The following is a 55,502-nucleotide window of genomic DNA, read 5'->3' on the forward strand; positions in this document are numbered from 1 at the left end:
GCTGAAGAACATGGACATGATGGGCGGCGACCACGACGCGCTCGTCGCCGGCGGGGATCTCGGAAAGGCAAGCGACGGGGGCGAACCGAACGACTCCGAGGAAGGTCACGATCACAGCCACGACCACGCCCACGATCACAGCCACTGACGCCGGTACTCGCTCGAGGCGAGAGTCTCGTCCACCGTGTCGACTCAGTTGCCATCGGTATCGAGTCAGCGCCCGAACAATATTGATCGGGGCCGCCGGATATCCTCTATGAGCCGCGACCACGCCGATCCGGCCCACGCCGGAGCGCTTCACCACGTCGAACTGTACGCCTCCGACCTTGAGGCGTCCGTCGCGTTCTGGGACTGGCTGCTCGCCGAACTCGGCTACGAGCACAAAAACGAGTGGGAGGGGGGTCGATCGTGGAGCAACGGGCCGACATACCTCGTGCTCGTCCGGGCGGACGACGCCGACCACCCGTTCGACCGGCGGGCCGCCGGCCTGAACCACCTCGCCTTTCACGGCTCCTCCCGCGAGCACGTCGATCGGCTCACGGACAGCGTTCGCGAACGGGCGGATGTGACGGTGCTCTACGAGGATCGCCACCCTTACGCCGGCGGCTACTATGCGCTCTACTGCGAGGACCCGGAGGGGATCAAAGTCGAGGTCGTCGCGCCGGACGTCTCGCGGTCGTAGTAGGTGAGTGCGAGCGAAACGCCCAACTGTTCGCCCGAGGTCGACTGCGTATGAAGGACTTTCATACGCACACGACCTACTCCGACGGAGGATTTCTCCAGGGGATGGTCGAGGCCGCCGAAGCGGCCGGACTCGAGGGGATCGGGCTGACGGACCACTGTACGGTGTCGTCCCGCGAGAAGCCGGCGACGACCCGAACTATCTACGGCTTCAACCTGGACGTAACCTACGAGCGTCGACGGCGAGCGATCGAGGAACTTCGGATCCGCGAGGACGTCTCGATCGAGATCTACGACGGCGTGGAGATGGACTACGATCCGCGCGACGAGTGCGAGATTCGCGACTTTCTCGAGGAGGCGACGTTCGACTACACGATCGGCAGCGTCCACGCGGTCGACGGGCTGAACGTACAGGTACCGAGCAATTTCGCGGCGCTCTCCGACGCGAGGCGCGACGAACTCGTCGACGGTTACTTCGAGAACCTGGTCTCGCTGATCGAATCGGAGCTGTTCGACGTCGCGGCCCACGTCGATCTGATCGAACGAACGCCGCCGTTGCGCGGCCGGGCGACCACGGACCACTACGAACCCGTCGCCCGGGCGCTCGCCGAGTCGCGGACGATCCCCGAGATCAACGCCGGCCGAGCCATCGCCGACATGGCCATCGTCCATCCCTCCGAGATGTTCCTCGACGTGTTGCGGGAGCACGACGTGGCCGTCACCGTCGGCTCCGACTCCCACCGGCCGGGCGAAATCGGCGACCGGGCCGCGTTTCTCAAGGAGTACTTCGAGAGTCACGACCTCGAGTTGGTCGAACCGCCGGGACTCGACGTCCAGCGGGTGCGTACCGAGAGCTAAATCACGAACGACCGGAAACCCGACAGCGACCGTGCAGCCGAGCCGTCCCCGCGTTTGGTGACGACGAACGCGTGGACTCGATGCAGGGGATCGAGTTCGAGGTCCGAATACCGAGGAGGCGCCTTTTTGTTGGCGCCATCCGATAGCCCGAGTATGAGTACGGACCGGAACGTCTACGGGACCGACCTCGAGCCCTGTAGCACTGATCCATCGACCGGCTTTCTCCGCGACGGCTGCTGTCGCCGCGTCGAATCGGATCGGGGCCGCCACGAGATCTGTGCCGTGATGACCGAGGAATTCTTGCGGTTCAGCAGCGCCCAGGGGAACGACCTCGTCACGCCGAAACCCGAGTTCGAGTTCCCCGGTCTCGAGTCCGGGGATCGGTGGTGTCTCTGTCTTGCGCGTTGGATCGAGGCTGAGGAAGCCGGCTGTGCGCCGCCGGTGGTCCTCGAGGCGACTCACGAGGCCGTCCTCCGCGACGTCGAGCCGGATCTGTTGCGAGAGTACGAGCGCGGCGAACACGGCGGGACGGAGGAGGGAACGTCCACCGACGGGTCTGAAACACGGTAGTTCGCCGGCGGTCGTCGAATCGAGCGACCGGAGACGACCGCCGGGGGAATACCCTTTATGTGGCGGGTTCTAATCGGACGCCAATGAGCGATGGATCGTCACAGGGAAGCGCCGCGGACGCGTTCGCCGACCGAGCGCAGGCGGAGTACGGCGACTCGATCCGTCACCTCGTCGTCTTCGGAGATGCGGTCCGAGGTGACGACCACGGGATGCGCGCCGAGTTGGAGGCGATGGTCGTCCTCGAGGATCACGACGAGGCGGCCGAACGGCAACTCGAGGGACTCGGCGAGCGCGTCGGTCTCGAACACGGGGTCGTCACCTCGGTGTACGTGCTGCCGGTCGAACGGTTCGAAGCCGGCGAGGACCACCCGTTCGTGCGGACGGCGTTCGACGAAGGGCGGTCGTATGTGTAGGCGACGGCGGGAGGGTGCCGGACGCCGGCCCGTAATGAAGGGGCGAGCCGGGAACGTACTGAACGCCCGCGGGGACCGACAGTGACCATGCGCGTCACCCTGCTCGGAACCGGCGACACGACCGGGACGCCCACCGTCGGCTGTGACTGCGACACCTGCGAGACCGCCCGCGAGCGCGGTATCGAACGGACCAGGTTTTCGGTCCACGTGGAGAACGAACGCACCGACGAGTCGCTACTGATCGACTTCAGCCCCGACTTTCGGTACCAGTTCCTGCGCGACGACGTCTCGCTGCCCGACGCCGCAATCGTCACGCACATCCACTTCGATCACCTCGACGGACTCGGCAACGTCTTTCGGGTCTTCGACTCCCTCGACGTCTACGCGGCGAACGAAACCGACCCGCAGACGGACAAGAGCGTCGCCGAGACGGTCCGTGCGGACTACCACTACCTCGAGCCGATCGACGTTCACCCGACGACGCCCCTCGAGTCCGTTCGGGTCTGCGGGTTCGACGTGACGCTGGTTCCGGTCGACCACCCGCCGCTTTTGTGCTACGGCGTCGCGATCGAGGACCCCGAGACGGGCGCGAAACTGTCGCTTTCGGGCGACACGAGCTACAACGTTCCGGCGGACTCGCGTGAGATTCTCGCCGACCCCGACCTGTTGCTCGCGGACGGCATCGTCCCCGCACACCTCTGTGAGTACCACCCGATCGGGGGCCGCCACGAGAACGAGGCGGGCGTTCCCCGAACGTTCGGGACGAAACACATGACTCGAGAGGGCGCGCTCGAACTGGCCGACGAATTGAACGCCGAGCGAACGCGACTGGTCCACCTCGCACACTACTATCCGGCGGACGAGGCGTTCGAAGAGCCGCTGGCGACCGACGGCGAGCAGTACGTGCTCTAATTCGTGTCCGATCGGTTTCAGATCTGGAGGCGGAGGTCGGGTTCGAAGGGCCACTCGCGTGGGTCTCGTGACCGTGGCCGTGACCGGTTCCTGTACGCCCGAGGACAGTTTGGATAGTGTCATTCATAACCGTCAGTTCCGTGTATGGGGACATGGAATCGAGCGTGTCATCGATACGTAGCGGAGTCGATGGGGTAGACGCTATTCTCCGCGGCGGTCTCGTCACCGGCCGAATGTATCTCATTCAGGGCCAGCCGGGGACTGGCAAGACGCTGCTCGGTATGCACTTTCTCGAGGCGGGGATCGAAGCGGATGAAACGGTGCTGTTCATCCACAGCGAGGAGTCTCGTAAGGAAATCCTCTCGAACGGGGCTGCGGTCGGCATCGACATCTCCGAGGCGGAATTTCTCGACCTGGGACCGGATTCCGAGTTCTTCATCGAGGAATACTCCTACGACTTGGTCAATCCGAGCGATATCGAGCAGGATCGATACACGCAGGACATTCACGACGCTATTCGCGAGATCGATCCGGACCGCGTCGTGGTCGATCCGATCACGCAACTGCGATACGTCGAGGCGAACGATCACCAGTTTCGAAAGCGCATCCTCTCGTTTATGCGCTTTCTCAAGCAGCGCGACGTAACCGTGATCGCAACGGCGACGTCCGCCACCGGACAGGAGTACGATACGGAGATTCGCTCGCTCAGCGACGGGATTCTCGAACTCACTCGAGGCAGGAGCGGCCGTCGGATCAAAGCCGCGAAACACCGTGCGCGCGGCCAGATGGAGGGGGATCACGGGATGGAAATCCGTGACGAGGGTATCGAAGTGTTTCCACAACTGGTTACCGAACGAGTCGAAGGACAGGCCGCGAAGGATCGTCGCTTCGACTCCGAGCGCGTTCAATTCGGTATCGACGAACTCGACGAACTGATCGGCGGCGGCTTCGAGCAAGGGACCGTGACGTTCATCAGCGGTCCGACGGGGGCCGGAAAGACATCGACCGGCACACAACTGTTGTGTCAGGCGGCCGAAAACGGTCTCCAGTCGGCGGTCTACCTCTTCGAGGAGGACGGACGAACGTACAATCACCGATCTGAATCGATCGGCATGCCGGTCGAACAATTGCGCGAGCAGGGGGCGCTCGCGATGACCGAAATCGAACCGCTCACGCGCTCGGGCGAGGAGTTCGCCCACATGGTCAAACAGCAGGTAGACGAACAGGGAACGGACATCGTGATGATCGACGGAATCGACGGCTACACCGCCTCATTGCAGGGGACAGAGCCCGAACTCGTGCGAAAACTCCACGCGCTGACTCGGTATCTGAAGAGCCGCGCCGTGACGGTGCTCGTGACGAACGAAATCTCTGAGATCACGGGGATCTCCAGGGCGACAAGCGGAGATTTGAGCTATATCGCGGACAATCTCCTGTTCCTGAGCTACGTCGAGATGGACGGCAGCCTCCGGAAGGTCATCGGCGTGTTGAAAAAGCGCACCGGCGGGTTCGAACACAGTCTCCGCGAGTTCGAAATTACGTCGAACGGAATCCACGTGGGTGAACCGCTGACGGGTCTCTACGGCATTCTTCAGGGGTCTCCTCGAACGAGCGATCCCGCGAACAGTACCCGAACCGAATGACGGGACCAGTAACGCGACGCCGGTTCGCCGATTTCCACCCATGACGGCCGCCGACCAGCGGGGAACGATCCGGTTACTCATCGGCGAAGACGGCAACCGCGCTGCGGTCGAGACGCTGCTCGAGGGCCACTACGAGGTCGACACCGAGCAGGCGGTCGGCGAGGCCGACTGCTATCTCATCGACGACCACACGTTCCCCGAGTATCACCGCGACTTGCGCGAACGCGTCGAAGCGAGCTATCCGGTCTTCTGTCCGGTCGTCGTTATCCGTCGCCGGGACAGCAGGCTTCGACTCTCGCTTCCGGATCCGGACGAGCGCGAGCCGCCGCTGCTCGTCGACGAAATCGTGGACGCGCCGATCGATCGAAACGTCCTCTTTCGGCGGCTGAACACCCTGCTCACCCGGCGGTCACAGTCGAAAGAGCTCCGCCACTACATCGCGAGACTCGAGGACTCGAATCGATCGCTCGAGCAGTTCGCCTACGCGGCCTCTCACGACCTCCAGGAGCCGCTCCGGATGGTTTCGAGCTACCTCCAGTTGATCGAGCAACGGTACGGCGACGACCTCGACGGGGACGCCGACGAATTCCTCGACTTCGCGATCGACGGCGCCGACCGCATGCGAGATATGATCGACGCCCTGCTCGAGTACTCTCGGGTCGACTCGGAAGGGGATCCGCTCGAGTCGACGGACCTGAACGCGGTGCTCGAGGACGCGCTCACGGATCTGATGGTGAAAATCGAGGAACACGACGCCGACATTCGGGCCGAACCGCTGCCCCGCATCGAGGGCGACCCCGACCAGCTCCGGCAGCTGTTCCAGAACCTGCTGTCGAACGCGATCGAGTACAACGGCACCGGCACGCCGGAGATCCGCATCGGGGCCGAGCAAGTCGGCTCACGGTGGCAGCTGTCGGTCAGCGACGACGGGATCGGCATCGAATCCGGCGATCAAGAGCGTATTTTCGAAGTCTTCCAGCGGCTCCACAGCCACGAGGAACACGCCGGCACCGGGATCGGACTCGCCCTCTGTAAGCGGATCGTCGAGCGCCACGACGGACGGATCTGGGTCGAGTCCGAACCGGACGAGGGAGCGACGTTCACGTTTACCCTCCCCGCGACCGACGGGCCGTGAAGTGGCGGTCTCGAGTCCCGCGGGTAGTCCGAGTCGAGAATTCAAGAGGTTGGAGCCCGTATTTCGGTCATGGAGTGGACCAGGAGACGGGTAGTCGGGGCGACCGCGGCGGCTGCTGCGCTCGCCGGCTGTCTCGGTGAGGACAGTGCCGACGATGGAGACGAACGTCCGGGGGACGGCGACGGAACTGAGAGTGAGAGCGGGAACGGGGACGACCGCGACGCGTCGGCCCTGCTCGAGGAGCACGACCTCGAGGACCACACCGGCGAAGAGAGCGTCGAGATCAGGGTCGACCCCGACGGGGACGGCTTCGATCCCGACGCGCTCGAGATCGATCAGGATACCGTCCTCGAGTGGACCTGGGAGGGGGCGAGTACCGGTATCTACCCCATCGACGTCCCACCGGAGTGCGTCTGGGACGAGGACGTCGACGAGGAGTCCGTCGACGATCAGGAGGCGGGCTACCAGTATGATCGACTCTTCTGGGCCGACGGTGCGTATCTCTACGGCAGTCGCGACGCGGACGGTGAGGAGTTTACGGGTGCGTTTCGGGTTCTCGAAGACGACGACTAATCCTCGAATCGACCCGATTACGACGGATCGGCGGTGTGAAACGGATCGTTCGTAGCGCGAGTAGTGACGATCCACATGCGGTGGCGCACGCTGAGCCGCGGCGAACGGAGAGTGAGACGCGGCTCGTAGCCGTGCGAGGGATGAGCGAATGAAGTGAGCGAATCGGCTGGGGAGGACGTGGCAATCACCGCTGCCAGCGAGAGCAGTGCACTCGTCTTCTGTTTCCGTCGTCTACACTCGAGCGTTCACTACGTCCAACAACTGAACAGGTCATTCGAACTGATCTAACCCCGACTGCCGACGCCGTCTCCCGTCCGGATCCGCTACCCAGGGCGTTCGGCGGTCGCGCTCGGCCTCGAGATCCACCTCGGAATACGATTCCGGTTCCGAGTCCGACATAGGATCGTACCCTCCACACGAGGCCCCACACTCCGAGCCGGCGTCGACCACCCGGCCCTTCCACGCACAGTAGGGAAGCGTCGCGCCGCTCGAGTCGTCCGGATGATACGCCCCACACGTCGGAAACTCGTACGTTCGCCACCCCTTGCCGTAGGCGCGCTCGGCGATCCGACGCCGCTTGCGGGCCTTCGCGTCGGTCGAGACGACGGCGATATCGGTTCGGCCGGGGTGGGACTCGAGGGGTTCGATGCCCGGCTCCTCGACACCGAGCGGTTCGGGCTCCCGAATCACCTCGATTTCGAGGCCGTCGCCATCGACGTCACCGCTCCCGTCGCCCGTCCCCTCGCGATGCACGCGCCAGACGCCGACCGCCTCGGGGATCCGGTTCAGGTGGGCGCGCGTGACGTAGCTCTCCGTCGCGAGCACGATCTCGTCGACCACCGCGAGGCTGACGTCGGTTCGGAGTTGGGCCTCGAGATCTCCCGGCCGACCCAGATCGGGCTTGTTTTCGATGCCGACGATGCGACTATACCAGTCCGGATAACGGGCCACCTGCCTGACGTACTCGCGACCCTTGCGGCGTTCGCGTTCGAAAAACCCGATCTCGCAGGCCCGGTCGACGGCGCGTCGGGCTCGGTCGGGGTGACAGTCGAAGGCGTCTTTCCAGTAACGTGCCCGTCCGGTGCCGACGTCGGCCTCGATCGCAGCATCCGGAACGGCGGCGCTCGAGAGGGCGACGCGGTCGTCGAACGCTGGCCCCGGCTCGACGCAGACGACGTCGAGGATTCGCCCACCGGGATCGGCGACGCTCGCGCCGAGTTGGCGGGCGAGGATCCCCTCGCGACGCGACTCGAGGTGGGCACACAGTTCGAGTTCGAACGCGAACTCACTCACGTCCCTCGAGAGGGGTGCCAGCGGGAAAAAGCGCGCGAATCGTACCGTAACTGGGCCGGTTCGCCGTTCAGTCGGCCGATTCGACGGTCGTCTCGAGCACCGTGAGCTCCGCGTCTAACGTGGCGCGAAGTTCGTCGCCCGCGAGCGGGACGCGGACTCGGAGCCGGATCGGATCGCGGTCGACGACGGTCGTGTACTCGTCGGAGACGCACCACGGTAGGGTCCAGTAGGGGCGTTCGTCCAACGAGACGCCGCGCTCGCGGTGGAAGCCGACGACCCGCGAGTGATCCAGCAGGCGGAGACCGGGCGCCGAACAGAGCGTGTGACTGCACTGGACGCACTCGTGATCGATGCGCACCGTCGCCCCGAGACAGCAGTCGTCGTCCTCGACGACGTGCGATTCGACGCGACCGCTGCACTCGGGACAGACGCCGTCGGCAGCGAGACAGTGGAGGTGTTTCACCCGCTGATCGAAGGCGGCGGCAACCTCCGAGGGCGTTCGGTCGTTCAGCCCGCCCGGCGGGAAGCCGTACTCGCCGTGGCCGTGCTCGCAGTCCCGACAGCCGATCGCGAGCCGCTCGTCCCGATAGCGGGCCTCGAGCGGGCCGTCGCAGGCGACGCAGGAGCCCTCGACCGGAAACGGATCGATCGTCGGGTGCTCGTTGAACGAGCCGGCGATCACCGAGCGGACGACCTTCTCGCCGGCGTGTTTGAAATCGTAGCCGTCCTCGGAGCCGACGACGAACTGGCCGAGCAGCTTCTGGAGGTGATAGTTGAACTGCGCCGAATCGCGCATCCCGACCTCGCGTCGCAGCGCCGAGAACGCGACCGGACGGTCGTCGGCGGCCCACAGCGCCTCGAGAATCGCGAGGCGGGTCTCGTTGCCGATCAGGGCGAAGGCGTCCGCCGGATCGAGACAGTCGGTGCACGCGAGGACGGACTCGCGTTCGCTCGAGGCGTCGGATTTGCTCATACAGTTACTATACGATCGATTGACAAAACCGTTCCCTGAACGACGTTTTTGTAATCGAACTGTAAGGCCTGTCGGGGGCGGGCGCGATTCGTTCGGTCGGTGCCCGGCTCGACCCGTGCTCATTCACAGCCCGTACTGAGCGGCGTGCAATCGGATCTGCGTATTCACCGTCGTCCCAGTTGACTGTGGATCCACGGTCTGGTAGCTGTCTCCGATGACGGCGACGATCGGATCGTCTCGATACCGGCCGATTCGATGTCTGCTCGTCGTCTCGACGGCAACGTACGGGCTGTCGTCGACCGTCTCGAGGCCTCGATACCCCGAGGGGAGAGCCGCCCGGTGGACGCCCAACAGGAGGTGGTCCGGCATCAGTATCAGCGCGGTCTCGTACTCGAATGGGGGCTGTGAGAGCAGTCCCCCGAGTAGATACGTTCCATCCTTACAGTCACCCGTTCCGTCGACGATCGACTCCTCTACCGTCCGATGGTACTCACGAGCGTCTTTTGAGTCGCGATCCTCGCTGTACTCGAGCGACTGGACGAACCCCACGACCCGCTCGAGCCGGTCGCGTTCCGTAAGTTGCGGGTCCTCTCGCGCGTTTTCGTCGACTCGAACCGCGCTCGCTTCGATACTATCGATGAGATGGCGACTGTACGGGTTCATCTGGGACTCGAGGAACGTCCGAATGTATCCGCGCTTCCGACGCAGCGCTCGCTGGTAGGCAGATTTGCTGATCGAGTGCTCGAGTTTCCAGCGCGTGTTGGTAGAGTCGACCCAGTCGAAGCTGACGTCATATCGCCCTTCGTGATCGCGTCGCGTATAATGGTCCCAGTCGGGGGGAATGTCGTCCGGCTCCGGTTCGGTCGACGCCGTTGGACGCTGTCGGATCGGATCTGACTCGCAGAGATACCGAGAGTCGGAGCGATCCCGATCGGCCGGCTGACACCGAATTTCGTACAACCACCGTCCAACGATCGGCCCCGAGAGCGGATCGTCGAACTCGAAGGATATCTGACGCTCGACTCCGTCGTCGAGTCGAATCCGCGGCCCCGTCCGTTTCGAGAACACCACGCCCCCGGGGTGTTGCCGTTTGATGGCCTCGAGAACGATTTCAGGGGCCATTGGTGGTGCGCGAAGGCGGACCGTGACCGCCGACTGTGATCGGTCGACGATCGCTGCGGAAACGGGCGTTCGATTGATAGCGATCGGACTCGGAAACTGTTCTCGAATGCGTGTTACGGCGGAATCCACGGTCGAGATGCCGTGCATCCCAGTACCGGCGGGTCCAAGCGTCGCAGCTGTGAACAGGAATTCTCGGCGGTTCATAGTAACCGGGGGTGAAATCCCGGTTGGTTGGCTCTCTGACCGAGCCTGCAATCAAAATATCGAATTTTTTATAATTAGGCCATCAGTCGCATCGATACCGGTATGTAATACCACGTATCGAACGCGACTCAGAACTCCAGCAGACCATCGAGAGCGCGATACGAACTGTAGACCGGTCACGTCTCGACGGCGGCAGTCGAGGATTCAATCGAGTTCGGTGCCCAGTCGGTGGCAATCGTTACGGTCGCGGTGCAGCCTTCTGCAGCGCCGTCTCGGCGACGTTGCCGCCGTAGTCGGCGCTTCGGGAGAGCGAATCGAGGATCAAGCCGAGCGACTGGGCCTGCACGGGATCGAGTTCCCGAAGCATGTCGTCGATCGTCCGGGTGTGTTCGTCGATCTCGAGGACGGATTCGAGCGCCTCGTGGCCCAGCTTCGTCGCCTCGTCGCTCTCCTCGGCGAAGAGCGCGTCCATCGACTGCTCGAGGATCGTCGACGCGTCGGCGTGTAACTCGAGCAGCGCGTCGGCGACGTCCGCCGGGATCTCCTCGAGTTTGCGCGCGAGCTGGCTGATCTTGACGGCGTGGTCGGCCACCCGTTCGAGTTGACGCGCACTCGAGTGGAAGTCGAAGCAGTCCTCTCGGGAGACGCCGAGTCCTTCGGCGGCGCGGGGCGACCGGAGCGTCGCCCGGAAGATCCGGGAGACGACGAGGAAGAGCCGATCGACGTCGTCGTCGCGCTCGATCACGTCCTGTGCGATATCGTCGTCGTTCTCGACGAGCGCGGTGACGGCGTCCTCGAGCATCGAGGTGGCGATCAGCCGCATCCGGCTGACGGCGTTGACGATCGACAGCTCCGAGGAGTCGAGGAGGTCCTGGACGACGACGGAGTCGCTTCCCTCCTCGACCACTTCGACGCCGACGAGTCCCTGCACGGCGCTGCGAATCGCCCGCCGTTGTTCCGTCGTAATCCGATTCGCCTCGAGGCGAATGATGTCGAAGCCGCTGACGTACATCGTCAGGACGGCCCGAATCAGCTGTTCGTCCTCGAGCGTGGCGACCTCGAGCGTGCCCTCGTGATGGTTGGTGTCCCGCTGGGGCGTGATGAGCAGCGTGTCGTCCTCGGAGTAGATTTCGACGGTCGATCCGCTGCTGATACCGTTTTCCGTCGCCCAGCCCTTCGGGAGCGACACCGTATACGTCGAGCCACCAGTCACCTGGACCTTTCGGGTCTCCATACTACGCGATTGCTATAGCAGGAACATAAATCTACCCGAGTCTATAGAGCAATCTCGATATCTGACGTTCTGCCGTATGAGGTGCTATTGAGCGGAAGTTAGGGCACATAAGGGAATAGATGGGTATGCACCAGTCAGTACTAGTATGTAGAGCTATATAGGCCGCGTCGGAAACCCCCTGCAATCTCTCGAATCGTCGTCGGACGAACCGGCCGCTTCGGACCAACTGGCTGAAGCGTCGTCCGCATTTACCGGTGCCGGTCGACGCCGACACGTACCGTTCGCGTCGCTGACAGCGGTACTACCCACCCTCGAGGAAGCGATCGAGCAGCCGAGACGCCCGATCGAGGAATCGGTCGGTCGCGTCGGGTTCGACGATGGCGAGCAGTTCGACGGTCTCCTCGGGGCTCGCGAGTTCGAGCGTGACGCGGGCCCCGTCGCGTCGCTTCTCGACCAGGTCCCACTCGAGCAGCGACTCCAGGTGCCACTCGAGGGTGCTGCGTACGATGTCGAGTGCCGCCGTGACGTCGTCCGGCCGGGACTCGCCGTGTTCGTACAGGTAGACCAGAATTTCGCGGGCGGTTTCGCGGTGAAACGCCGCGAGCGCGCGTCGTTCCCAGTCGTCGTAGGACGGCGGATAGTAGTGGGTACGACCGGTGAGCTCTTCGACCGTAATCGTCTCCTGGTCGAGCAGGTCGTCGAGTGCGTCCCTGACGGTCGCCGGCGTCAGCTCGAGGTCGCGGACGAGTCCGTTGAAGTGGACGCCCGGCCGGTGGTGGACGTGCCTGGCGATCTTCAATCGGTGTTCACTCATGAGTTCGCCTCGAGCTCGTGTAGTCGCTTCGCTGGGCGACGATCACTGCCAGAAAGAGGAGTCCGACCAGCAAGACGTCTAAGCCGTGCTCGAGGACGTGGTGGCTGTCGATCGCGAGTAGTCCGAACACCGTGAGGAGTCCCAGGACGCTTCGAACCACCAGCGTCGAGAACGCGGCCGTAACTAACAGATACGACGTCTGCCTCCGTCGAACGAACAACGCCAGCGACACCGCGAGGATCGCGATCGAGGCGACGGTCTCGAGGGAGACGATGATAACGTACTCGGGTGGAACGGCCGAGATTCCGTCGACTATCGCCTCGAGTTCCGGGATAGCCATACCTTCGTATTCGACCGAGCGTACGAAAAGATATCTATTGTGTTAGCGTCCGCGAGACGTCGGATCTCCGATCGCAACCATCATGAATCGGTCGTTCAATATCAATTCTCGAAAACGAAATTCACCTCACCCAAATTACTATATGGATGCATCATTCGCTTCTAGTGCGATAGAGGTCGCTATAGTCGATATCAGCTATTATCAAAGTGGTAATTTATCGGTACATAACCGGGCGTATTCGCGACGATCCGATTCGGTACAGCCCGCTCTGGAGAGCACTATTGAGTAACCCATTGGAATATATAGGTATTAGAATCCTCTTTATAGGGAACGTACCACCGATCAGGTGATGACGGACAGACAGTCCGAAACCGGTGGAATTGGGTTGACCTCACGACGAACGTTCATCGCTGGAACTGGTGCAGCGGGCATCGCGGCGGTGGCTGGTTGCAGTCAGCTGACGGGTGGCGACAGTGAGAATTCGATCGAAGCGTCGGGATCGAACACCGTCCGACCACTGACCGAAGCCGTCGGCGAGGAGTTCGAGAACGAACACGACGACGCAGTCGTCAACGTCCGGGGTCCCGGCACCGGTGCCGGATTCGAGGAGTTTACCCAGGGCGACACCGACATTCAGAACGCGAGCCGGGATATCGCGGCGGACGAGCAGGACCGCGCAGACGACAACGACATTGAGTTCACGCGCTTTGCCGTCGGGCAGGACGGACTCGTCGTCTACCTCAACCCCGACAACGACTTCGTCGACTACCTCACTGTCGACGAACTCGAGGCTATCTACGAGTTCGAGTCCGAGGTCGAGACCTGGAGCGACGTCCGTAGCGACTGGCCCGATGAAGAGATCGACATCTGGGGTCGTGACAGCGACTCCGGGACGTTCGATTACTTCACGGAAGCGCTCACCGGTGAGGCCGGTAACGTCCGAACGGATTACTCCGCACGCGCCGAGACGGCTGCCGTCGTCGACGGCGTCGCGGGCAGCGAGTACGCGATCGGATTCGGTGGCCACAGCTACTATGTAGAGAACCAGGATCGCGTCGACGCTGCCGCGATTCAGGACCGCGGCGAGGACGAGGCCTACGGACCGTCCGACGAGAACATCACCGACGGGAACTACACGCCGCTGACTCGGCCGCTGTTCATCTTCGTCAACAACGAGTCGTTCGAACGCGACGTCGTCTACGACTTCGCACGGTTTTACTTCGACAACGTACAGGAGATTGCACCGAACGCAGGGTTCTTCGGCGCAACGCAAGACGAACTCGACGAGAACCACGACAAACTCGACGAAATCGCTGACTGAGACGAGGATCCAGAATGAGTACGGAAACGAACTCCGAACTGCGCCTCGACGGAGAGAGCGTCGCCGAGGATCACCGACGAAACACGCTCGCTCGCGGCCTGCTGTTCGGCTGCGTCTCGATCACGATCCTCACGACGCTCGCCATTTTCGGCGTCCTGTTGAACGAGGCAACGCAGTTTTTCTTCAACCGGAAACTGACCGGCATCGTCCTCGGACTCCTCACGGGCGCCGATATCGTCCAGCGAGTCGGCTTCATCGAATTCCTCACGGACACCCAGTGGCGACCGAATCACGCCATCGATCCGCGGTACGGGATCCTGCCGCTGCTGACCGGGACGCTGTACGTCACCATCGGCGCCGCGTTCGTCGCGATCCCGATCGGGACGCTGACGGCGATCTACCTCTCAGAGTACGCCAGCCAGGGCGTCCGGAAATATCTCAAGCCGGGGCTCGAGATCCTCGCGGGGATCCCGACGATCGTCTACGGGTTCTTCGCGATTTCGTTCATCACGCCTCACTTCATCCAGCCCCTCGCGGGGCTCTTCGGCTACCGGGCGGGCGTCGCTAACGCCGCAGCCGGCTGTATCGTGGTCGGGATTCTGACGATCCCGATCGTCGCCTCGATCAGCGAAGACGCGATGAACTCAGTACCCGACGAGCTTCGAAACGGCGCGTACGCCCTGGGCGCGACGAAGTATAACGTCTCGACGCAGGTCGTGTTTCCGGCGTCGATCTCCGGCGTCTTCGCGTCGTATATTCTCGCGATCTCTCGAGCCATCGGCGAGACGATGGCGGTCGTCCTCGCAGCCGGGTTCACGCCGCAAATCACGGCGAACCCGTTCGAGGAAATCCAGACGATGACGGCGTTCATGGTCACTCAGTCACAGGGAGAATCGATGCTCGGGACCGTATCGTACCAAAGCCTGTTCGCGGTCGGCCTGCTGTTGTTCGTGGTCACGCTGGTACTGAACCTGATCAACAACCACATGAAGCGCCGATTCAGGGAGGAGTACATCTAATGGCTGCTGATACGAATCGGAACCCACTGGCCGAGAGCGACCTCTCGAGAGAGCATCTGAAAAACCGAGTGTTCCTGACGATCTGCTTCGGTGCCTCGGTCTTCGGGCTGATCACGCTGGCGTTTCTCATCGGCGACATCATCTGGGAGGCAGTCTACGGGATCGTCGAGTACGACATCGACATCGTAAACTTCCTTACGACTCCCGGCTCGACGATCCCCTCACAGGCAGGACTGTTGGCTGCGGTCGTCGGATCGGTCCTGCTGGTGTTCTTTACCGCGGTGTTCGCGTTCGGGATCGGCGTCGGAACGGCGATCTACCTCGTCGAGTTCGCACCCGACAACCGGGTGACCCGCCTGATCGATGCGAATCTCGCGAACCTGGCCGGCGTTCCGTCGGTCGTCTACGGACTGGTAGTCCTCGGACTGCTGGTCAACAACATCGGCCTGGCACGAATCATTCTGGTCGGTGCGGTCGCGCTCGCGTTGCTCGTGATGCCGATCATCATCGTTTCCGCGATGGAAGCGCTCCGTTCGGTTCCGGATAGCGTCCGAAACGGCTCGCAGGCGATCGGCGCGACCAAGTGGCAGACGGTTCGCCGCGTCGTTCTGCCGGCCGCGCTGCCGGGAATTCTGACCGGGACGATTCTGGCGTTGGCCCGTGCAATCGGCGAGACGGCACCGCTGCTCATGGTCGGTGCGCTCGTCGGTGCGCGCCACGTCCCGTGGGGACCGTTCGACCGGATCACCGCGATGACGGTCACGATCTTCGAGTGGGCATTCGAGTTCGACGCACACTTCCACGCCCTCGCGGCGCTCGGAATCGTCGTCCTGCTAATCGTCCTGCTCGGCATGAACGGGATCGCGATCTACCTGCGAAACCGATACGAAACGGAGGTCTAACATGGAAACACGGAACGACGACTCACTGATCACGACCGAGGTACAGACCGAGGAGACGAACCGATCGAGTCGGCCCGACGCAACCGTCCTCGAGGCACAGAATCTCGACGTCTACTACGGCGACGATCGGGCGCTATCCGACGTCTCTATCGAAATTCCCGAACACAAGGTGACCGCGATCATCGGTCCCTCGGGCTGTGGGAAGTCGACGTTCCTGCGCTGCATCAACCGGATGAACGACAGCATCGACGCGGCCCGCATCGAGGGGGACCTCTACTTCCACGAGGCGAACATTTACGACGAGTACGTCGATCCCGTCGCCCTGCGACGCAAGATCGGCCAGGTGTTTCAGAAGCCGAACCCGTTCCCGAAGTCGATCTACGAAAACGTCGCCTACGGGCTGCGCGTGCAGGGGAAAGACGACGAGGTCGATCTCGACGAAGCCGTCGAGCAGGCCCTGCGCAGTGCGGCTCTCTGGGACGAAGTGAAAGACAAACTCGACTCCTCGGGACTGGACCTCTCGGGTGGCCAGCAACAGCGGCTCTGTATCGCTCGTGCGATCGCTCCCGACCCGGAGGTGCTCCTGATGGACGAGCCGACATCGGCGCTCGATCCCGTCGCGGCATCGAAGATCGAGGATCTCATCCACGACCTCGTCGAGGAGTACACGGTCGTCATCGTCACGCACAACATGCAACAGGCCGCGAGAATCTCCGACAAGACCGCCGTCTTCCTCACGGGCGGCGAGCTCGTCGAATTCGAGGACACCGCGAAGATCTTTGAAGACCCCGACGACGACCGCGTCGAGGACTACATCACCGGCAAGTTCGGCTAACCATGGCTCGAAACGAGTACCAGCAGGCGCTCGAGGCCCTCCGCGAGGACGTCCTCGAGATGAGCGCGCTGGTTTGCCAGCGCCTTCGACGGGCGCTCGAAGCCCTCGAAACCAAAGACGACGACCTCGCCGAGGCGATCGTCGCCGGCGACGACGAGATCAACGAGCTGTACCTCGAGCTCGAAGGGCAGTGTATCGATCTGTTCGCCCTCCAGCAGCCCGTCGCGAGTGACCTCCGATTCGTCGCCGCATCGTTCAAGATCGTCACCGACCTCGAGCGCATCGGCGACCTCGCGGTCAATCTCGCCGAGTACGCCCTCCGGGCGGAACGCGACCGCTACGCCGACGTCGACGTCGGGTATATCGGCGAGCGGACCGTCGAGATGGTCGAATCGGCGATGAGTGCCTACGAGACCGACCACGCCGCCGCGACCCGCGAGATCGCCGCGACCGACGATGAAATCGACGAGCTCTGTGCGAACGCCAGCGAAATGGTTGTTCGGAGCCTTCTCGAGGGAGAGACGGCATCGCCCGTCGGAATCGACGAGGACGCGTTGCTCGAGGACGTCCGGCGGATCCTCCTGACGATCCGCGACGTAGAGCGCGTCGGCGACCACGCGGTCAACGTCGCCGCGAGGACGCTGTTCATGGTCGACAACGACGACGAACTGATCTACTGAGAGCGATGAGTCGGGACCCTTTCTCTGACGAACCGCACGAGGCCGTCGAACGAAACGTCCAATTCGCGGGTAACTCGACGTTCGTCGTCTCGCTCCCGAAACGGTGGGCGACGGCACAGGGACTCGAATCGGGTGAGCCGATGTACCTGTATCCACGCGAGGATCGACTGATCGCCGCGGCGAAGCCGGTTTCGTCTCGCGAGCGAGCGACGGTAATCGATGCTGGTGCGGTGACCGACGAACACCTGTTGCGACGCGTTCGAGCCGCGTACACGGGCGGCGCGGACCGGATTACGATCGTCGGGATCGGCGCCGTCGACGAGCGGACGCGACGCTCCCTCGAGGCGTCGATCGGCCACCTGATCGGCATGGAAATCTTCGAAGCCACGGACGAGCGAATTACCGCCGAGACCCTCCTCGACGCGACCGACGTCTCGCTCCCACAGGTGACCGCACAGGCGCGGCGACTCACCCTCGAGATGCACGATAGCGCGATCGATGCCGTCCGTACCGACGACGCGAGGCTCGGAACCCAGGTGATCGAACAGCACGACGACGTCGATCGACTGTTCGCGCTCGTGAGCCGCGGCTTTCACCGCGGACTCGAAGACGTCGCCGAAGTTTCCAACTACGGCACCGATCGCTCGTCCGCGTTTCGCGACTACCGAATCGCTCGCCAACTCGAGCGCGTCGCCGATAACGCGGGCGGAATCGCCGCGGTGGCTGACCGACAGTCCGGTCGACCGGACGGGGCGCTCGCCGACCGCCTCGAGGCGACCGGTGCCGACGTGCGTACCGTCGTCGAACGGGCGCTCGCGGGCGAGGGAGAACGGGCCAGCGAGTCCTGTTCGTCCGCTCGCGAGTCGATCGATCGTCTCGACCGTCGACTGTACGAACGCGGCGATTCCGAGGCGTATCTGTACGGAACGGTGCTCGAACGACTCCGGCGAACCGCAGCGATCGGAATGACTCTCGTCGACGCGACGACCGACTCGGAGAGCGACGACGAGTAGCGTCCTCGAGACGATCTTCGGAGAGACGGACCCGCGCGTCGTCTGCAGGTGTTGCTGTTCGATACGAGATCAACGCCGAGCATATTCTACTCGGCGATTCGTTTTCCTCGAGTGAGGCGAACTGTCCACCCACTGGTTCCGTAGTCGATACCGCCGACGGATCGCTCGTTCGGATATCACTCAGCGAACAGGTGACGTCAATATAGACTGCGCCGTCGTAATCGAATCATCTGACTGTCTCGGGATTATTCGAACGGTATTCGAAAGCTTATACGGAGATAACGGCCGCTTGAGGCCATAAGTGGGGATGAGAAGAATACCGACGTTTCTGGATATATAGGTATGTTCGGATATATAGAAATCATAGCATCGTATTTTTAGTACCCGTCTGATTGTCCACGTGATGGCCGACAAGAAATTCGGATGGCTGGGTGGATCGACGTCGAGACGCGGCTTCCTCGCGACAACCGGGGCCGCCGGAGCGCTCGCGCTCGCCGGGTGTTCGGAGACCAACGGTGGTGACGGCGACAACGCTGGTGAAGTGATTATCACCGGCTCGAGTACCGTCTTCCCCGTCTCCGACGAGATGGCCCAGCGGTTCATGGACGAGAATCCGGATATCAACGTCACGGTCGACTCGACCGGCAGCGGCGGCGGCTTCGAGAATCACTTCTGCCCGGGTGACTCCGACATCAACGGCGCGTCGCGCCCCATCAAGGACGAGGAGGAGTCCAGCTGTCTCGACAACGACGTGACGCCGGTCGAGTTCCAGGTCGCCGGCGACGCCCTGACGATGGCCGTCAGCCCCGACAACGACTGGGTCGACTGCATGTCCTTCGACGAGATGGCCCAGATCTGGGAGGAAGACGGCGCGGAGACGTGGGCCGACGTCAACGACGACTGGCCGGACGAGGAGTTCGAACTGTTCGGTCCCGACACGACCTCCGGCACCTTCGACTGGTTCACCGAGAACGTCGTCGGCGAGGCGGGCAACCACCGCGACGACTACGAGCCGACCGAGGACGACAATCTGATCGTCCAGGGGCTCCAGGACAACCCCCACGCGATCGGCTACTTCGGCTACGCGTACTACCAGGAGAACCAGGACGCGATCAAGGCCCTCGAGGTCAAAGCGTCCGAGGACGACGACTGCGGCGAGCCGAGCCTCGAGGCCGCACAGGCCGGCGAGTACCCGATGGCCCGGCCACTGTTCATCTACGCCAGCGAGGAATCCGTCCAGCGCGAACCGGTCTACAACTTCCTCGAGTTCTACCTCGAAGGCTCGAGCGAGAGCTTCATCGCCGACGAGATCGGTTACGTCCCGGCGAACGAGGACGTCCGCGACGAGAACCTCTCGACGCTCGAGGACCTCGCGTAAGCACCACTACCGCGGTCGTCAGAACGCGACCGGCCACCAGAACGAACACTAATTTATCATACCTATGAGCAAAGAATCGGTAACCGCCTCACTGACGCGGGCACGCACCAGCCGCGACACCAAAGAGCGGCTGTACCGCTGGCTGTTGTTTTCGTGTACGGCGCTGACAGTACTGGTCACGCTGAGTATTCTCGGGACGCTCGCCTACGACACGGTCACGTTCTTCGGCTTCGACGAGGTCGAGGTCCTCTCCTTCCTGACCGGAATGGAGTGGAACTCGAGAACCGACACGTTCGGGATCCTCCCGCTCGTGAGTTCGACGCTGATCGTGACCGCTGTTTCGGCGCTGATCGCGATCCCGATCGGCACCGCCGCCGCAGTCTACCTTTCGGAGTACGCCAGTACCCGAATGCGCTCGATACTGAAGCCGGCGCTCGAGATCCTCGCCGGGATCCCGACGGTCGTTTACGGCTATCTCGCGCTGGTGTATCTCACCCCGTGGCTTCGCGGGGTCGGCGTCCCGATCGGCACGTTCAACCTGTTGAGCGCGTCGATAATGGTCGGTATCCTGATCGTCCCGATGGTCTCGTCGCTCTCCGAAGACGCGATGAGTGCCGTCCCGGACGAACTTCGGCAAGCGGGGTACGGCCTCGGCGCCACGAAGTTCGAAGTTTCGACGAAAGTCGTGATCCCCGCCGCGGTATCGGGGATCTTCTCGTCGTACATTCTGGCCATCTCCCGGGCGATCGGCGAGACGATGATCGTCGTGATGGCCGGGGGGATGCAGGCCCGGCTGCTGAACGTGACCAACCCGTTCGAGAACCTCGCGAACTCCGGCCAAACGATGACCGCGGCGATGGTCCACGCGGTGACGAGCGACGCGACCGGCGCGTCGGCGGAGTTCTACAGCATGTTCGCCATCGGGTTGACGCTGTTCGCGATCACCTTCCTGATGAATCTGTTGAGCAACCGCATCGCGGCGCGATACCGCGAGGAGTACCAGTAACGATGACCGTACACGCAACGAAACGCGCGAGACGAGCGGAGGTGGACAGCTAATGGCGGGACGGACCACGCCGTCGACTACCGGCGATTGGTTCGGTGCCAACGGGCAGATCGGCCGAACGCGGGGCACACTGTTCAAGTGGGCCTGTCTGGGTGCGACGCTACTCGCACTCGGTCTGATGCTCGTGTTCCTGCTGTACGTCGCGAACGACGCGCTTCAGCCGTTGACGGCCGATCCAGCGTGGATGGCCCTGTTCGGATTGGCCGTGATCGCTCCGGCCGTCGCGTTCGCCGCGTACGTCTACCGCACCGCACCGCAGGCCGGACAGGTCGCTTACACGGCACTCGGCATCCCGCTCGTCACGGCGCTCGCGGCGGGCGGCATCTGGATCGTCTACGCTCACATCATCACGCCCCACGAGTGGCTCGCGCTGGTGCTTTCGTTACTAGTCGCGGCCGCCGTCGTCGAAGGCCACGGTCGGCTCCGGCCCGACGCCGTTCTCGAGCGACTGGCCGTCGTCGTGGTGGTGCCGTTGCTCGCCGTAGTCGGAATCCCCGGGATCAGCGTCGACTATCCGATTCGGACGCCCCTCCTCGGGCAGGAGCTGTTCCACGTCGCCGTCTCGATACCGGAACTGGCGCCGAGCGTTCGAGGGCTGATACTGTCGTTACCGGTCCTCCCGACGCCGGGACTCATCCTGCTCGGCACGTTCGCGGTCCCGATCGCGGCCGCGATCGGGTGGCACATTCGTCGCGTTCGCGAGAGCGACCGAGACGGTGCGGTCGCGTTCGGCGCAACGGTCGGTCTCTCCGTGCTTGGCCTCGCTCTCGCGCCGGCGGTGGGGGTAACGCCGATGACGTGGCTCGTCTTCGTTCCCGTCGTCGTCGGTGCCTCAGGGCTGTACGCCGAACACGTCTTCCGGCACGGTGACGGGACGATCGGACTCGCGTTCCCCGTCGTCGTCGCGGCCGGATTCGCCCTCCTGTGGACACTTGCGGGAACGCTCGGCGTCGCCGGGCCGGATGCCTGGCTCAATTGGTCGTTTCTCACGAGCCCACACAACACCGACCCGACCGAGGCCGGAATATATCCCGCCCTCGTCGGTAGTATCCTCATTCTGGTCGTGATCATCGTCTCGGCGTTTCCGATCGGCGTCAGTGCGGCGATCTACCTCGAGGAATACGCGCCGACACAGGGGCGCATGAGCAAGGTAGTCGAGCTCATCGAGATCAACATCGCGAACCTCGCCGGCGTCCCGTCGGTCGTCTACGGCGTCCTCGGACTCGCGATCTTTATCAGGACGATCGGCATGGGAAGCGGGACGGCCCTCGTCGGCGGCTTCACCATCGGACTGTTGATTCTCCCGATCGTGATCATCTCAGCTCAGGAGGCGATCCGTGCGGTCCCGGACTCCCGGCGAAACGCCGCCTACGGCATGGGTGCGACGAAATGGCAGACCGTTCGAAGCGTCGTTCTCCCGGAAGCGGTTCCCGGAATCCTCACCGGAACGATTCTCGCGCTGGGCCGTGCGATCGGTGAGACGGCACCCTTGCTGATGATCGGTGTCGCGGCCGTCGTTCGAACCTCTCCGAACTCCTTTACGAGTCGAACCGGGGCGATGTCGCGACAGATCTACACCTGGTCGACGCAGATCGGAGTCGACTTCCGGTACGGCGTGCTCGCGGCGGGCGTCGTCACGTTGCTCGCCGTACTCCTGACGATGAACGCGACCGCGATCGTCCTCAGAAATCGCTATCAGCGAACCCAGAACCGATAACGATGACCCGAAACGATCCATCCACGCCCGACGATCCGACGACAGGAGAGGCCGCGACCGAGACGGCCGGTATCGACATCGCCACGCGAGACGACGCGGTCTCGAGCGGCGAGGCGTCACCGGGACCGAGCGGCGAAACATCACCGAGACCGAGCAACGAAACGACACCGGAGTCGGCCGCAGGACCCGGTGGCTCGAGGGTGACGGACCCGATCGTCGAGGCGACGGATCTCGACGTCTACTACGGCGACGACCGCGCGTTGCAGGGCGTCGACTTGGCGATTCCCGAGCGCAGCGTGACCGCGCTGATCGGTCCCTCCGGCTGCGGGAAGTCGACGTTTCTGCGCTGTATCAACCGGATGAACGACCGGATCGACAGCTGCCGTATCGACGGCGAGATCAGTTTCGACGGCAAGAACGTCTACGACGAGGACGTCGATCCCGTCGCCCTGCGCCGCAAGATCGGGATGGTGTTCCAACAGCCCAATCCGTTCCCGAAGTCGGTGTACGATAACGTCGCCTTCGGTCTCGAGGTCCAGGGGATCGACGACGACGTCGACGAACGAGTTCACACCGCTCTCGAGCGAGCAGCCTTGCTCGAGGAGGTCGAAGACCAACTGGACTCGAGCGGCCTCGACCTCTCGGGCGGCCAGCAACAGCGGCTCTGTATCGCCCGAGCGATCGCCACCGACCCCGACGTGATCTTGATGGACGAACCCGCGTCGGCGCTCGACCCCGTCGCGACCTCGAAGGTCGAGGATTTGATCGCCGACCTGGCCCGCGATTACACCGTCGTCATCGTCACCCACAACATGCAGCAGGCGGCCCGAATCTCCGACAGAACGGCCGTCTTCCTCACCGGCGGGAAACTCGTCGAGTACGACGACACCGCGAAAATCTTCGAGAACCCCGATCACGACCGCGTCGAGGACTACATCACCGGCAAATTCGGATAACGAACTCACAACAGCCATGTCACGAAACGAGTACCAGCGACAGCTTGTGGAACTGCGCGAGGCCGTCCTCGAGATGAGCGACCTCGTCTGTCGGCGGCTTCGGCAGGCGCTCGAGGCCCTCGAGACGAAAGACGACGCGCTGGCCGAGGAGATCATCGCGGGCGACCACGAGGTCAACGAACTGTACCTCGACATCGAACAGCAGTGCATCGAACTGTTCGCGCTCCAGCAACCCGTCGCCGGCGACCTGCGGTTCGTCGCCGCGTCGTTCAAGATCATCACCGATCTCGAGCGGATCGGCGATCTGGCGGTCAATCTCGGGGAGTACACCCACCAGGCCGAACGGGAGCGCTACTCCGAAATCGACATCGGCTACATCGGCACCCAGACCATCGAGATGGTCGAAACGGCAATGGAGGCGTACGCGGACGACGACGCTGCGACGCCACACGACATCGCGGCGATGGACGACGAGATCGACGCGCTCTGCGAGGGAGCGAGCGAAGCCGTCGTCCGGGACCTCCTCGAGTTCGAGACGACGACCGCCGCCGAACTCGGCAACGACGCGCTCCTGGAGGACGTCTCGCGGATGTTGCTGACGGTCCGCGATCTCGAACGCGTCGGCGACCACGCGGTCAACATCGCCGCACGAACGCTGTACATGGTTGAAAACGACGACGAGCTGATCTACTGAATCCGATGAGCCGGCACTCCGTCTCCGACGACTCGTTCGAGCCCGTCGAGCGAAAGGTCCAGCTGACCGGCAACTCCACGTTCGTCGTCTCGCTTCCGAAGGAGTGGGCGCTCGAGCAGGGTCTCGAGTCCGGCGTGTCGATGTACCTCTATCCCCACGACGACCGGGTTATCGCAGCTCCGGAACACGTCTCGAGGCGGGATCGATCGGTAACGATCGACGCGGCGGCCGGCGACGGACGAACGCTGTTGCAACGGGTTCGGGCGGCGTACGCGACGGGTTACGACCGAATCACCGTCACGGGAGTGGACGACCTCGAGACCGACACGCGGCGGGAGCTCGAACGAGCCGTCGGCCGGCTCATCGGCATCGAAATCCAGGAGACGACCGACGACCGCCTCACCGTCGCGAACCTGCTCGACACCGGTCAGGTCTCGCTCCCACAGACGGTCGCCCAGGCGCGCCAGCTCGCGCTCGAACTGTACGACGACGCGCTCGAGGCGCTCCTGCGTGACGACGACGAGCTCGCGCGGCGAGTCCGGAGCCGGGACGACGACGTCGACCGGCTGTTCGCGTTCGTGAGTCGGGGCTTTCACCGCGGGCTCGAGGACGTCCGGGACATCGGCCGACTGGGGAGCGATCGAACGGTCGCCTTCCGCGAGTACCGGACGGCGCGCCAGCTCGAGCGATTCGCCGATCACGCGGGCCGAATCGCCGCCGTCGCGCTGGACCAGCCCGGGCCGCCCGACGAGGCGCTTCGGGACGGAATCGACTCCGTCACGTCCGATATCCGCCGGCTCGTCGAATCCGCGCTCGCGGGCGAGATCGAGGCTGCGAGCGACATCTACGCCGCCGTAACCGACGAACTCGAGGAGCTCACCCAGCGAGTATACGATCGCTGTGGAACCGGCGCGTGTCTGTACAGTCCACTTCTCGCGAGCTTCCGGCAGCTGGCCGAGATCGGCGTCACGACCGCCGAAATCGGGATCGAAACGGGACTCGAGTCGTGACGTATCGGCATGGCGAGGGGAAATCGGTACGCAGTTCTCTATAGCGCTACTGAGTCAACATATAAACGGTTTATCTCCCATTTCGTGATCGTACTAGCGAGAACACGTGACGGTCACCAGCCCGCCGTCGGAAACGCAGGTATCGTTCGATCACCGCCGGATCAATCTCGAGGCGCACGACAGCGTCTACGTCGTCGGTGACGTCCACGGCTGTCTCGACGCGCTCGAAACGCTTCTTTCGACGCTCGATCTCGGCGAGAACGATCTTGTAATTTTCGTCGGCGATCTGGTTCGGAAAGGACCGGAGAGCGAGGCGGTCGTCGAACGGATCCGAGCGTCGCCACAGCTGATATCGGTCCGCGGTAACAACGAGCAGAAACTTATCGACGGAACCGCGACACTAGAAGAATTCGGTCCGTCCGTGCAGGCCTATATCGAATCGCTTCCGATCGCGATCTCTTGGGACGGCGGGCTCGTCGTTCACGGCGGCCTCGAACCGAGTCGACCGCTCACGGCTCACTCGAGCGAGGAGCTCCTTACGATGCGAGCCCCCAATGGCGACGGTTACGACGGACCGTTCTGGTTCGACGAGTACGACGGCGATCCGCGGGTGTTCTTCGGTCACACGGTCCTCGAACAGCCGCTGGACGGCGAATGGGCGGTGGGTCTCGATACGGGCTGTGTCTACGGCGGAAGGCTGACGGCGTACGACGTTCGACGCGAGGCGTTCGTGAGCGTGCCGGCGGACGAACACCTACACCGAGACGAGGAGAAAATCGTCGCTACCGGGGAGCGTTGATCGAGAGAACGATGTCCGATAACGAGTCAGACGAGAGGTCCGAAGACGGCAGTGAAGGGGAATCGTGTCCGCAAACCGAGGATTACGACGGTTCCGGCGACGACGAACTCACGTTTCGGCACTCCGAAGAGTCGGCCGAGACGGTACTCGGTGCGCGTACCGAAACAGACGAGCAGGCCGAACTGCTGATCGGCGTCCGGGAGGAAGCTGCCGACATCGATCTCGCGGCTTCGGAGTACTACCTCAACCGGGAACTCAGCGAACTCGCGTTCCAGCGGCGCGTTCTTCACGAGGCGCTCGATCCGGAACGGCCGTTGTTAGAGCGGGTGAAGTTTCTCGCAATCGTCACGACCAACCTCGACGAGTTCTTCCGCAAGCGAATCGGTGGACTGAAACAGCAGATTGCAGCGGGAGTTTCCGAGAAAACACCGGACGGCCGTACACCGATTGACCAATGGACGGCGGCCCTCGAGGAGTCGCGGCGGATCCTCGAGCGACAAAGTCGGTGTTACCGCGAGGAGATCCGTCCTGCACTGAACGACGCCGGAATCGAGATCGTCGAGACCACATCGCTGACGGCCTCCGAACGAATCGAACTGCGTGCGTACTTCGAGCGATCGATTCTGCCGACGCTGACGCCGTTGACGTTCGATCCGGCCCACTCGTTCCCGTTTATCTCGAACCAGAGCCTCTCACTCGCCGTCTTGACTCGAGAGCAGCCGGATGCCGACTGCACCTTCTCCAGAGTAAAGATCCCACGGAACCAGGTCCGGTTCGTCCGACTGGAGGGAGAGTCTCGGTACGTTCCGCTGGAGGAGATCGTCCGGTCGAACCTCGATCTCCTCTTTCCGGACGTCGAAATCGTTGACTCTGCACTGTTTCGCGTCACTCGTAACGCCGAAGTTCGACGCAACGAGGAGGTCGCCGAGGACCTGATCGAGATGGTCGAGGAGGTCCTCGAGGAACGGCGATTCGCGACCGCGGTTCGACTCGAGATCGAGCGCGACGCACCCGAGCAGATCCTCGATATCGTCACGCGAGAGCTCGATCTCGACGACCGAGAGTTGCTCGAACTCGACGGCCCCCTCGACTACCGAGACGTCACGGAACTCGTGGATCTGGATCGGAGCGATCTGAAGCTTCCCGACTGGACTCCACAGGCCCATCCGCGGTTCGATAACTGTAGCGACGAGACGAGCGTCTTCGACGTGATTCGCGACCGCGACGTCCTCGTCCACCACCCCTATCACGCGTTCGAGGGTACCGTCCAACGGTTTCTCGAGGCGGCGGCGGACGATCCCGACGTACTAGCGATCAAAGCCGTGATCTACCGGACCGCGAGCGACTCACAGATCATCGAGAGCCTTCTCGAGGCCGCCCGAAACGGTAAACAGGTCGCCGTTATGGTTGAGCTCAAAGCTCGATTCGACGAGAAGAACAATCTCGAGTGGGCGAAGAAACTCGAGGAGGAAGGTATCCACGTCGCCTACGGTACGATCGGCTACAAAACGCACGCGAAGACGTCGCTCGTCGTGAGGCGGGAAGACGACGGCGTTCGACTCTACTCCCACATCGGGACCGGTAACTACCACTCAGAGACGGCGAAGCGCTACGAGGATCTCGGACTGTTGACGGCCGACCGAGACATCGGTCAGGACCTCGTCAAGCTTTTCAACTACTTTACCGGCCACTCGATGCACAGCGAGTATCGGACGCTGCTCATCGCCCCCGGGAACATGCGCGACCGGTTTACCGGACTACTCCGGGACGCAACCCAGCACGCGTTCGAGGGGGCCGACGTTCGTCTCGTCGCCAAAATGAACCGCCTTGAGGACCCCGCGCTCGTCCGAGCGCTCTACCGTGCCTCGATCGCCGGCGTCGATATCGACCTGATCGTCCGGGACGTCTGTCGGCTCCGTCCCGGCCTTGAGGACGTCAGCGAGACGATCGACGTTTACAGTATCGTCGGTCGGTTCCTCGAGCACTCCCGGCTGTTCTACTTTCAGGTAGGCGACGACGAACGCTACTATATCGGCTCGGCCGATTGGATGACGCGCAACCTCGACAGCCGCGTCGAAACCGTGGCGCCGATCGAGGAGCCGCGCCTGCAGAACAGGCTTCAGTCGATACTCGAGACGCTGCTGTCGGACACCCAAAATCGGTGGGAGATGCAGTCTGATGGCACATACGAACGGTGTCGGCCGTCCGACAGCGAGAATATAACGGACGCTCACGAGACGTTCATGCGAAGAGCGCGGGACGCAGTTCGTTGATCCCCCTTGTAATCCCATAGCCAGGGTATCGCACTCTATGCGGCCGGTTCCGGGGACTAGAGACGGTGTTCGCAGACGATCAAAGTACGGTGTGCTACACCCGGCTCGGGAACGCTCCGTATCGCTCCTAGAAATGCCCTTATAGCGACACGTGATCGAGACGAATGCGTGGCGTCTCACCGGACGAGCGAGTCGGTGGTCGACGATTTCCGCCCGTCGGAGTCGTCGGTTCCGAGGTGTTCGATGTGCCCGCGAACCGAGAGGCCACGCCATCCCCTCCCGCGGCCCAATATACAATGTCCGAACGCTCCACGACGGCAGATCGAGTGACAGCGATCGACCCGTCCACGACGGCCAGCCGATCCACACCGGTCGACGAGACGACGGCCTGTCCGCTGTGTGCGTACACTGCAGACAGCCGGAACGACGTCTACACGCACCTGCTGACCGGCCACCGAAAGAGTACGATCAGCGACCTGCTCCTCGAGTCCCGCTCGACGAAGACGACTCGCTGATCCGCTGTATGCGGTACGCTGAGGCCTCCTGACACGGCGCGTCGATCCGCGACGCGTCACGCGCTGACCCACGGCGACTGAACGGCGTTTCAGTCGCCGCTCTCTTTCGATCCCGGTCGCTCGAGAGTCGGAGTCGACGACGATGATGGCCGTTCGAACTCACTCGTAGATCGAAAATTCGCCGCAGCCACACGGACACGTTTTTCCCGAGCCGATCGGCCTGCGGGTCCCGTCCGGCAGTTCACGCGCGACCAGTGGGCTCCGACAGCGATCGCAGACGACCAGCAGTCGCGGGTACTCGTGTATGGTAGGCATCCGTACCGGAGCGATGGACGGAACCGGGCATAAATCGAACTAGGAGGCGACCGGAGGGCTACGGAGCGTTACGGATCGAGTCGACCGTTCGACGGGGATCGACGCGTCCTCGTGACCACCCGCTCACGCGGTACTGGAGTGCTCTCGAGCGGCGGACGGTGGGCCGGTGTTCGTCCCTTCCGATCGCACCGGTGGAGTACTGGGGTGTACGAATCCCTCGACACCGATACGGAGTCCTCGATACGGAAACTAGCAGCGGTTTTGTACGTTCTGACAGTACCGTTAGACACTCGGTCGAGGTCACAATCCAATGAGTAACTCATCACGCGGCTGCGACGACCGAACAGTGCGACAGCGACTCGAAGCGGCCGCAATCGATGCCGATCGTCCACCCGCGCTCGAGTGCGTCATCGTTCGATACCGAACTCAGGCGGATCGGTGTACGATCACGCCGCTCGAGTGCCCCGAGAACGCACGGACGACGACCTGGCTGTCGGCCGATCTGTCGGCCGTCGTTGACCTCGATAGCATGCGGTAGCGATCCGTTTCTGGGTGGCTCGAGGAGCACTCGTCGGCGACGGTTCGTCAAACGTGACCGTTCGTCGATCGTCACAATACTACGGATCACGGAACGACCGGATTCGCGTCCGATTCGCGTCTGCGTACGTCACCACTGCACCGTCCGGTGTCATCGATTACGACTGCCTCGAGCGACCGATCGACGGTTTCCAGCACCCGAGCAATAGCCGCGCCGAGCGTCGCGATCGCGGCGAGGATCGGATACGTTCGCTCACACTCCTGGTAGAGGTACTGCTCGAGCGAACCGACCTCTGCCAGGGAGAATCGGCGCTCCCGTCGAATCTCCCGCTGGCGTTCGTCGGCGAGTTCGTCGCAGCGCTCTCGAAGTCCTTCCAGTCGCTCCCTGGTGAGCCACAGCGCGTTGAACTCGAGCCGTTCCAGCGGTTGGTTTCGGAGCGCGGTGAGTTCCTCGAGGAGGGCCGAACACGTCCGTTCGGCGGCGGCGACGCTCTCGCACTCCGTTTCGATCGACGAGAGGAGTTGGGTTCGGTTCGCGACGGACTGTCGCGTCGCCGCGAGCAGCGACCGTTTCAGCTGCAGGGAGAGGACCTCGTGGTGGGCGAGCGCGGCCGCCAACTCGTCGCTGAACTCCTCGGCGACGCTCTCGAGCCACGTGTCGTCGTATCGCTTCGTGTAGTGTGGAACGCTCATCACAGTCTCGGCGTACGCCTTCCGAACCGATGTCAGCCCCGGTGGGGTTTCGTCACCGATGCGTCTCGCCGAATTCGAGACGCGTGGCACGGCCGTTTCGAACGCCGCGACGCGCTTTGCGAACCGTTCGAGCGCGCGTCGTTCCCTCGACAGCTCCCGTTGCTCCCGCTCGAGCGCTCGGGTCGCCGCCTCGAGCGTCTCCGTTGGCGCGGTCGGCTCCATGGTGGCAACCGCGTCACCTCAGCACCGTAACGGTATCTAGTAGCATTCGTTTCACGTACGTTCGGGCCGGGAGGCGCCTATAGCGAGCAATAGTATCGCTCTCACGACCCGGATCGTGTCGGGCCCGCGACGAGTATGGGGTGTCCGTCTCGCGATCGATCGCAGGCATTCGTCGTCACTCCCTCCCACGGACAGGAACGGCCGTCGACGTGGGGGAATTGCGAACGACTGTCGAACGACGAGCGAGCACGCCACTGTACAGCGAATTTCGGTACTCGACTTCGTTCGCGGTCGAGAACGTATATGACTGTTCTGGAACGTAACAGTACGGAGGGATACTAGAAACGGTTAGTACGCGGCCCGTCGGCAGTGGTCGTAGAATGTCCCAACGCAGCCGTCACCCCCGCGAAACGGCAGGGGCCGGAGCCGCCGATGACGCTCCGTGAGCTGCTCGTCGCGATCCTCTCCGGGATCGTTCAGGGGGTCGTCGAGTGGTTGCCCATCTCGAGTACGGGCAACCTCTCGCTGTTTCTGACCGCCGTCGGCACCGAGCCCGAACTCGCGCTCCAGCTCGCGCTGTTCCTTCAGGCCGGCACGACGCTCTCCGCGGCGCTGTACTACCGCGAGACGATCCGGGATGCGCTCGAGGCCGCACCGGGCTGGCGTCCGCGGACGGCGTTCGAGGGGTCCAACGCGGAGACGACGTTCGTCGTCGTCGCCTGTGCGATGACGGGGCTCGTCGGCATCCCGCTGTATCTCCTGTTGATCGACGTCGCGGGCGATCTCACCGGCGGCGCGTTCGTCGCGTTCATCGGCGTGTTGCTCGTAGTGACGGGGGCGCTCCAGCAGGCGTCCGAGTCCGTCGGGCTCGGCAAACGGCGGAATCCGAACCTGTTCGACGCGATCCTCGTCGGCGTGTTGCAGGGAATTTCGATTCTGCCGGGCGTCTCTCGGTCCGGCGCGACGGCGAGCGCCCTGCTGTTTCGCGGCCACGACGGCACGTCGGCGTTCAGGCTATCGTTCCTGCTGAGCATCCCCGCCGGCATCGGTGCCGGGATGCTCATCGTACTGGATACGGGCGGCGTGCCGACACCGACACCCTCGCTGGCGGTCGTCGCGCTCGCGACCAGCGCCGTCGTCGGCTACGTCGCGATCGGCGCGTTAATGCGGATCGTCGACGCGGTCGAGTTTGCAACCGTCTGTTTCGGGCTGGGAGTGCTCTGTATCGTCGGTGGCGGTCTCACGGCGCTCGTCTGAATATTCGCCGACCGGGAGCCGCCGACGGCCGTCGTCGACAGGCACCACCGCTGCGTATGAGACGTCCCGCAACGACCGTCTCACGAAGCACGTCTCTACCGACCCCGGCGGTCAGTTCGCACTAATCCGTTCGTGACGTATCTACTATGTATAACTACAGATCGGGTTATATCAACTAGTATATCAATTAGCATCGTTAATGCGTATCCGACGACCCGCTTCTATCGATGGCCGACAAACACGGTGACGCCGTTGGTGCACAGAGTCGACGACGCTATCTGCTCACTGGTAGCGCAGTCGTTGGTGGACTGCTCGCGGGCTGTGTGAGCGGAGACGACTCGAGCGGGGGCGATTCCGACTCCTACCCCGACTGGGACCCCGACGATCCGGCGTTCCCGCAACTCGCCTCGACGCTTCTCGAGGACGACTTCCACATCGGAACGGACGAACTGCTCGAGCAGATGGAGTCGCGCGACGAACCGCGGTACGGGAGTCCCCCGCCGGAGACGCCCGATGCGGGCGACCGCCTCGATCCGGATACCCTCGACTTCTCGATGGTCCCGACCGAGGATCCGGCCACGTACGAGGACGTCCTTGCGCCGCTCGTCGAGAACATCGAGGCCGAAACGGGGAAAGACGTCGTCGTCAACCCCCTCGATTCCTACGCCGCACAGATCGAAGCGATGAACGCCGATCGACTGCACGTCGCCGGCTTCGCGACGGGGGCGACGCCGTTCGCGGTCAACATCGCCGGTGCGGTCCCCTTCGGCATTCAGATCGCGGACGGAAGATTCGGCTACCGGCTCTGGGTGATCTCGCAGGTCGGCAGCGATATCGACGAACTGGCCGATCTCGACGGCGCGTCCGTCACGCACGTCGAAGAGTCCTCGAACTCCGGACACCAGGCGCCGAGCGCGCTCTTCGCCGCCGGCGGCGTCGAACCGGGCGAGGACTACGACCTCGAGTTCTCGGGCAGTCACGAGAACAGTATCCGCGCGGTCGACGCCGGCGACTACGACGCCGCGCCGATCGCGAGCACTGTACTGGAACGGCAGATCGAGAGCGGCCACGTCGACGGCGACGACCTGAAGGTGGTCTGGGTGAGCGATCCGTTCCCGACGACCTCGTTCTGTTATCACCACGCCCTCGAACCGGAACTGCAGGAGGGAATCAAACGCGCCCACCTCGAGTACGATTACGCGGGAACGGAACTCGGCGAGTACTACGGCCGAGACTCGTTCACCGAGATCGATTACGCCACCCACTGGGACGTTATCCTCGAGATTCAGCAGCAAAACGGAGCCGACTATCGGACGGACGAACTGGAGGATTGACCGACGATGCTCTCTGTATCCGCACTGGGAAAGACCTACGAGACGGGCGACCGTGCGCTCGACGGCGTCTCGTTCGCGGTTGACGGCAACGAAATCGTCGCGGTGATCGGGCCGAGCGGAGCAGGGAAGAGTACCCTCATTCGGTGTGTGAATCGCCTCACGGAGCCGACGGACGGCGAGGTCACGCTCGACGGAACCGAACTCACGTCGCTCTCGAAGCGCGACCTCCGAGCCGCACGCCGCGACATCGGGATGATCTTCCAGGAGTACGCGCTGGTCGAGCGACTCACCGTGATGGAAAACGTGCTCTCGGGGCGTCTCGGCTATCTCAGTTCGTGGCAGGGGTTTCGCCGAAACTTCCCGTCCGAGGACGTGCAGTACGCCTACGAAACCCTCGATCGAGTCGGACTCGCCGGTCACGAGGACGATCGAGCCGACGAGCTTTCGGGCGGCCAGCGACAGCGCGTCGGGATCGCCCGCGCGGTCCTCCAGCGCCCGAAGATCCTCCTCGCCGACGAGCCGACCTCGAGTCTCGACCCCGAGACCTCCCGGGCCGTCATGGAACTGTTGACCGAGATCGCTCGAGACGACGACATTCCGGTCATCATCAACATCCACGAGGTACCGCTCGCCGTCGAGTACGCGGATCGTATCATCGGTCTCGCCGGCGGCAAACTCGTGTTCGACGGCACGCCGGACGAACTCGACGAATCGACGATGGATCGGATCTATCGGGACGGAGAGTCCCGTTCTGACGACGCCGAGCGCGCGGACGCCGCCGGAAACGAGAATGCCCGCGACCGACCGAAACGAACGACTGCCGACGGTGGTCGACTCGCTCGGGAGTCCGTCGCGGAGGATCAGTGATGGCAACGTCAGCAAACACGGAGTACGACTCCGAGTGGCAGCGCCCGACGGTGTTCTACAACCGCGCAGTGAAGTGGCTCGTCTACGCGCTCGGAATCGCCTTTCTCCTGTGGAACGTCTGGGAAGCGCGGGTCTCGTACGATCGGTTCGTGTACGGACTCGAGCAGGGAACCGTCCTGCTCGAGGGGATGTTCCCGCCGGATTTTGGCATCACGATCTCGGCCAGCGGTATCGAGACCGACCAGCGGTTCTGGCGAATCTACGACGGCATGCTCGAGACCCTCGCGATGTCGATCGTCGCGACCGTCGCCGGCGTCGCGATCAGCGTTCCCATCGCCGTCATGGCCGCCGAAAACCTCGTTCCGCGTCCGATTTACTACGTGGGCCGATCGATCGTCTCGGTGACGCGAGCGATGCACGAACTCATCGTCGGCATCGTCTTTGTCGTCGGGTTCGGCTTCGGGGCGCTCGCGGGTGTTCTCGCGCTCGTGTTCGCGACGCCGGGCTTCTTCGCGAAGCTGTTGGCGGAGGACCTGGAGGATATCGATTCCTCGAGACTCGACGCGATCCGCGCGACGGGTGCCGGGCCGCTGTTGGTGTTGCTCTACGGCGTCCTGCCGCAGGTGCTCCCGCGGGCGATCGGGCTGACGATCTACCGCTGGGACATCAATCTCCGGGCGAGTACGATCCTCGGCGTCGTCGGCGCCGGCGGGATCGGCTCGGCCCTGAACACCTCCTTCGACACCTACGAGTACGACTTCAGTTTCGCGATCCTGCTCACGATCATCGCCTTTGTCGTCCTGGGTGAGGTGCTCAGCGCCTCCGCCCGACGGAGGGTTCAGTGATGGCGAGCGCTGATGGCTACGCCGAGTGGGAGCGGGACGATTCGCGAACGAAAATCCTCCGGTTCGTCGCCCTTCTCGGCGTCCTCGTCGTCACCATCGCCTCCTGGCGCGCCCTCGAGGTCAGATACGAGTACGTCGCGACGGCGCCGGAGAACATCTGGAATCTCCTCGAGCGGATGGTCCCGCCGGATACGGCCTACGCGAACGAGATCGTGACGCCGATGTTGCACACGGTCAACATCGCCGTCGTCGGGACGCTCGCCGCGATTGTCCTCGCGCTTCCGGTCGCCTACATCGGGGCGCGGAACACGACGCCGAACCGCGTAACGTACGCCCTCGGAAAGGTGATCATCGCGTCCTCGCGCTCGGTCCACTCGATCATCTGGGCGCTGCTTTTCGTCATCATGTTCGGACCTAACGTCCTCGCGGGCATCCTCGCGATCACCTTCCGGTCGATCGGCTTCGTCGCCAAACTGCTGGCCGAGGAGATCGAAGAGATCGACGAACGCGCCGTCGAGGCGGTCACGGCGACGGGAGGGAGCGGAATTGACGTCCTCGTCTACGGCGTCGTTCCGCAGATCAAGGCCCCGTTCGTCGGCCTCGCGATGTATCGCTGGGATATCAACGTGCGCGAGGCGACGATCATCGGGCTCGTCGGCGCCGGCGGAATCGGCGCCGAACTCAACAACCGGATCAACGCCTTCGACTGGCAAGCGGTGTTGACCATCCTCATCGCGATCCTCGCGGTCGTGATCGTGAGCGAACTCGTCTCGGCGTACGCCCGACGGACGGTGAGATAGATGCGCCCGATCGATTCGGACGGCATCGTTCTCGCTCGCCTCGCGGCGCCGACGAGCGACCAACCGGTTCGGCTGGGCGTCCTCTCCGACCTTCACGTCGCCACGAGGGCCCGCGGCACCGACAGGCTCTTTCACCGAACCGAGGAGCGAGCCGCCGCGGCGGTCGACCTGCTGAACGACGCCGAGGTCGACTTCGTGCTCTTCGACGGCGACCTCACGAAGGACGGCGAACCGTGGAACTTCGACCGGTTCGACGAACTCGTCGCGGAACTCGAGGCGCCGTTCGTGGCGACGCCCGGCAACCACGACGTTCCGAAGACCGGCGACGAGCACGATACGCCGCCCGTCTCGTCGTTCGAGGACCGGTACGCACCGGAGCCGCTGCCGTTCGTGCAATCCGTCGGCGGGATCGACCTCGTGGTGTGTAACAGCGCGACGGTCCCCGACGGCTCGCTCGCGGACGAACACCGCGGCGCGCTCTCGCGGCCACAGCTCGAGTGGCTCGAGACGACGCTGCAGGTCGCTTCGAACCCGGTCGTCGCGTTCCACCACAACCTGTTACCGATTCTCGGGAGCGACGTCGTCCGGCGCCCACCGTGGCGGACGTTCTCGCTCCGGAACGGCGAGGCGGGTCGCGAACTGCTCGATCGCCACGCCGTTCCGCTCGTGATCTCGGGACACCATCACGTCCCGGCGACGGTGAGCGCCGGCTCGCTCACGCAGTTGATCGCGCCGCCGTCGTGTGCGTACCCGCTGGCGCACCTCCTGGTCGACATCGACCGCCGCGGAACGACGGTCACGCTCGTTCCGCACGCAGCGCTCGACGACCGGCGGGAGTCCTTCGACGCGATGTGTGCCGGTCCGCCGCTCCGCCAGACGTTCGCTCGGCTCGTCGACGAAACGCTCGCTGCGGCGCCGCTGGTTGATGCGACTGCCGAGCCGACGGAGTCAGCGTCGACCGTAGGGAGCCGACGATTCCGGTCGTGACGGAAACTCCGGGTGTCGCGCTGTTGGATGCGGTTCGCGAGGCTCTCGAGGAACACGGGACGGTCGTCCTCGAGTGTAACGCGATTCGATCGAGGGCGTACGACTCACACGAACTGCTGTCCGTCAGTTCCGGAGCAACCGCGACCCGTCCCGCGTTTGCTCCGTAAATCGTTACAGCAGTCCGTATCAGGCGTCGTTTCGTCGTACCGAGGGAGCCCCGCTACGTAACCGGTCAGTAGCGATCTCTCTCGGACGCGTAGTCTACGTACTCGATGTACGGATAGGGAGCCGTCGGGAGCGGTCGTATTTCACAGGTCACTCGACGCTAGATATTTCGGCACTATAGTACTATTATAAGCGACTATCGTTCGATCCGACGTGTTCGACGATGCATGCCGGAAACCGACAACGAGACGGCTCAGTCCGATGGAAACGGCGCAGAGTCCACCGATCAGCGGAACGCGAGTATCCTCAACCGACGGCAGTTCGTCGCCGGAGCGACTGCTGCAGCTGCCGGCAGTGCCGTCGTCGGGACCGTCGGTGCGAGCGGCGGGAACGGCGAGGCGAAACGCGGCGACAACGCTGGTCGCGGCTGCAAGGCTCGCAACGACCGCGCGACCGTCATCGCCCACCGAGGGTACGCCGACACGTACCCCGAGAACACCGTTGGAGCGTTCGAACAGGCGGCTCGAGGCGGCTCCAACGACGCCGCCGCGCGACGGGGTGCAGACTGGATCGAACTGGACGTGTACCCCACCGCTGACGGCGACGTCGCCGTCTTCCACGACGAGCAGATGGGCGGGCTAACCGATACGGACGGGGTGATTTACGAGACTCCATCGGCGGACGTCTTCTCGGCGGAGGTGCTCGAGAGCGGCCGGACCATCCCGACGCTCGCCGAATCGATGGACGCCATTCCGCCCAACGTCGGCGTCAACATCGATATCAAAGCCGGCTCCCCCGACGTGCAGTTCGGTCGGGTCGCCGATCCCGAGGCCGAACGCGACGCGTGGCAGTGGCTCGAGACCGTAATCGACGTGGCCACCGACTCCCAGAACGAACTCCTGTTCTCGACGTTCTGGGAGGGTGCACTCGCGACGGTGCAGGATATCGCTCCCGACGTTCCGGCGGCGTATCTCCTCTGGGGGTCCATTCAAGAGGGACTCGACGTCACCGACGAGTACGAGACGTCGGGGATCAACCCGCCGATGGACATGATCTCCGGCACGCCGTTTTTCGACGACGACGCCTACGAGAGCATCGATCTCGTGGCCGAGGCCCACGCTCGAGACCTCCCGGTCAACGTCTGGACGATCGATACCTGGTACGAGGTCGAGCAACTGCTCGTGGCCGGGGTCGACGGGCTGTTCCTCGACTACGCCGAGATCGTGCGCTGGGGGGCGCTCCAGCGGTAGTACTCTCGGACGGCCCCTGTGCTTTTTTGTGGGGCAGCCGGTTCGAGAAGGCCGTAGCCAGCGTCGAGCCGTTCGTGCGTGCTCGAGCGTCTCGATCATTCGTCGTCGAAACTGGCTCGACCGAAAATTCGTGCGAGAACGTCGCCGGGTATTGGGTTCGATTCCCCCGGTGTGCTCCAGGAGTAGTCACTCGTCCAGTCAGTCACCGTGACGTCCGTGATCCGCTGCAGGAACCGTCGTCATCCCGATCCGGAGAGACCAGAACAGTAGGTTTATCAAGCGCACGGGGATAGGCCTACCTAAGATTACTTACCGTCTTATGGCAGGAACTCAACAACCGGAGGTGAACATCGGGCTCGTCGGTCACGTCGACCACGGCAAGACGACGCTAGTCCAGGCGCTCAGCGGCTCCTGGACCGACCAGCACTCGGAGGAGATGAAACGCGGGATCTCCATCAGGCTGGGCTACGCGGACGCGACGTTCCGCTACTGCGAGGGGGCCGAGGAACCCGAGTGCTACACCGTCGAGGAGGAGTGTCCGGACGGCTCCGAAAGCGAGCCGCTGCGGACCGTGTCGTTCGTCGACGCCCCGGGTCACGAGACCCTGATGGCGACGATGCTCTCTGGTGCCTCGCTGATGGACGGTGCCGTCCTTGTCGTCAGCGCCAGCGAGTCCGTCCCACAGCCCCAGACCGAAGAGCACCTGATGGCGCTCGATATCATCGGCATCGACAACATCGTTATCGCCCAGAACAAGGTCGACCTCGTCGATAGCGAGACGGCCCGGGACAACTACGAACAGATTCAGGAGTTCGTCGAGGGTACCGTGGCCGAAGACGCACCCGTCGTTCCCGTCTCGGCCGGCCAGGAGGTCAACATGGACCTGCTGATTCAGGCGATCGAGGAGGAGATCCCGACGCCGGAGCGGGATCCCGACGCCGATCCGCGGATGCACGTCGCCCGCAGTTTCGACATCAACAAGCCGGGAACGACCTACGAGGACCTCGCCGGTGGCGTTCTCGGCGGCAGCCTGGTCCAGGGCGAGCTCTCGGTCGACGACGAGATCGAGATCAAACCCGGCCGCGAGGTCGAAGAGGGCGGCCAGACCGAGTACGTCCCGATCGAGACGACGATCCGCTCGCTGCAGGCCGGCGGCAAGACGGTCGACACCGTCAGCCCGGGCGGCTTACTCGGCGTCGGTACCGGACTCGATCCGGCGCTGACGAAGGGCGACGCGCTGGCCGGCCGACTGGCCGGCCCGCCCGGCTCGCTCCCGCCGACGTGGCAGGAGTTCACGATGGAGGTCGACCTACTCGAGCGCGTGGTCGGCGCGGAAAGCGGCGAGACGGTCGACGAGATCAGCACCGGCGAACCGCTGATGATGACCGTCGGGACGGCGACGACCGTCGGCGCGGTCACCAGCGCTCGCGAGGGCGAGTGCGAGGTCAATCTCAAACGACCCGTCGCCGCCGAACCGGGGGCAAAGATCGCGATCAACCGCCGCATCGGCGCACGCTGGCGGCTGATCGGACTCGGAACGCTCACGGAGTAACGCCGACTGAAGACGAATGAGCACGCCGACGCGGGTCGCACTCGATACGAGTGCCCTCATGATGCCGGTCGAACTCGACGTCCGATTGTTCGACGAACTCGATCGAGTCGTCGACGCCTACGAGCCGACGATCCCACAGGCTGTCGTGGAAGAACTCCGGCGCCTCTCCGAGAAAGGAGGCACCGAGGGAACGGCCGCGAACGTCGGGCACGATCTGGCGACCGAACGCTGTCTCGTCGTCGATACGGAGGCGTCGTACGCCGACGACGCGTTGGTCGAACTCGCCCGCGAGGGAGGGGTCGACTACGTCGTCACGAACGACCGCCCGCTGGGCGACCGGATACTCGCGGCGAGCGTACCGGTAATTGCATTACGCGGGAGAAACAAGTTAGCGATCACTCAACCATAGATGTACAAGCGGGTCACCCTAACGGACACGGTAGAAGTACCGCCCGAGGAGCTCGGCGACGTTTCGCCGGACCTCGTGAAGCGACTGCTGCAGGACAAACTCGAGGGACGGATGGACGAAGAGGTCGGCAGCATCGTCTCCGTCACCGACGTCGACGATATCGGTGAAGGGACGGTACTGCCGAACCGGCCGGGCGTCTACTACGAGGCCACGTTCGACGCCGTCACGTTCGATCCACAGATGCAGGAGGTCGTCGACGGCACCGTCGTCGAGGTCGTCGAGTTCGGCGCCTTCGTCGGGATCGGCCCCGTCGACGGGCTCCTCCACGTCTCACAGATCAGTGACGAGTACCTCGCCTACGACGGCGAGAACCAGCAGCTCGCTTCGAACGAATCCAACCGGACGCTGGGCGTCGAAGACGCCGTCCGCGCACGGATCGTCACCAAGAGTATCGACGAGCGCAACCCGCGCGACTCGAAGATCGGCCTGACGGCCAAACAGCCCGGTCTCGGCAAGCACGGCTGGCTCGAGGAAGACCACGAGAAGCAGGAAGCGGCTGCGGGTGAATAACCATGGCATCGGATCGGCTCGTCTGTCGCGAGTGCCACCGGGTCAACGAACCGGACAACGAGACCTGCGACGCCTGTAACTCCTCGTCACTGACCGAGGATTGGGCCGGCTACGTCGTCATCGCCCACCCTGAGGAGAGCGAAATTGCGACCGAGATGCAGGTCACCGAACCCGGCGCGTACGCGCTGAAAGTCCGGTAACCGTGACTCGGGACGACAAACCGGGCGGCTCGAGCGACGACGCGGCAGCCACCGACGCCGACGACCAGCTACTGGTTCTCCCCGACGACCTTCGCCACGAGCTTAAGGAGCCGATGGGCCCGATCGAGACCGACGCCGACGCGCTCCTCGAGGCCGTCGACGGCCCGCTGATCGCCGTCGGCGATGTCGTCACCTACCACTTTTTGCAGGCCGGCCGCGCGCCCGACGTCGCGGTGGTCGACGAACGAACCAAGCGATCGGCCGTCGACGAGGAGATCCGAGAGACCGTCACCGAATCGACCAACATCGAGGCCGTCAACCCGCCCGCGGAGCTCTCGGCAGAGATGATCGAGGCGCTTCGCGAGGCCATGGCGAGCGACGAGCCGACGACCATCCTCGTCGAGGGCGAAGAGGATCTGGTCGCGCTGCCCGCGATCGTCGCCGCACCGGAGGGGGCAAGCGTCGTCTACGGCCAGCCCGACGAGGGGATGGTCCACGTGAAAGTGAGCGACGACCACCGGACCGAGATTCGTGACCTGCTCGAGCGTTTCGACGGCAATACGGAGCGATTTTGGGAGTTGCTCGAGGACCGGTCGTAGGGTCTGTCCGCCGCTGCGATCGATCGCGTCGCTCCCGTTGCGGTGGACGCGCGGTGGTCGATTCGCGGAGCGGTTCACAAGACGTATTATCAATTAGATGTGTTTTTTAACCGATGGATAGAGCCGTTCTCGGAGGGCTCGGGTTCGGATCGATCGTCGGTGGAGCGCTGTACGTCGCGTTCAGTTCGAACTGGTTCCTGATCGCCGCCGTTATCGCGATGTACACTGGTTGGGGATACTTCGGTGTCAGGTATCACCGGCTGCTGTTGCGGGAGTTCCCCGCGTTCGATCGGCCGATCGATCGACTCGGGTACGCGATCGGACTGTTCGGCGTCAGTATCGGCCCCGTCGCCTTCAGTCAGCAGTTCACTACAGGCGACATCAGCATCGAACTCTTCGTTGGCTACATCGGCGTCGTCGGCTTCCTGCTCTCCTCGAGTGTGGCGGCCGTGGACGCCGAGACGGACTCACAGTGAGGTGCACGAGCGAGGAGAGTCTACTCGAGGACGGTGTGCTCGAGGGTGCCGATCCCCTCGATTTCGAGTGCGACCGTATCGCCGTCCTCGAGCCACGTGCCCAGTTCCAACCCGCAGCCCCCGCCCACGGTCCCGCTCCCGATGACGTCGCCGGGGTGGAGCGTCTCGGACTGGGAGACGTGTGCGATGATATCCGAAAAGGAGTGGTACATTTCGTCGACGGTGCCCTCCGACCAGACCTCGCCGTCGATTCGGGCGGTCATGGGGGCCTCGAGGACGTCGATATCCTCGGCGGGCACGAAATAAGGGCCGAGTCCGTTGGCGAAGTCCTTGCCCTTCGCCGGGCCGAGTCGTCCCTTCATCTCTTTTCCCTGGATATCGCGGGCGCTGAAGTCGTTGAAGACGGTGTAGCCGGCGATGTACTCGTCAGCCTTGTCAGCGGGAATGTCTCGACCCCGTTTGCCGATTACGGCCGCGATCTCGAGTTCGTAGTCCATAATCGACGAGTAATCGGGCCACTGCACCGTCTCGCCGGGGGCGACCACGCTGTCGGCGTTGCCCTTATAGTAGACCGGCAACTCGTACCAGACGTCGTCGATCTCGCCGTCCATGCTGTTCTGTACGTGCTCTTCGATCGCCATGAAGTCACGCAGCGAGTTCGGCCGTGGGAGGGGCGCGAGTAGGTCGTACTCGCCGGGTTCGTACCGAATTTTGGCCCCGCCGGGGCCGCGCTCGCGATCCGTTTCGGCCGCGTACTCGAGGGCCTCCCGCGCATCCGCGATCGCTCGATCACCGCGCTCGAGGAAGGCGATCATCTCCGGCGGCACGTGGGCGCGGGCGAGGTCTACGGGTGCTGGTTCGCCCTCGGCCTCGAGGGCTGCGGCGTAGGCTGCGGTGAGGTCGACGAGGGTGGCCGCCCCGGCAGGCGTCTCATCGTCCGCCGTCGACTCGTCGACGGCACCGATGCGTTCGATCGCCCCGACGGGGGTCTGCACTTCGAACGTCGCGAGTTTCATGCGTTCTCACCCGCGGTCTCGCCGTCGTCGTCTTCGACGAACGCGACGGGACGTACCCAGCCCGCGCTCCCGTTCTCGATTGTGACCGGGAACGCGACGATCGGGATGTCGGTCTTCCGGGGCAACTCGTCGAGGTTCGCCATCTTCTCGATCTGGCAGTACTCGACCTCGCGGCCGGCGAAGTGGGCCGGCCATAGGTCATCCTCGTCGCCGGACTCGACGTAGCGTTCACCCATCGCGGTGAACGGCTTATCGAAGCCGTAGGCGTCCGTGCCGATCACTTTCACGCCCTGCTCGACGAGGAACTTCGTCCCCGCGGCGCTCATGCCGGGGAACTGGGTGAGGTACTCCGGGTGTCCCCAGAGCTCGTCCGCACCGGTCTGGATCAGGACGATCTCGCCGGGCGAGAGTTCGTGATCTATGTCGTCGAGGACGTCCTCGAGATTCGCCACCGAAATCTCCTCGCCGGGATCCATCCACCGGAAGTCGAGCACGACGGCGTTGCCACGACACCACTCGAGTGGCACCTCCTCGATCGTCTTCGCCGGTTCGCCGTCGACCTCGGGACCGTAGTGCCAGGGGGCGTCCATGTGGGTGCCGGCGTGAGGGATGACCGCGAGGTCCTCCCAGGCCAGCCCCATTCCGCCGGGAAAGTCGCTCGCCTCGATGTCGTGGCCGAGTCCGCGGAGGTTCTCCGCGAGGCGTTCGGCACCGGCCTCGTGGTCGAACGCGTCGATCGACGGCGGCATCGGCTCGCTCGGTGGGTCGTCCTCGAGGCCGATGCTCAGGTCGATCAACGTTGCATCGTCGGCTGTCACCAATCCGCTCATAGCAACTACGTTTCGAAGCACGTATTTGAAGCTGACTGCGACGGTCGACTGGACGACGATACGCCCCACCGAATAGAACTGGATATTCGTAACCTCCTAATACAAAGAGTGATTGATATTGTATAATGACCTACGAAACACTGGATGACGATCTGGTAAACGAACTTCTCGACAACGGTCGCGCGAGCCTCCGCAGCCTCGCCGAAGAGCTCGACGTCTCGGTGACGACGGTCTCCAACCACCTCTCCGATCTCGAAGAGGAGGGCGTAATCGAGGGCTACACGCCGAAAGTCAACTACGACGCGGTCGGCTACGACGTCACCGCGATCATGCAGCTCAAAGCCGAGGGCCACGCGCTGCCCGAGATCACCGAGACGCTCCGGGACCACCGACAGATGATCTCGGTCTACGAGGTCACGGGCGACTACGACGTGATCGCGATCGGCAAGTTCGAAGACACCGACGATATGAACGACCAGATCAAGACCCTGATCACCGATCCGGACATCAACCAGTCGAACACGAGCATCGTCCTCAACACCGTCGCCGAGAACGAACAGTTCGAACTCGAGACCGACGACGACTGAACGAAATCGCTCCAACCGGGAGTAGACCGTTTTCGCGCTGGAGACCCCAATAGGGCGACCGAATCGCTTCTGCATCGGTAGCCACAGCACCGGTGCGCCGTTCCGAATCGCGGCCCCGACGAGCCGCCGTCCCGGACCTGCCGACGGCGAGAGAGCGATGGTCGACTCCGGCGGTGAGAACTCGACTCTCCCGGCGTCGCTTCGAGAGCCATCGTCGACACGTCGGAGAGAATCTCGAGAAGGTATTTACACGCTCACGAGAACCCCATGAACATGTACGATTTCGTCGTTGTCGGCGTCGGACCGCCGGGAGCGCGCTTCGCCCGCCGCGCCGCCGAAGACGGCTACAACGTGCTGGCCGTAGAGAAGGGGACGATCGGCGAGCCGCTGGCCTGCTCGGGGCACGTGAGCACGGACGTCTGGGAGTTCACCGGCGACGGCGCGCGCGAGGAGCTGTTCCAGAACGAGATCTACGGCGCGCGATTCCACGTCGGCGGGCCGCACAGCGAGGCCTACCCCTTCTATAAGAGCGAGGTCGCGTCGAGCGTCATCGACCGCGTCGGACTGGATCGCCACCTCGCTGATCTCGCGCGCGAGGCGGGCGCGGACGTCCGGGAGGAACACACCGTCACGGCGGTCACCGAACACCACGACCGCGTCGAAATCACCGCCAACGGTCCCGACGGCACCGTCGAGTTCGAGGCGAAGATGCTCGCCGGCTGTGACGGGGCTCGATCGCGAGTGCGGGACGAACTCGACCTCCCCGAACCCGACGAACTCCTCCACGGCGTGCTGGCGTTCTCCGAGGAGGAGGACCACCAGGACTTCGTCGACGTCCACCTCACCGCGCCGACCTTTTTCGCCTGGCGCATCCCCCGCGGTGATGCCGGCGTCGAGTACGGGCTCGCGGCGCCGCCGGGCGTCCAGGTCACCAAACACTTCGAGGAGCTGATCGACGGCTACGAGATCGACGTCTCCCACCGCTGCTCGGGCCCGATCCCGATCGGCCCGCCGGACCGCGTCACGAGCCGACGCGCGTTCCTGATCGGCGACGCGGCCGCCCAGACCAAACCCTTCACCGGCGGCGGCATCCTCTACAGCATGACCAGCGCCGACCACGCCGCCCGCGAGATCGACCCGGACCGGCCGACCACGCTCGCAGCCTACGAGCACGCCTGGCGCGACGACCTGGAACGCGAGCAGGAACTCGGCCACTACCTCCGTCGGGCCTACTCGCTGCCCGAGCCTCTCCAGCATCTCGGCCTCGGCGCGCTCTCCGGCGAGATCGGCGTCCACATGGACCGGCCGACGTCGCTCGTCTCGCCCTCGCACCTGAAAGCGATGCTCTCTCGCTCGCGAAACTGACACAGTAAAAGCGCGATATCCGAACCGGACCGGCGAATATGGTTATACAGTATCGAGAATATGGCCGCAGTATTTAACAATAGTTGCGCCTTTCGCTCAAATGGTGGGTGGATGTGACGCTCCGACGTGGAGCCGTCCGTGTGCCCAACGAATCCACTCACCATCGTCAGTGAGACGCGGACTCGCGAGCGAACCGTCCTTCTCGCCGTCCCGGAGCGCCTCGAGCGTCGAACCGGATCGCGTTCCGTACGCCGACGGACTCGTTTCCGCGAGCGGTGTAACCGTGCTGTGCCCGGAGGTGGTGTAACCGTGTCGTCCTCGACGTCGTCCGTGTGCCCGCACGACGATAATCCGATCGCTTCGGCCTGTACTCTTGTGCCGAACACGTTCGTTCGCCTGCCGACTGATTCTCGAGTCGCCCGAATCCGAATCGCCGACGCGTGCGGGTAGAACTCGCAGCCGACAGACCGAAGGCGTCCGTCCCGAAACGGCCAGTAGATGACCGGCCGGCAGCGATCCGCAGTCGAGTTCGTCGCGCGAGGCCTCGAGCGACTCGGCATCATCGACGCCGAGCGGTTCCGCCCGACCGCGGATCTGGCGTGGCCCCGGATCGTGACCGGCTTTGCGATCATGTCCAAGCAGACGGCCGACCTGGCGATGGTCGGCATCGCGGTCGGGACGGCGGGAACCGCGGGGCTGGCGTACGCGCTCGCGTTCTGGGAAATCGTCACGATGATCGGACTGGGGCTGGCCGGCGGCACCGTCAGTCTGGTCTCCCAGAACTACGGCGGCGAGGAGACCCGCCGCGCCTCGCTCGTGGTGAAACAGAGCGTCCTCCTCGCGACTATCATCGCACTGCCGATCGTCGCCGTCTTCGTGCTCTTTGCGGACTCGCTGATCGGCCTCTTCGGCGCCGAACCGGCCTCGCTCGCACACGGGCGCACCTACCTCGTCTTCGTCGCGCCGGCCGTCCTGTTCGAACTCCTGAACCTGATCGCCAGCCGGACCTACACGGGCGTCGGCGACACGTTCACGGAGATGGTTGCCCGCGCAGGCGGGGCGATCCTCAACGTCGTGCTGAGCGCGATCCTCATCTTTGGCTTCGACCTCGACGTCGCCGGCGCGGCGATCGGCACGACGCTCTCGACAGGGTTCGTCACCGTCGTTCTCGGATGGGGGATGGTGGGTCGATCTTACGGTGCGCTCGGCATGGAGCCGAGTCCCGTCCCGATCACGCGTTCCGGTGGCTGGCTCGAGCCGACGATGCTCCGGCAGGTAATCGAGATCTCGACGCCCGAGATCGGTCGCAAACTCGCCCAGGGGATCGTCGTCTTCCCGCTGCTGTGGATCGCCGCGACGTTCGGTCCCGTGGTCGTCACCGCCCTCGAGGTCGGCCGTCGGGTCCGCAGCGTGATCAACAGCGTCAACTGGGGGCTCTCGCTGGCCTCGAGTTCGCTCGTGGGCCAACAACTGGGATCGGGTGCAGAGGACGAGGCGGGCGCCTACGGCGCGGCGATCATCCGGCTCTCGGTGGTGTGTTTCGCCGGACTCGCCGCGCTCGTGGTCGTCTTCGCCGAACCGATCGCGAGCCTGTTCGTGAGCGGGTCGGAGGAAGTCGCGCTCGCCGCAACGTTCGTCACGGTCGGCGCGGTCAGTTCGGTCGGCTTCGGAATCGACGGCGCGGCCGCCGGAGCACTGCTCGGCGCAGGCGACACCCGCTGGCCGTTCGTCGCCTCGCTGGTGGGCCGCTACGTATTTGCGGTCCCCGTAGCCGCACTCGGGCTGGTCACGCCCCTCGGCGTCGCCGCGCTCTACCTCGCCTTGGTGCTCGAGACGTTCGTCCCGGGCGGGATCAACTACTGGCTGTTCCACAGCGGCCGCTGGAAGGTCGTGAGTCGGCGGTACCGGCCTTCTGACGACGCCGATTGAAATCGCGGACGGCTCGGCGAATACCGACCGTCGCTTCCGCGAGGCCGGCGACCGCCGTCAGTCGCCACCGGTTCGTGGGGCGACGGGTCCGCCGAACAGGTTCTCCGGATCGAACTCGGTTTTGAGATCGACCATCCGCTCGTAGCTGTCGCCGAAGCGGAGTTTCGCGGGATCCTCGTTCAGGCCGGGGAAGTTCCCGTAGCTCCCCGACGCAACCGCCAGCTCGCTCGTTTCGGCGATCGCTTCGCGAGCCCAGGTCACGTTCGCGTCGTCGTCGTCGGGATCCTCCCAGTTGGCTTCGACGGTGAGCATGTAGGGCTTGTCCCGGTGGAAAAACGCGGTCGCGTCCGACGGGACGTCCTCGACCGCGCCGCCGAGACACCAGAGGTCGATCGTCGAGAGAGCCGACGGAGCGGACTCGTTGTACCCGACCACGATATCGACGACCTCGTCGGTGACCTCGGTGAGGTAGACCGCCTTCCAGTAGTACCGGAGTCCGTCGGGGTAGTCCTCGTCGAGCATCGACTGCAGGAAGACGTAGTCCATCGATCCGCTGAGATCCACGATCGGCGTCGCACTCGTCCGTAGCGGGTCGAAAACGTTGGCGGCCGTCTCGAGGTCACCCCGAAAGGAGCCGAGCATCGCGACGGCGGGGTCGCCCCACGCCTCCGCGGGAAACTCCTCGAGGTCGGGAACGTGCGCGGCGAAGGCGAGCACGCCCGCCTCTCGCGGCGCGTCGTCGGACCACTCGAGGGTCCGCTTCATCACCGCGGCCGCATCGTCGGCGTGGAACCACACGAAGAACGCGTACACCTCGGGACCGACCTCGTGAAGGTCGAACTCGAAGGAGGTGACGATGCCGAGGGAGCCACCGCCGCCGCGGAGCCCCCAGAACAGGTCCGCGTTCCGGTCGGCGCTTGCGGTGTGGACCTTTCCGTCCGCGGTCACGACGTCGACGCTCCGAAGGTTGTCCAGTGCGAGTCCGTACTGCCGACTCAGGTGGCCGTAGCCGCCGTTGAGGGTCAACCCGGCGACGCCAGTCTCCGAAACCGCGCCGAGGGCCGTCGCGAGGCCGAACAGCTGCGTTTCGCGGTCGACATCGCCGAGGGTCGCGCCGCCCTCGACGCGAGCGGTTCGGCGGTCCGGATCGACGCGGACGCTCCGCATCGTCGAGAGGTCGACGACGAGGCCGCCGTCGCAGACGGCCGTCCCGGCCACGTTATGTCCGCCGCTCCGAACCGCGAGCGGCAGGTCGTGGTCTCGAGCGAACGTCACCGACGCGACGACGTCGGCGACGCCGGCACAGCGGGCGACGATCGCCGGATGCCGGTCGATCATTCCGTTCCAGACCTGCCGAACCCGTTCATACTCCGGATCCGTCGGACAGACGACGTCGCCGGAGAAGTCGGCTTCGAACGCCCGAACGTGGCCGCTCGGGAGATCGGCCAGCGCCCGGTCCCCTGGTGTGTTGCCTACTGTTGCCATAGGTCGAACTACGCTACCAACGGCGATAAACTAGTTTGACGATTTATACGATGATCAACCGTGTAGATACGACAGCGTCGACGATTGAGCGTCTGGAACCGGCCAAGTCGGCGGACGATGACGGCACTCGGTCCAGTGGTCCGAGCGTCCACTCGTCGGCCGACTCGAGCGCGGGAGACAGTTATCACCCCAGCGCACTTTCAGCCGGTATGGCTGACCCTGCAGCGCCGGGATCCGAATCGGACGATAGCGACGGGTTCGACGAGACGGGCTTCGGCGCCGGAATCGCGATCGGAATGGCGATCGGCGTCTCGATCGGTATCGCAACGGACAATCTGGCGCTGTGGCTGCCGATCGGCATCGCCATCGGCGTCGCTCTCGGCGCCGGAATGAATCAGTGAGCGTCGCTTAGGCCCCGCTCGAGAACCGACTCGTCACCCGCTGCGTCTCGGTTTCGCCACCGCGTTGTTCGACGACCACGTACTGCACCTCGACGACCAGCGACCCGTCGCCGTGCGGTTCGATCGCCTCGTAGAGCCGATCGGCGAGCCCCGACTCGGGTCCCGGCTCCTCGCTGCCGACGGTGACGACGACCCGATCGACCGACTGGATCGGGTAGTCGCCGTCGAGTTCGATCGTGACGTCTTCGTTCTGGAGATGCTCGTACTCGGATTCCGCGAGCACCGCCTCGACCTCGTCCTCGGCCGACGACTCGAGTTGGGTCGTGTGGAAATCGAGCAGCGTGACGCCGGCCAGCGGCGCGGCGAGCACCAGGAGCCCAATTCCGAAAATCGTCGCGTACGTGTACGTCGGCGTTCGGCTCGGCGACACTTCGAACAACCCCTGCGGACGATAGCCGGCCACCCACAGCGTCGCCAGCGCGGCGAGGTTGATCGAGAGGAGGTTGACGACCACGAGGACGGCGGCGCCGATCGCCGCGCCGTACATCCCCCAGGCGACCGTGATCCCGACCGCGGCGGAGGGGGGGATCAACGCCGCGGCGATCATCACGCCGACGATGGCCTCCGAGAAGCCCCGCGTCAGACTCAGGATGCCGGCGATCCCGGCTCCCAGCGCGACCGCGAGCGAGAATAGGTTCGGCGAGACGCGCTCCTCGAGTTCGGTTGCGACGACGATATCGACCCCCGCGGGCTCGAGGCCGGCGAACCGGGCGAGGGCGGCGAGGATAATCGAGGCGCCGACGACTATTGCGACGCCGACGAACTGGTAGCTGAAGCCGGTCGCCTTGAGTCGGTCGTCAGCGGTGACGATGCCGACGTTGGCCGCGAGTGCGGGCCCGAGCAGCGGGGCGATGACCATCGCGCCGATGACGACCGCCGGCGAGTCCGCCAGCAGTCCCGCGGTGGCGACGACGGCGCTGATGAGCAGCATGACGGCGTAGATGGTAAACGGCGGCGTGAGTTCGTCGGCCTTCGTCCGGAGGACCTGTCTCGAGGTGCGAGCCCCCTTGCCGCCCTGGCTGTACTGATCGCGAAGCGTCGAGAACTGTTCGGAGAGGACCGTCTCGGCGTTGATCACGACGACGCTGGAGTCGTCGCTGATGCCGGCTCGCTTCAGCCGGTCGAGCACCGGTTCGACGGCCCGCGTCGGCAGCGGGAATCGGACGACGGCCGTGTACCCTCGCCCGCTCGTCTCGTCGCTGACGACGTAGTCGACCCCCTCCTCCTCTAAGATGTCGAGGACGGCCCGCCGTTTCCCCTTCGGGACCGTAATCTCGAGGTAGCGCATACCGGGGACACCATCGACCCGCGGAAAGTACTGCGGTCGGCAGTGGACGGGTGATCGTTGGTTTCACTCGTGAGGGTGTCATAGAAGAGTTTTCACACTGTGATTACGGCGCTGCCCCCGGTTGTCTCCTCGTTCGTAGTCGGTGCTGTCTGGCGATTCACCAAAACACCTCGAGTCGGTTTTGCTCGGATCTATTAGAAGCGTCCAGGACTGCCAGTAAGTATGGCCACAGGAGCGAGCAGAGCGAATATTCCGACACCGAATGCGATGAGTATCCGACGTTGTCGCCGCTCATACAAGTCTTCACCCGTGTCATTCCAGCGTGATGATTGGTTAGAATCTCGTGATTGGTTACGGAGTTTCAGGGTCGCCCAGACGACGTACCCCCACAATGAGATTGTCACACAGGCCCACGACACGATCCCGACAACTACGAGAGGGTTGGACTGTGGAATCATGACTCCGTCTGGCAACGTTGCTGCATATACAACAAGCCCAATAACTGAAAATAGAAACGAACTTCCCCCTACGACAGCCACTGTTCCGAACACTTGTCCGAACGTGTCGGGATAGAGATGAGTTTTCAGTTGTTCACTCTGACTTTCAGCGGGTGACTGTTTGGCCATATTTTCTTTTACAAGTTCAGATCATTTGATCAAAATCTTTTGCCATTCTAACCCAGAATTTGTTGTGAATGGAACATGTCACAAACTCCGTCACTATTTCGAAATCCGCTCTTTCGACGGGGAATAGCTGTATTTGATGCTGTTCTGCTTGCCGGGGTAGGATTCTTTCTTGTCGAAGACGAGGTTGCACAGTTCCTGGTGTTTGTCATTGCTCCTACTGCTCTTGTACTCACACCGCGAATATTGAAACGAACAGTTGAAAAAGAATAGCCTTCTTAAAGCGTAACTCCATGATAATCATGATAAATACCGGGTTCGCGTCGCAAAGCGGTTCAGCACTACATAAAGCCGCTTAGTTAGAACGTCTGCTTGCTGTGAATGTGCCTATCAAACAACACTGAGGGTGTCATAGAAGAGTTCTCACACCGTGATCACGGTACTTTCTGGATTGCCTCCTCGTTCGTAGTTGGTGATTGCGACGACGAGGCGCAGACACAGTGCAAGGAACACCTGCGCTCGTGCATGGACGCGGCCTCGGTCGAACACACGCCCGAGGCCGCAGTCCTTGACTGACTCGTTGGTTCGTTCGATGCCACTCCGGCGGTTGTACGTCTTAGCTTGCATTGATTGCTTCAGTTGGACGTCCTGTCTTACATGGACACAGAAATCTGGGCACTGGACGAGGTGACGCAATCGCTCGGCAAAATTACCGCCGAACTACCCCGGGGCATTCCACAGACGGCCGTCCTCGAGAACCTGATCCCGATATTATAAGTATCTGCCACGATACGATCAGCACGGAAGCCGCGTTCAACTCGTCGCGCGGGCATGCGCTGAAATGCCCCGGGTGCAGGAACACCCGAGACGTGGCTTCCAGCCGAGAGGCTCGAAAGCCATGTTCGCGTTACTTCTGCCGGGACATAAACGTCCCGCACGACCGAGGTACCGTACTCGAATAGCGACAGCGCCCGTCAACGGCTGCTCGTCACTCGTCGGCCCGAACTCGAGGTCGAGGGGCGATGGTCGATGACTCGTCGGTAGACGACGAGGAATCGCCAGCCGAACCCGACGGCTCGCCGGCGGACGACGCCCTCGAGATTCACCCGGAGCGCCGGACGCACTCGAGGCCGCTCGCGGAGTCCGACTACCCGTCCTGTCCGAACTGCGGTGAGACGGTCGCCATCGTGGTCACCACCGGCCCGACCGACCACGTCGCCTCGCCGTGTGGCTGTCGACTGGGATCGCCGGAGCGCTGAGCGCGCTCGGTCACACGCTGGTGCTTTTTCGATCGATCACGGCTGACCGCGACTAGTGATCGGCGCCGACGATCCCGCAGGCGATGGCGTCGGGATTGCGGATCTCCTCGCCGTCGACCGCGTCCGGATCCAGCAGGAGGATCGTGTCGTCGGGCATCTCGTCCTCGATCTGTACCGGTCGTCCCAGAACGTCCTCGAGTTCGTCCGCATCGTCGATGTCGAACTCCCGCTCGAGCAGGAGTTCGGCGTTCGCTCGCGAGAGCACGAAGACGAGATCGGACGGGTCGGCGGCGTCGTTTGCGCCCGCCTCGAGCAACTCGGAGAGCGAGTCGGCGCTGACCTCGTCGAGCGAGCGGATCGTCACGCGCGCGGTGTCGGAGCCGGGGGCGTCGCTCGACTGCGTACGCAGACGTGCGGACAGTTCCTCGAAATCCGTGGCGGTATCGATCGGAGTGTCGTGACTCGAGCCCATAGCGGGCGTCCGCCGTCGGCGTCCTTGACGGTGCGGCCGGCCAGTTCCGGGATGGGGCCGTGCGACGGTGCGGAAGTCATCCGTCGGGTGAACCCCGCTAGCAGCCGGTGCTCGGTCGAACGAGACCGTTCGGCCGGCGCTCCACCTGCACGATTATCGTATGTCACATCGTACCACGACCATGGGAGAGACGCTCGACAATATCGACTTTCTCGTCCGCTCCGACCACCGCGTCGGGGTACTCGAGACGCTGGCCGAACGCTCGTGTGATCGGAACGACCTGCGCGCCGCGACGGGGGCCTCCTCGCCGACGATGGGACGAATCCTCGCCGATTTTCAGGATCGCCACTGGATCGAACGGGAGGGACGAACGTACCGGCTGACCGAGTTGGGCGAGTTCGTCGCCGATCGATTCGAGACGTTCGTCGACGCAATGGCGCTCGAGCGACGACTCCGGGAGGTCTGGCCGTGGCTGCCCCACGAGGTCGAGGGGTTCAGCATCGACCTGTTCACCGACGCGGTCGTCTCCGTTCCGGGCCCCGGATACCCCTATCAGCCCGTCGAACGTCTCACGAACCTCCTCGCGGAGACTTCGACGATGCGCGGGTTCGGGATGGCGATGCTCAAGTCGAGTAACTTGAAACCCTTCTTCGACCGCGCCCTGGACGACCTGGCGTGTGAATATATCTATCCGCCTGGCGTGTTCGAGGAACTCCTGTCGTGGGACGGCGAAACCGTCGCCGAGGCGACCACGCGATCCAATTACACCGTCTTGTTACACGACGACCTGCCGATAGACGAACGGTGTGGGATCTGCCTCTTCGACGACCGGGTCAGCATCTGTTGTTACGATCACGAGACCGGATCGCTCCGATCTCTCGTCGACACGGGGAGCGACGAAATGCACGGGTGGGCGACGTCGTACTACGAGCGGTTCCGAGAGGAAGCCAGCCCACTCGAGGCGGCGGACGACCTCCTCTCGGTCGAGTCGCTCCCGTGAGCGGTGCCACCGACCTCCCGTTCTGCCGGCCGCTGCGTTCACGCCGTGAAATATTTCACTAGAAAATTATACATTCGCCTACCGCGTACTCGAGTTCGTGGTGAACTGTCATGAGCGATCAGGAACGTCGATCCACCGGCTGGCAGCTCGAACAACCCGCCTCCGAGGCTTACGAACGGTACTTGGTCCCACCGCTGTTCGCCCCGTGGGCCGAACGGCTCCTCGATGCCGTCGAATTGCAAGACGGTGACCGGCTCTTAGACGTCGCGTGCGGGACCGGCATCGTGGCGCGCAGCGCCGTCTCTCGGGTTGGTGAACGCGGAGCCGTCGTGGGGCTCGACATCAACGAGGGAATGCTCGCGGTGGCGGCGGAGACGACCGACGCCGAACCTCGACCTCCGATCGACTGGCGACGAGGGGACGCGACCGACCTCCCGTTTCCCGACGGACGATTCGACGTCGTCTGCTGCCAACAGGCCCTCCAGTTCGTCGACGAGCCGTCCGCTGCACTCGAGGAGATGCATCGGGTCCTCGCGTCAGGCGGGCGCGCGGCGCTCAGCGTCTGGCGACCGCTGGAGTACCAGCCCGGCTACGTCGTCGCTGCCGACGCGCTGGAGCGCCATATCGGGGACGAGGCCGGGGCGATGATGCGCTCACCGTTTCCCGCGTGGGACGGGGACGCCCTCCGAACGCTCGCCCGCGAGGCGGGGTTCGACGACGTATCGATCACCATCGAGATCGGTTCGATGCGCTATCCCTCGATCGAGGAATTCGTCCGTCGAGAAGCCGCAAGCTCACCGCTGGCCGAGCCGATCGCCGCCGCCGAGGGGACGGTTCGCGACGAGTTGATCCGAGCGGTCGAGGACGGGCTCGACGCGTACACCGACCACGAGGGAGTCGTCTTTCCGATGGAATCGTACTGCCTTACCGCAGACGGGTGACAACGGAACGCGTTCGCCGGCTGTCGACAGAAGAGGAGACTCCCGGCCTCAAAGAATCCGAATCAGGCGTGTGAAGCCGCGTTAGGACTCACTCGAGCCGCGGCCGGCGAACCAGTCGTCCATCCAGCCCGTAAACTCCATGCGCTCGTGCATGCGCCACTGAACGAGGGCCAGGGGTAGCGGGACGGCCGTCAGCGCGGTAAAGAGCCAGATCGTCGGCAGTCC

Annotated in this window: 59 protein-coding genes and 1 pseudogene (2 of these 60 cut by a window edge); 46 read left to right on the forward strand and 14 right to left on the reverse strand. The window is 63.7% G+C overall.

Annotated features, from left to right (window positions below):
• The 9 genes from ACSFC5_RS00325 to ACSFC5_RS00365 form a co-directional block, all read left to right on the forward strand.
• On the forward strand, positions 1-148 hold the 3' portion of the coding sequence (locus ACSFC5_RS00325; protein WP_440763288.1) for an ATP-binding protein. It extends 1,292 nt beyond the left edge of the window; 148 of the gene's 1,440 nt are visible here — the last part of the coding sequence; the start codon falls outside the window, past its left edge; the stop codon is at positions 146-148.
• 108 nt (positions 149-256) lie between these two features.
• Positions 257-682 (forward strand): VOC family protein, encoded by a 426-nt coding sequence (locus tag ACSFC5_RS00330; RefSeq protein ID WP_440763289.1) that lies wholly within the window; start codon positions 257-259, stop codon positions 680-682.
• Positions 683-732: 50 nt separating this feature from the next.
• Positions 733-1,539: a PHP domain-containing protein gene (locus ACSFC5_RS00335; RefSeq protein ID WP_440763290.1), complete on the forward strand. Its 807-nt coding sequence runs from the start codon at positions 733-735 to the stop codon at positions 1,537-1,539.
• 153 nt (positions 1,540-1,692) lie between these two features.
• Positions 1,693-2,109 carry a DUF2237 family protein gene (locus ACSFC5_RS00340; protein ID WP_440763291.1) on the forward strand — a complete coding sequence of 139 codons (417 nt, stop codon included), beginning with the start codon at positions 1,693-1,695 and terminating at the stop codon, positions 2,107-2,109.
• A gap of 83 nt (positions 2,110-2,192) precedes the next feature.
• The gene (locus ACSFC5_RS00345) at positions 2,193-2,522 is read left to right on the forward strand and encodes a hypothetical protein (protein ID WP_440763292.1); all 330 of its coding nucleotides are present in this window, start codon (positions 2,193-2,195) and stop codon (positions 2,520-2,522) included.
• Positions 2,523-2,609: 87 nt separating this feature from the next.
• Positions 2,610-3,434 carry an MBL fold metallo-hydrolase gene (locus tag ACSFC5_RS00350; protein WP_440763293.1) on the forward strand — a complete coding sequence of 275 codons (825 nt, stop codon included), beginning with the start codon at positions 2,610-2,612 and terminating at the stop codon, positions 3,432-3,434.
• Between the two features lie 152 nt (positions 3,435-3,586).
• Positions 3,587-5,077 carry an ATPase domain-containing protein gene (locus tag ACSFC5_RS00355; protein ID WP_440763294.1) on the forward strand — a complete coding sequence of 497 codons (1,491 nt, stop codon included), beginning with the start codon at positions 3,587-3,589 and terminating at the stop codon, positions 5,075-5,077.
• 40 nt (positions 5,078-5,117) lie between these two features.
• Positions 5,118-6,212, forward strand: a complete 1,095-nt coding sequence (locus ACSFC5_RS00360; protein ID WP_440763295.1) for a sensor histidine kinase — start codon at positions 5,118-5,120, stop codon at positions 6,210-6,212.
• Between the two features lie 69 nt (positions 6,213-6,281).
• Positions 6,282-6,785 (forward strand): hypothetical protein, encoded by a 504-nt coding sequence (locus ACSFC5_RS00365; RefSeq protein ID WP_440763296.1) that lies wholly within the window; start codon positions 6,282-6,284, stop codon positions 6,783-6,785.
• A gap of 270 nt (positions 6,786-7,055) precedes the next feature.
• Here ACSFC5_RS00365 and ACSFC5_RS00370 read toward each other — a convergent pair whose 3' ends face one another.
• From ACSFC5_RS00370 to ACSFC5_RS00395, 6 genes are all read right to left on the reverse strand, one after another.
• Positions 7,056-8,078: a DUF5787 family protein gene (locus ACSFC5_RS00370; protein ID WP_440763297.1), complete on the reverse strand. Its 1,023-nt coding sequence runs from the start codon at positions 8,076-8,078 to the stop codon at positions 7,056-7,058.
• A gap of 67 nt (positions 8,079-8,145) precedes the next feature.
• Positions 8,146-9,051, reverse strand: coding sequence for a DUF7351 domain-containing protein (locus tag ACSFC5_RS00375; protein ID WP_440763298.1), 906 nt, complete (start codon positions 9,049-9,051; stop codon positions 8,146-8,148).
• A 123-nt stretch (positions 9,052-9,174) separates the two neighbouring features.
• Positions 9,175-10,173, reverse strand: coding sequence for a hypothetical protein (locus tag ACSFC5_RS00380; RefSeq protein ID WP_440763299.1), 999 nt, complete (start codon positions 10,171-10,173; stop codon positions 9,175-9,177).
• A 442-nt stretch (positions 10,174-10,615) separates the two neighbouring features.
• Positions 10,616-11,611 carry a PhoU domain-containing protein gene (locus tag ACSFC5_RS00385; protein ID WP_440763300.1) on the reverse strand — a complete coding sequence of 332 codons (996 nt, stop codon included), beginning with the start codon at positions 11,609-11,611 and terminating at the stop codon, positions 10,616-10,618.
• A gap of 301 nt (positions 11,612-11,912) precedes the next feature.
• A complete protein-coding gene (locus tag ACSFC5_RS00390; RefSeq protein WP_440763301.1) occupies positions 11,913-12,425 on the reverse strand; it encodes a winged helix-turn-helix transcriptional regulator in 513 nt (170 codons plus the stop codon).
• Entirely contained in the window at positions 12,418-12,765 is a 348-nt protein-coding gene (locus ACSFC5_RS00395; protein ID WP_440763302.1) for a DUF7471 family protein, read from the reverse strand. Before ACSFC5_RS00395 ends, ACSFC5_RS00390 begins: the two co-directional genes overlap by 8 nt.
• 349 nt (positions 12,766-13,114) lie before the next feature.
• Here ACSFC5_RS00395 and ACSFC5_RS00400 point away from each other — a divergent pair, with 349 nt between their 5' ends.
• From ACSFC5_RS00400 to ACSFC5_RS00475, 16 genes are all read left to right on the forward strand, one after another.
• Positions 13,115-14,086, forward strand: coding sequence for a PstS family phosphate ABC transporter substrate-binding protein (locus tag ACSFC5_RS00400; protein ID WP_440763303.1), 972 nt, complete (start codon positions 13,115-13,117; stop codon positions 14,084-14,086).
• Between the two features lie 14 nt (positions 14,087-14,100).
• Positions 14,101-15,105: a phosphate ABC transporter permease subunit PstC gene (pstC, locus tag ACSFC5_RS00405; RefSeq protein ID WP_440763304.1), complete on the forward strand. Its 1,005-nt coding sequence runs from the start codon at positions 14,101-14,103 to the stop codon at positions 15,103-15,105.
• Entirely contained in the window at positions 15,105-16,007 is a 903-nt protein-coding gene (gene pstA / locus ACSFC5_RS00410) for a phosphate ABC transporter permease PstA (RefSeq protein ID WP_440763305.1), read from the forward strand. The genes pstC (ACSFC5_RS00405) and pstA (ACSFC5_RS00410) overlap by 1 nt, the downstream gene beginning before the upstream one ends.
• A gap of 1 nt (position 16,008) precedes the next feature.
• On the forward strand, positions 16,009-16,842 hold the full coding sequence (gene pstB / locus ACSFC5_RS00415) for a phosphate ABC transporter ATP-binding protein PstB (protein ID WP_440763306.1): 834 nt from the start codon (positions 16,009-16,011) through the stop codon (positions 16,840-16,842).
• Between the two features lie 2 nt (positions 16,843-16,844).
• Positions 16,845-17,522 carry a phosphate signaling complex protein PhoU gene (gene phoU / locus ACSFC5_RS00420; protein ID WP_440763307.1) on the forward strand — a complete coding sequence of 226 codons (678 nt, stop codon included), beginning with the start codon at positions 16,845-16,847 and terminating at the stop codon, positions 17,520-17,522.
• A 5-nt stretch (positions 17,523-17,527) separates the two neighbouring features.
• A complete protein-coding gene (locus ACSFC5_RS00425; protein ID WP_440763308.1) occupies positions 17,528-18,535 on the forward strand; it encodes a PhoU domain-containing protein in 1,008 nt (335 codons plus the stop codon).
• Between the two features lie 403 nt (positions 18,536-18,938).
• Positions 18,939-19,913, forward strand: a complete 975-nt coding sequence (locus tag ACSFC5_RS00430) for a PstS family phosphate ABC transporter substrate-binding protein (RefSeq protein ID WP_440763309.1) — start codon at positions 18,939-18,941, stop codon at positions 19,911-19,913.
• Between the two features lie 64 nt (positions 19,914-19,977).
• Positions 19,978-20,919 (forward strand): phosphate ABC transporter permease subunit PstC, encoded by a 942-nt coding sequence (gene pstC / locus ACSFC5_RS00435; RefSeq protein WP_440763310.1) that lies wholly within the window; start codon positions 19,978-19,980, stop codon positions 20,917-20,919.
• A 52-nt stretch (positions 20,920-20,971) separates the two neighbouring features.
• Positions 20,972-22,696, forward strand: coding sequence for a phosphate ABC transporter permease PstA (gene pstA, locus ACSFC5_RS00440; RefSeq protein ID WP_440763311.1), 1,725 nt, complete (start codon positions 20,972-20,974; stop codon positions 22,694-22,696).
• Between the two features lie 2 nt (positions 22,697-22,698).
• Entirely contained in the window at positions 22,699-23,652 is a 954-nt protein-coding gene (gene pstB / locus ACSFC5_RS00445; protein WP_440763312.1) for a phosphate ABC transporter ATP-binding protein PstB, read from the forward strand.
• Between the two features lie 16 nt (positions 23,653-23,668).
• Positions 23,669-24,346 (forward strand): phosphate signaling complex protein PhoU, encoded by a 678-nt coding sequence (gene phoU, locus ACSFC5_RS00450; RefSeq protein ID WP_440763313.1) that lies wholly within the window; start codon positions 23,669-23,671, stop codon positions 24,344-24,346.
• Positions 24,347-24,351: 5 nt separating this feature from the next.
• Entirely contained in the window at positions 24,352-25,356 is a 1,005-nt protein-coding gene (locus ACSFC5_RS00455) for a PhoU domain-containing protein (protein ID WP_440763314.1), read from the forward strand.
• Between the two features lie 106 nt (positions 25,357-25,462).
• Complete coding sequence (locus tag ACSFC5_RS00460; RefSeq protein ID WP_440763315.1) at positions 25,463-26,155, forward strand: metallophosphoesterase family protein; 693 nt, start codon at positions 25,463-25,465, stop codon at positions 26,153-26,155.
• Positions 26,156-26,166: 11 nt separating this feature from the next.
• Positions 26,167-28,428: a polyphosphate kinase 1 gene (ppk1, locus tag ACSFC5_RS00465; protein WP_440763316.1), complete on the forward strand. Its 2,262-nt coding sequence runs from the start codon at positions 26,167-26,169 to the stop codon at positions 28,426-28,428.
• 326 nt (positions 28,429-28,754) lie between these two features.
• Positions 28,755-28,943, forward strand: a complete 189-nt coding sequence (locus ACSFC5_RS00470; RefSeq protein ID WP_440763317.1) for a hypothetical protein — start codon at positions 28,755-28,757, stop codon at positions 28,941-28,943.
• A 625-nt stretch (positions 28,944-29,568) separates the two neighbouring features.
• Positions 29,569-29,796, forward strand: coding sequence for a DUF7511 domain-containing protein (locus ACSFC5_RS00475; protein WP_440763318.1), 228 nt, complete (start codon positions 29,569-29,571; stop codon positions 29,794-29,796).
• 86 nt (positions 29,797-29,882) lie between these two features.
• On the opposite strand, the gene ACSFC5_RS00480 is transcribed toward ACSFC5_RS00475, so the two are convergent.
• Entirely contained in the window at positions 29,883-30,710 is an 828-nt protein-coding gene (locus ACSFC5_RS00480; protein ID WP_440763319.1) for a DUF7260 family protein, read from the reverse strand.
• A gap of 432 nt (positions 30,711-31,142) precedes the next feature.
• Between ACSFC5_RS00480 and ACSFC5_RS00485 the strand changes: the two genes are divergently transcribed.
• The 14 genes from ACSFC5_RS00485 to ACSFC5_RS00550 all read left to right on the forward strand — a co-directional run bounded on the left by ACSFC5_RS00485 (position 31,143) and on the right by ACSFC5_RS00550 (position 42,021).
• Positions 31,143-31,967: an undecaprenyl-diphosphate phosphatase gene (locus ACSFC5_RS00485; RefSeq protein ID WP_440765000.1), complete on the forward strand. Its 825-nt coding sequence runs from the start codon at positions 31,143-31,145 to the stop codon at positions 31,965-31,967.
• Positions 31,968-32,194: 227 nt separating this feature from the next.
• On the forward strand, positions 32,195-33,301 hold the full coding sequence (phnD, locus tag ACSFC5_RS00490) for a phosphate/phosphite/phosphonate ABC transporter substrate-binding protein (protein WP_440763320.1): 1,107 nt from the start codon (positions 32,195-32,197) through the stop codon (positions 33,299-33,301).
• A 6-nt stretch (positions 33,302-33,307) separates the two neighbouring features.
• On the forward strand, positions 33,308-34,168 hold the full coding sequence (gene phnC, locus ACSFC5_RS00495; RefSeq protein ID WP_440763321.1) for a phosphonate ABC transporter ATP-binding protein: 861 nt from the start codon (positions 33,308-33,310) through the stop codon (positions 34,166-34,168).
• Positions 34,168-35,013, forward strand: a complete 846-nt coding sequence (gene phnE, locus ACSFC5_RS00500) for a phosphonate ABC transporter, permease protein PhnE (RefSeq protein WP_440763322.1) — start codon at positions 34,168-34,170, stop codon at positions 35,011-35,013. The genes phnC and phnE (ACSFC5_RS00500) overlap by 1 nt, the downstream gene beginning before the upstream one ends.
• Positions 35,013-35,813 carry a phosphonate ABC transporter, permease protein PhnE gene (phnE, locus tag ACSFC5_RS00505; protein ID WP_440763323.1) on the forward strand — a complete coding sequence of 267 codons (801 nt, stop codon included), beginning with the start codon at positions 35,013-35,015 and terminating at the stop codon, positions 35,811-35,813. The genes phnE (ACSFC5_RS00500) and phnE (ACSFC5_RS00505) overlap by 1 nt, the downstream gene beginning before the upstream one ends.
• On the forward strand, positions 35,814-36,800 hold the full coding sequence (locus ACSFC5_RS00510; RefSeq protein WP_440763324.1) for a metallophosphoesterase family protein: 987 nt from the start codon (positions 35,814-35,816) through the stop codon (positions 36,798-36,800).
• Entirely contained in the window at positions 36,797-36,967 is a 171-nt protein-coding gene (locus tag ACSFC5_RS00515; protein WP_440763325.1) for a hypothetical protein, read from the forward strand. Before ACSFC5_RS00510 ends, ACSFC5_RS00515 begins: the two co-directional genes overlap by 4 nt.
• Positions 36,968-37,192: 225 nt before the next feature.
• Complete coding sequence (locus ACSFC5_RS00520) at positions 37,193-38,215, forward strand: glycerophosphodiester phosphodiesterase (RefSeq protein ID WP_440763326.1); 1,023 nt, start codon at positions 37,193-37,195, stop codon at positions 38,213-38,215.
• Positions 38,216-38,534: 319 nt separating this feature from the next.
• Entirely contained in the window at positions 38,535-39,767 is a 1,233-nt protein-coding gene (locus tag ACSFC5_RS00525) for a translation initiation factor IF-2 subunit gamma (RefSeq protein WP_440763327.1), read from the forward strand.
• A gap of 16 nt (positions 39,768-39,783) precedes the next feature.
• On the forward strand, positions 39,784-40,176 hold the full coding sequence (locus ACSFC5_RS00530) for a type II toxin-antitoxin system VapC family toxin (protein WP_440763328.1): 393 nt from the start codon (positions 39,784-39,786) through the stop codon (positions 40,174-40,176).
• Positions 40,177-40,746 (forward strand): DNA-directed RNA polymerase, encoded by a 570-nt coding sequence (locus ACSFC5_RS00535; protein WP_090311149.1) that lies wholly within the window; start codon positions 40,177-40,179, stop codon positions 40,744-40,746. It abuts the gene before it with no gap.
• 2 nt (positions 40,747-40,748) lie between these two features.
• Positions 40,749-40,946, forward strand: a complete 198-nt coding sequence (spt4, locus tag ACSFC5_RS00540; RefSeq protein ID WP_436345964.1) for a transcription elongation factor subunit Spt4 — start codon at positions 40,749-40,751, stop codon at positions 40,944-40,946.
• 2 nt (positions 40,947-40,948) lie between these two features.
• Positions 40,949-41,545, forward strand: coding sequence for a GTP-dependent dephospho-CoA kinase family protein (locus tag ACSFC5_RS00545; RefSeq protein ID WP_440763329.1), 597 nt, complete (start codon positions 40,949-40,951; stop codon positions 41,543-41,545).
• A gap of 113 nt (positions 41,546-41,658) precedes the next feature.
• Positions 41,659-42,021 carry a hypothetical protein gene (locus tag ACSFC5_RS00550; protein WP_440763330.1) on the forward strand — a complete coding sequence of 121 codons (363 nt, stop codon included), beginning with the start codon at positions 41,659-41,661 and terminating at the stop codon, positions 42,019-42,021.
• Positions 42,022-42,041: 20 nt separating this feature from the next.
• Here ACSFC5_RS00550 and ACSFC5_RS00555 read toward each other — a convergent pair whose 3' ends face one another.
• The gene (locus tag ACSFC5_RS00555; RefSeq protein ID WP_440763331.1) at positions 42,042-43,037 is read right to left on the reverse strand and encodes a fumarylacetoacetate hydrolase family protein; all 996 of its coding nucleotides are present in this window, start codon (positions 43,035-43,037) and stop codon (positions 42,042-42,044) included.
• A complete protein-coding gene (locus ACSFC5_RS00560; RefSeq protein ID WP_440763332.1) occupies positions 43,034-43,867 on the reverse strand; it encodes a cyclase family protein in 834 nt (277 codons plus the stop codon). The genes ACSFC5_RS00555 and ACSFC5_RS00560 overlap by 4 nt, the downstream gene beginning before the upstream one ends.
• A gap of 125 nt (positions 43,868-43,992) precedes the next feature.
• On the opposite strand from ACSFC5_RS00560, the gene lrp reads away from it, so the two are divergent.
• From lrp to ACSFC5_RS00575, 3 genes are all read left to right on the forward strand, one after another.
• A complete protein-coding gene (gene lrp / locus ACSFC5_RS00565) occupies positions 43,993-44,454 on the forward strand; it encodes an HTH-type transcriptional regulator Lrp (RefSeq protein ID WP_440763333.1) in 462 nt (153 codons plus the stop codon).
• Positions 44,455-44,727: 273 nt separating this feature from the next.
• Positions 44,728-45,819 carry a geranylgeranyl reductase family protein gene (locus ACSFC5_RS00570; RefSeq protein ID WP_440763334.1) on the forward strand — a complete coding sequence of 364 codons (1,092 nt, stop codon included), beginning with the start codon at positions 44,728-44,730 and terminating at the stop codon, positions 45,817-45,819.
• A 498-nt stretch (positions 45,820-46,317) separates the two neighbouring features.
• Positions 46,318-47,748: an MATE family efflux transporter gene (locus ACSFC5_RS00575; protein ID WP_440763335.1), complete on the forward strand. Its 1,431-nt coding sequence runs from the start codon at positions 46,318-46,320 to the stop codon at positions 47,746-47,748.
• 57 nt (positions 47,749-47,805) lie between these two features.
• Here ACSFC5_RS00575 and ACSFC5_RS00580 read toward each other — a convergent pair whose 3' ends face one another.
• Complete coding sequence (locus tag ACSFC5_RS00580; RefSeq protein ID WP_440763336.1) at positions 47,806-49,233, reverse strand: FAD-binding oxidoreductase; 1,428 nt, start codon at positions 49,231-49,233, stop codon at positions 47,806-47,808.
• A gap of 209 nt (positions 49,234-49,442) precedes the next feature.
• Here ACSFC5_RS00580 and ACSFC5_RS00585 point away from each other — a divergent pair, with 209 nt between their 5' ends.
• Positions 49,443-49,634, forward strand: coding sequence for a glycine zipper domain-containing protein (locus ACSFC5_RS00585; RefSeq protein ID WP_440763337.1), 192 nt, complete (start codon positions 49,443-49,445; stop codon positions 49,632-49,634).
• A 7-nt stretch (positions 49,635-49,641) separates the two neighbouring features.
• Here the strand turns inward: ACSFC5_RS00585 and ACSFC5_RS00590 are convergent, their stop codons facing one another.
• The gene (locus ACSFC5_RS00590) at positions 49,642-50,982 is read right to left on the reverse strand and encodes a TIGR00341 family protein (protein ID WP_440763338.1); all 1,341 of its coding nucleotides are present in this window, start codon (positions 50,980-50,982) and stop codon (positions 49,642-49,644) included.
• 1,046 nt (positions 50,983-52,028) lie between these two features.
• A pseudogene (locus ACSFC5_RS00595) lies at positions 52,029-52,256 on the reverse strand (transposase); the annotation flags it as partial.
• Between the two features lie 371 nt (positions 52,257-52,627).
• On the opposite strand from ACSFC5_RS00595, the gene ACSFC5_RS00600 reads away from it, so the two are divergent.
• Positions 52,628-52,864, forward strand: a complete 237-nt coding sequence (locus ACSFC5_RS00600; RefSeq protein WP_440763339.1) for a hypothetical protein — start codon at positions 52,628-52,630, stop codon at positions 52,862-52,864.
• A 52-nt stretch (positions 52,865-52,916) separates the two neighbouring features.
• Here the strand turns inward: ACSFC5_RS00600 and ACSFC5_RS00605 are convergent, their stop codons facing one another.
• Positions 52,917-53,336, reverse strand: a complete 420-nt coding sequence (locus ACSFC5_RS00605; RefSeq protein ID WP_440763340.1) for a hypothetical protein — start codon at positions 53,334-53,336, stop codon at positions 52,917-52,919.
• Positions 53,337-53,517: 181 nt separating this feature from the next.
• Between ACSFC5_RS00605 and ACSFC5_RS00610 the strand changes: the two genes are divergently transcribed.
• Both ACSFC5_RS00610 and ACSFC5_RS00615 read left to right on the forward strand, forming a co-directional pair.
• Positions 53,518-54,336, forward strand: a complete 819-nt coding sequence (locus ACSFC5_RS00610; RefSeq protein ID WP_440763341.1) for a helix-turn-helix transcriptional regulator — start codon at positions 53,518-53,520, stop codon at positions 54,334-54,336.
• 110 nt (positions 54,337-54,446) lie between these two features.
• Positions 54,447-55,277 (forward strand): methyltransferase domain-containing protein, encoded by an 831-nt coding sequence (locus ACSFC5_RS00615; protein ID WP_440763342.1) that lies wholly within the window; start codon positions 54,447-54,449, stop codon positions 55,275-55,277.
• Between the two features lie 81 nt (positions 55,278-55,358).
• Here the strand turns inward: ACSFC5_RS00615 and ACSFC5_RS00620 are convergent, their stop codons facing one another.
• Positions 55,359-55,502, reverse strand: the 3' end of a protein-coding gene (locus tag ACSFC5_RS00620; RefSeq protein ID WP_440763343.1) for a hypothetical protein. It continues 192 nt past the right edge of the window; only the last 144 of its 336 coding nucleotides appear in the window; its start codon lies beyond the right edge, outside the window; it ends in the stop codon at positions 55,359-55,361.

It is taken from the genome of Natronorubrum marinum, assembly GCF_052040125.1.
Classification (GTDB): Archaea; Halobacteriota; Halobacteria; order Halobacteriales; family Natrialbaceae; genus Natronorubrum.

Bases quoted from the DNA above. Each gene is read 5' to 3' on its own strand.
- ACSFC5_RS00330 (WP_440763289.1), top strand. From the start codon at position 257: ATGAGCCGCGACCACGCCGATCCGGCCCACGCCGGAGCGCTTCACCAC.
- ACSFC5_RS00335 (WP_440763290.1), top strand. From the start codon at position 733: ATGAAGGACTTTCATACGCACACGACCTACTCCGACGGAGGATTTCTC.
- ACSFC5_RS00340 (WP_440763291.1), top strand. From the start codon at position 1,693: ATGAGTACGGACCGGAACGTCTACGGGACCGACCTCGAGCCCTGTAGC.
- ACSFC5_RS00345 (WP_440763292.1), top strand. From the start codon at position 2,193: ATGAGCGATGGATCGTCACAGGGAAGCGCCGCGGACGCGTTCGCCGAC.
- ACSFC5_RS00350 (WP_440763293.1), top strand. From the start codon at position 2,610: ATGCGCGTCACCCTGCTCGGAACCGGCGACACGACCGGGACGCCCACC.
- ACSFC5_RS00355 (WP_440763294.1), top strand. From the start codon at position 3,587: ATGGAATCGAGCGTGTCATCGATACGTAGCGGAGTCGATGGGGTAGAC.
- ACSFC5_RS00360 (WP_440763295.1), top strand. From the start codon at position 5,118: ATGACGGCCGCCGACCAGCGGGGAACGATCCGGTTACTCATCGGCGAA.
- ACSFC5_RS00365 (WP_440763296.1), top strand. From the start codon at position 6,282: ATGGAGTGGACCAGGAGACGGGTAGTCGGGGCGACCGCGGCGGCTGCT.
- ACSFC5_RS00375 (WP_440763298.1), bottom strand. From the start codon at position 9,051: ATGAGCAAATCCGACGCCTCGAGCGAACGCGAGTCCGTCCTCGCGTGC.
- ACSFC5_RS00380 (WP_440763299.1), bottom strand. From the start codon at position 10,173: ATGGCCCCTGAAATCGTTCTCGAGGCCATCAAACGGCAACACCCCGGG.
- ACSFC5_RS00385 (WP_440763300.1), bottom strand. From the start codon at position 11,611: ATGGAGACCCGAAAGGTCCAGGTGACTGGTGGCTCGACGTATACGGTG.
- ACSFC5_RS00390 (WP_440763301.1), bottom strand. From the start codon at position 12,425: ATGAGTGAACACCGATTGAAGATCGCCAGGCACGTCCACCACCGGCCG.
- ACSFC5_RS00395 (WP_440763302.1), bottom strand. From the start codon at position 12,765: ATGGCTATCCCGGAACTCGAGGCGATAGTCGACGGAATCTCGGCCGTT.
- ACSFC5_RS00400 (WP_440763303.1), top strand. From the start codon at position 13,115: ATGACGGACAGACAGTCCGAAACCGGTGGAATTGGGTTGACCTCACGA.
- pstC (WP_440763304.1), top strand. From the start codon at position 14,101: ATGAGTACGGAAACGAACTCCGAACTGCGCCTCGACGGAGAGAGCGTC.
- pstA (WP_440763305.1), top strand. From the start codon at position 15,105: ATGGCTGCTGATACGAATCGGAACCCACTGGCCGAGAGCGACCTCTCG.
- pstB (WP_440763306.1), top strand. From the start codon at position 16,009: ATGGAAACACGGAACGACGACTCACTGATCACGACCGAGGTACAGACC.
- phoU (WP_440763307.1), top strand. From the start codon at position 16,845: ATGGCTCGAAACGAGTACCAGCAGGCGCTCGAGGCCCTCCGCGAGGAC.
- ACSFC5_RS00425 (WP_440763308.1), top strand. From the start codon at position 17,528: ATGAGTCGGGACCCTTTCTCTGACGAACCGCACGAGGCCGTCGAACGA.
- ACSFC5_RS00430 (WP_440763309.1), top strand. From the start codon at position 18,939: ATGGCCGACAAGAAATTCGGATGGCTGGGTGGATCGACGTCGAGACGC.
- pstC (WP_440763310.1), top strand. From the start codon at position 19,978: ATGAGCAAAGAATCGGTAACCGCCTCACTGACGCGGGCACGCACCAGC.
- pstA (WP_440763311.1), top strand. From the start codon at position 20,972: ATGGCGGGACGGACCACGCCGTCGACTACCGGCGATTGGTTCGGTGCC.
- pstB (WP_440763312.1), top strand. From the start codon at position 22,699: ATGACCCGAAACGATCCATCCACGCCCGACGATCCGACGACAGGAGAG.
- phoU (WP_440763313.1), top strand. From the start codon at position 23,669: ATGTCACGAAACGAGTACCAGCGACAGCTTGTGGAACTGCGCGAGGCC.
- ACSFC5_RS00455 (WP_440763314.1), top strand. From the start codon at position 24,352: ATGAGCCGGCACTCCGTCTCCGACGACTCGTTCGAGCCCGTCGAGCGA.
- ppk1 (WP_440763316.1), top strand. From the start codon at position 26,167: ATGTCCGATAACGAGTCAGACGAGAGGTCCGAAGACGGCAGTGAAGGG.
- ACSFC5_RS00475 (WP_440763318.1), top strand. From the start codon at position 29,569: ATGAGTAACTCATCACGCGGCTGCGACGACCGAACAGTGCGACAGCGA.
- ACSFC5_RS00480 (WP_440763319.1), bottom strand. From the start codon at position 30,710: ATGGAGCCGACCGCGCCAACGGAGACGCTCGAGGCGGCGACCCGAGCG.
- ACSFC5_RS00485 (WP_440765000.1), top strand. From the start codon at position 31,143: ATGACGCTCCGTGAGCTGCTCGTCGCGATCCTCTCCGGGATCGTTCAG.
- phnD (WP_440763320.1), top strand. From the start codon at position 32,195: ATGGCCGACAAACACGGTGACGCCGTTGGTGCACAGAGTCGACGACGC.
- phnC (WP_440763321.1), top strand. From the start codon at position 33,308: ATGCTCTCTGTATCCGCACTGGGAAAGACCTACGAGACGGGCGACCGT.
- phnE (WP_440763322.1), top strand. From the start codon at position 34,168: ATGGCAACGTCAGCAAACACGGAGTACGACTCCGAGTGGCAGCGCCCG.
- phnE (WP_440763323.1), top strand. From the start codon at position 35,013: ATGGCGAGCGCTGATGGCTACGCCGAGTGGGAGCGGGACGATTCGCGA.
- ACSFC5_RS00510 (WP_440763324.1), top strand. From the start codon at position 35,814: ATGCGCCCGATCGATTCGGACGGCATCGTTCTCGCTCGCCTCGCGGCG.
- ACSFC5_RS00520 (WP_440763326.1), top strand. From the start codon at position 37,193: ATGCCGGAAACCGACAACGAGACGGCTCAGTCCGATGGAAACGGCGCA.
- ACSFC5_RS00525 (WP_440763327.1), top strand. From the start codon at position 38,535: ATGGCAGGAACTCAACAACCGGAGGTGAACATCGGGCTCGTCGGTCAC.
- ACSFC5_RS00530 (WP_440763328.1), top strand. From the start codon at position 39,784: ATGAGCACGCCGACGCGGGTCGCACTCGATACGAGTGCCCTCATGATG.
- ACSFC5_RS00535 (WP_090311149.1), top strand. From the start codon at position 40,177: ATGTACAAGCGGGTCACCCTAACGGACACGGTAGAAGTACCGCCCGAG.
- spt4 (WP_436345964.1), top strand. From the start codon at position 40,749: ATGGCATCGGATCGGCTCGTCTGTCGCGAGTGCCACCGGGTCAACGAA.
- ACSFC5_RS00550 (WP_440763330.1), top strand. From the start codon at position 41,659: ATGGATAGAGCCGTTCTCGGAGGGCTCGGGTTCGGATCGATCGTCGGT.
- ACSFC5_RS00555 (WP_440763331.1), bottom strand. From the start codon at position 43,037: ATGAAACTCGCGACGTTCGAAGTGCAGACCCCCGTCGGGGCGATCGAA.
- ACSFC5_RS00560 (WP_440763332.1), bottom strand. From the start codon at position 43,867: ATGAGCGGATTGGTGACAGCCGACGATGCAACGTTGATCGACCTGAGC.
- lrp (WP_440763333.1), top strand. From the start codon at position 43,993: ATGACCTACGAAACACTGGATGACGATCTGGTAAACGAACTTCTCGAC.
- ACSFC5_RS00570 (WP_440763334.1), top strand. From the start codon at position 44,728: ATGTACGATTTCGTCGTTGTCGGCGTCGGACCGCCGGGAGCGCGCTTC.
- ACSFC5_RS00575 (WP_440763335.1), top strand. From the start codon at position 46,318: ATGACCGGCCGGCAGCGATCCGCAGTCGAGTTCGTCGCGCGAGGCCTC.
- ACSFC5_RS00580 (WP_440763336.1), bottom strand. From the start codon at position 49,233: ATGGCAACAGTAGGCAACACACCAGGGGACCGGGCGCTGGCCGATCTC.
- ACSFC5_RS00585 (WP_440763337.1), top strand. From the start codon at position 49,443: ATGGCTGACCCTGCAGCGCCGGGATCCGAATCGGACGATAGCGACGGG.
- ACSFC5_RS00590 (WP_440763338.1), bottom strand. From the start codon at position 50,982: ATGCGCTACCTCGAGATTACGGTCCCGAAGGGGAAACGGCGGGCCGTC.
- ACSFC5_RS00600 (WP_440763339.1), top strand. From the start codon at position 52,628: ATGGTCGATGACTCGTCGGTAGACGACGAGGAATCGCCAGCCGAACCC.
- ACSFC5_RS00605 (WP_440763340.1), bottom strand. From the start codon at position 53,336: ATGGGCTCGAGTCACGACACTCCGATCGATACCGCCACGGATTTCGAG.
- ACSFC5_RS00610 (WP_440763341.1), top strand. From the start codon at position 53,518: ATGGGAGAGACGCTCGACAATATCGACTTTCTCGTCCGCTCCGACCAC.
- ACSFC5_RS00615 (WP_440763342.1), top strand. From the start codon at position 54,447: ATGAGCGATCAGGAACGTCGATCCACCGGCTGGCAGCTCGAACAACCC.